The sequence below is a fragment of the Sphingobacterium sp. UBA7625 genome, from assembly GCF_002484085.1.
Taxonomy (GTDB): Bacteria; Bacteroidota; Bacteroidia; order Sphingobacteriales; family Sphingobacteriaceae; genus Sphingobacterium; species Sphingobacterium athyrii.
In genome coordinates, this window is record NZ_DLJD01000025.1 from 114,148 (window position 1) to 171,818 (window position 57,671).

49 protein-coding genes, 4 tRNA genes and 1 other RNA gene (2 of these 54 only partly in view) are annotated in these 57,671 nt (G+C 39.4%); 24 read left to right on the top strand and 30 right to left on the bottom strand.

The genetic code is table 11. The features are described from left to right. Positions 1-181, bottom strand: an RNA gene (rnpB, locus tag B4G94_RS10245) — RNase P RNA component class A; it reaches 156 nt to the left of the window's first position. A 158-nt stretch (positions 182-339) separates the two neighbouring features. Between rnpB and B4G94_RS10250 the strand changes: the two genes are divergently transcribed. Continuing rightward, positions 340-1,389 (top strand): helix-turn-helix transcriptional regulator, encoded by a 1,050-nt coding sequence (locus B4G94_RS10250; RefSeq protein WP_286858708.1) that lies wholly within the window; start codon positions 340-342, stop codon positions 1,387-1,389. 113 nt (positions 1,390-1,502) lie between these two features. On the opposite strand, the gene B4G94_RS10255 is transcribed toward B4G94_RS10250, so the two are convergent. The 3 genes from B4G94_RS10255 to argS are packed head-to-tail and all read right to left on the bottom strand — an operon-like array spanning position 1,503 to position 5,571. After that, entirely contained in the window at positions 1,503-2,696 is a 1,194-nt protein-coding gene (locus tag B4G94_RS10255; protein WP_286858709.1) for an NAD(P)/FAD-dependent oxidoreductase, read from the bottom strand. A gap of 9 nt (positions 2,697-2,705) precedes the next feature. Beyond that, the gene (locus tag B4G94_RS10260; protein ID WP_286858711.1) at positions 2,706-3,782 is read right to left on the bottom strand and encodes an oxidoreductase; all 1,077 of its coding nucleotides are present in this window, start codon (positions 3,780-3,782) and stop codon (positions 2,706-2,708) included. A 4-nt stretch (positions 3,783-3,786) separates the two neighbouring features. Next, positions 3,787-5,571: an arginine--tRNA ligase gene (argS, locus tag B4G94_RS10265; protein WP_286858712.1), complete on the bottom strand. Its 1,785-nt coding sequence runs from the start codon at positions 5,569-5,571 to the stop codon at positions 3,787-3,789. Between the two features lie 108 nt (positions 5,572-5,679). On the opposite strand from argS, the gene B4G94_RS10270 reads away from it, so the two are divergent. Next, positions 5,680-7,071, top strand: a complete 1,392-nt coding sequence (locus tag B4G94_RS10270) for an arginine decarboxylase (protein WP_104380843.1) — start codon at positions 5,680-5,682, stop codon at positions 7,069-7,071. A gap of 45 nt (positions 7,072-7,116) precedes the next feature. Here B4G94_RS10270 and B4G94_RS10275 read toward each other — a convergent pair whose 3' ends face one another. Continuing rightward, complete coding sequence (locus tag B4G94_RS10275; RefSeq protein WP_286858714.1) at positions 7,117-7,623, bottom strand: thioredoxin family protein; 507 nt, start codon at positions 7,621-7,623, stop codon at positions 7,117-7,119. Between the two features lie 368 nt (positions 7,624-7,991). Here B4G94_RS10275 and B4G94_RS10280 point away from each other — a divergent pair, with 368 nt between their 5' ends. Genes B4G94_RS10280 through B4G94_RS10290 form a run of 3 tightly spaced genes read left to right on the top strand, consistent with a single transcriptional unit; the run spans position 7,992 to position 11,839 of the window. Then, complete coding sequence (locus B4G94_RS10280) at positions 7,992-9,569, top strand: glycerol-3-phosphate dehydrogenase/oxidase (RefSeq protein ID WP_165308293.1); 1,578 nt, start codon at positions 7,992-7,994, stop codon at positions 9,567-9,569. Between the two features lie 26 nt (positions 9,570-9,595). Continuing rightward, complete coding sequence (gene glpK / locus B4G94_RS10285) at positions 9,596-11,095, top strand: glycerol kinase GlpK (protein ID WP_108633018.1); 1,500 nt, start codon at positions 9,596-9,598, stop codon at positions 11,093-11,095. Positions 11,096-11,104: 9 nt separating this feature from the next. After that, on the top strand, positions 11,105-11,839 hold the full coding sequence (locus B4G94_RS10290) for an MIP/aquaporin family protein (RefSeq protein ID WP_108633017.1): 735 nt from the start codon (positions 11,105-11,107) through the stop codon (positions 11,837-11,839). 45 nt (positions 11,840-11,884) lie between these two features. On the opposite strand, the gene B4G94_RS10295 is transcribed toward B4G94_RS10290, so the two are convergent. Together B4G94_RS10295 and B4G94_RS10300 are read right to left on the bottom strand one after the other, a co-directional pair. Further along, positions 11,885-12,844 (bottom strand): GNAT family N-acetyltransferase, encoded by a 960-nt coding sequence (locus B4G94_RS10295; RefSeq protein WP_108633016.1) that lies wholly within the window; start codon positions 12,842-12,844, stop codon positions 11,885-11,887. A 5-nt stretch (positions 12,845-12,849) separates the two neighbouring features. After that, complete coding sequence (locus B4G94_RS10300) at positions 12,850-13,683, bottom strand: 1-acyl-sn-glycerol-3-phosphate acyltransferase (RefSeq protein ID WP_286858717.1); 834 nt, start codon at positions 13,681-13,683, stop codon at positions 12,850-12,852. A gap of 245 nt (positions 13,684-13,928) precedes the next feature. Between B4G94_RS10300 and B4G94_RS10305 the strand changes: the two genes are divergently transcribed. The 6 genes from B4G94_RS10305 (at position 13,929) to B4G94_RS10330 (ending at position 20,759) form a co-directional block, all read left to right on the top strand. Continuing rightward, positions 13,929-14,591, top strand: coding sequence for a CBS domain-containing protein (locus B4G94_RS10305; RefSeq protein WP_121123996.1), 663 nt, complete (start codon positions 13,929-13,931; stop codon positions 14,589-14,591). 50 nt (positions 14,592-14,641) lie between these two features. Further along, complete coding sequence (locus B4G94_RS10310) at positions 14,642-15,526, top strand: NAD kinase (RefSeq protein ID WP_108633013.1); 885 nt, start codon at positions 14,642-14,644, stop codon at positions 15,524-15,526. Between the two features lie 235 nt (positions 15,527-15,761). Continuing rightward, positions 15,762-16,499: an isoprenyl transferase gene (locus tag B4G94_RS10315; RefSeq protein WP_286858721.1), complete on the top strand. Its 738-nt coding sequence runs from the start codon at positions 15,762-15,764 to the stop codon at positions 16,497-16,499. Between the two features lie 115 nt (positions 16,500-16,614). Beyond that, the gene (gene bamA / locus B4G94_RS10320) at positions 16,615-19,179 is read left to right on the top strand and encodes an outer membrane protein assembly factor BamA (protein WP_286858722.1); all 2,565 of its coding nucleotides are present in this window, start codon (positions 16,615-16,617) and stop codon (positions 19,177-19,179) included. A gap of 375 nt (positions 19,180-19,554) precedes the next feature. Next, the gene (locus B4G94_RS10325; RefSeq protein WP_108633010.1) at positions 19,555-20,088 is read left to right on the top strand and encodes an OmpH family outer membrane protein; all 534 of its coding nucleotides are present in this window, start codon (positions 19,555-19,557) and stop codon (positions 20,086-20,088) included. 104 nt (positions 20,089-20,192) lie between these two features. After that, a complete protein-coding gene (locus tag B4G94_RS10330; protein ID WP_108633689.1) occupies positions 20,193-20,759 on the top strand; it encodes an OmpH family outer membrane protein in 567 nt (188 codons plus the stop codon). Positions 20,760-20,768: 9 nt separating this feature from the next. Here B4G94_RS10330 and B4G94_RS10335 read toward each other — a convergent pair whose 3' ends face one another. Further along, a complete protein-coding gene (locus B4G94_RS10335; RefSeq protein WP_286858725.1) occupies positions 20,769-20,927 on the bottom strand; it encodes a hypothetical protein in 159 nt (52 codons plus the stop codon). A 271-nt stretch (positions 20,928-21,198) separates the two neighbouring features. Here B4G94_RS10335 and B4G94_RS10340 point away from each other — a divergent pair, with 271 nt between their 5' ends. The 3 genes from B4G94_RS10340 (at position 21,199) to B4G94_RS10350 (ending at position 24,165) form a co-directional block, all read left to right on the top strand. After that, on the top strand, positions 21,199-21,870 hold the full coding sequence (locus B4G94_RS10340; protein ID WP_181390486.1) for a TetR/AcrR family transcriptional regulator: 672 nt from the start codon (positions 21,199-21,201) through the stop codon (positions 21,868-21,870). 194 nt (positions 21,871-22,064) lie between these two features. Continuing rightward, entirely contained in the window at positions 22,065-23,363 is a 1,299-nt protein-coding gene (locus B4G94_RS10345; protein ID WP_286858726.1) for a (Fe-S)-binding protein, read from the top strand. A 7-nt stretch (positions 23,364-23,370) separates the two neighbouring features. Next, complete coding sequence (locus B4G94_RS10350) at positions 23,371-24,165, top strand: (Fe-S)-binding protein (protein WP_108633687.1); 795 nt, start codon at positions 23,371-23,373, stop codon at positions 24,163-24,165. Positions 24,166-24,869: 704 nt separating this feature from the next. Here the strand turns inward: B4G94_RS10350 and B4G94_RS10355 are convergent. The 7 genes from B4G94_RS10355 to B4G94_RS10385 all read right to left on the bottom strand — a co-directional run bounded on the left by B4G94_RS10355 (position 24,870) and on the right by B4G94_RS10385 (position 32,734). Further along, positions 24,870-25,460: a TIGR00730 family Rossman fold protein gene (locus B4G94_RS10355; RefSeq protein ID WP_286858728.1), complete on the bottom strand. Its 591-nt coding sequence runs from the start codon at positions 25,458-25,460 to the stop codon at positions 24,870-24,872. 24 nt (positions 25,461-25,484) lie between these two features. Continuing rightward, positions 25,485-26,876 carry an aldehyde dehydrogenase family protein gene (locus B4G94_RS10360; RefSeq protein WP_286858730.1) on the bottom strand — a complete coding sequence of 464 codons (1,392 nt, stop codon included), beginning with the start codon at positions 26,874-26,876 and terminating at the stop codon, positions 25,485-25,487. Between the two features lie 40 nt (positions 26,877-26,916). After that, entirely contained in the window at positions 26,917-27,876 is a 960-nt protein-coding gene (locus B4G94_RS10365; RefSeq protein WP_286858732.1) for an SO2930 family diheme c-type cytochrome, read from the bottom strand. Between the two features lie 119 nt (positions 27,877-27,995). Then, positions 27,996-29,270, bottom strand: coding sequence for a parallel beta-helix domain-containing protein (locus tag B4G94_RS10370; RefSeq protein WP_286858733.1), 1,275 nt, complete (start codon positions 29,268-29,270; stop codon positions 27,996-27,998). A 27-nt stretch (positions 29,271-29,297) separates the two neighbouring features. Continuing rightward, positions 29,298-29,750: a hypothetical protein gene (locus B4G94_RS10375; RefSeq protein ID WP_286858734.1), complete on the bottom strand. Its 453-nt coding sequence runs from the start codon at positions 29,748-29,750 to the stop codon at positions 29,298-29,300. Beyond that, a complete protein-coding gene (locus B4G94_RS10380; RefSeq protein ID WP_286858736.1) occupies positions 29,723-32,050 on the bottom strand; it encodes a TonB-dependent receptor in 2,328 nt (775 codons plus the stop codon). Before B4G94_RS10380 ends, B4G94_RS10375 begins: the two co-directional genes overlap by 28 nt. Positions 32,051-32,125: 75 nt before the next feature. After that, complete coding sequence (locus tag B4G94_RS10385) at positions 32,126-32,734, bottom strand: TetR/AcrR family transcriptional regulator (RefSeq protein ID WP_108633003.1); 609 nt, start codon at positions 32,732-32,734, stop codon at positions 32,126-32,128. A 304-nt stretch (positions 32,735-33,038) separates the two neighbouring features. Here B4G94_RS10385 and B4G94_RS10390 point away from each other — a divergent pair, with 304 nt between their 5' ends. Next, entirely contained in the window at positions 33,039-33,710 is a 672-nt protein-coding gene (locus tag B4G94_RS10390) for a DinB family protein (RefSeq protein WP_286858738.1), read from the top strand. A 4-nt stretch (positions 33,711-33,714) separates the two neighbouring features. Continuing rightward, positions 33,715-34,164: an SRPBCC family protein gene (locus tag B4G94_RS10395; RefSeq protein WP_165308305.1), complete on the top strand. Its 450-nt coding sequence runs from the start codon at positions 33,715-33,717 to the stop codon at positions 34,162-34,164. 111 nt (positions 34,165-34,275) lie between these two features. Here the strand turns inward: B4G94_RS10395 and B4G94_RS10400 are convergent. From B4G94_RS10400 to B4G94_RS10415, 4 genes are all read right to left on the bottom strand, one after another. Then, positions 34,276-34,359 (bottom strand) — tRNA-Leu (locus B4G94_RS10400). 74 nt (positions 34,360-34,433) lie between these two features. After that, positions 34,434-35,312, bottom strand: a complete 879-nt coding sequence (locus B4G94_RS10405; RefSeq protein WP_108632999.1) for an exopolyphosphatase — start codon at positions 35,310-35,312, stop codon at positions 34,434-34,436. Between the two features lie 391 nt (positions 35,313-35,703). Beyond that, a complete protein-coding gene (locus B4G94_RS10410; RefSeq protein ID WP_108632998.1) occupies positions 35,704-36,249 on the bottom strand; it encodes a hypothetical protein in 546 nt (181 codons plus the stop codon). A gap of 75 nt (positions 36,250-36,324) precedes the next feature. Next, positions 36,325-38,901 (bottom strand): phosphoenolpyruvate carboxylase, encoded by a 2,577-nt coding sequence (locus tag B4G94_RS10415; protein WP_108632997.1) that lies wholly within the window; start codon positions 38,899-38,901, stop codon positions 36,325-36,327. 257 nt (positions 38,902-39,158) lie between these two features. Between B4G94_RS10415 and B4G94_RS10420 the strand changes: the two genes are divergently transcribed. Both B4G94_RS10420 and B4G94_RS10425 read left to right on the top strand, forming a co-directional pair. Further along, on the top strand, positions 39,159-41,351 hold the full coding sequence (locus tag B4G94_RS10420; protein WP_241254789.1) for an FUSC family protein: 2,193 nt from the start codon (positions 39,159-39,161) through the stop codon (positions 41,349-41,351). A 30-nt stretch (positions 41,352-41,381) separates the two neighbouring features. Next, a complete protein-coding gene (locus B4G94_RS10425) occupies positions 41,382-42,368 on the top strand; it encodes a YpdA family putative bacillithiol disulfide reductase (protein WP_286858744.1) in 987 nt (328 codons plus the stop codon). On the opposite strand, the gene B4G94_RS10430 is transcribed toward B4G94_RS10425, so the two are convergent. Beyond that, positions 42,365-42,979, bottom strand: coding sequence for a TetR/AcrR family transcriptional regulator (locus tag B4G94_RS10430; RefSeq protein ID WP_108632995.1), 615 nt, complete (start codon positions 42,977-42,979; stop codon positions 42,365-42,367). The two genes, B4G94_RS10425 and B4G94_RS10430, sit on opposite strands and share 4 nt — an antisense overlap. A 104-nt stretch (positions 42,980-43,083) precedes the next feature. Here B4G94_RS10430 and murB point away from each other — a divergent pair, with 104 nt between their 5' ends. The 3 genes from murB to B4G94_RS10445 all read left to right on the top strand — a co-directional run bounded on the left by murB (position 43,084) and on the right by B4G94_RS10445 (position 45,149). Then, on the top strand, positions 43,084-44,100 hold the full coding sequence (murB, locus tag B4G94_RS10435; RefSeq protein ID WP_165308309.1) for a UDP-N-acetylmuramate dehydrogenase: 1,017 nt from the start codon (positions 43,084-43,086) through the stop codon (positions 44,098-44,100). A gap of 261 nt (positions 44,101-44,361) precedes the next feature. Then, positions 44,362-44,871, top strand: a complete 510-nt coding sequence (locus B4G94_RS10440; protein WP_108632994.1) for an RNA polymerase sigma factor — start codon at positions 44,362-44,364, stop codon at positions 44,869-44,871. Positions 44,872-44,903: 32 nt separating this feature from the next. Further along, complete coding sequence (locus tag B4G94_RS10445; protein ID WP_206531790.1) at positions 44,904-45,149, top strand: cytochrome b5 domain-containing protein; 246 nt, start codon at positions 44,904-44,906, stop codon at positions 45,147-45,149. A gap of 7 nt (positions 45,150-45,156) precedes the next feature. Here B4G94_RS10445 and B4G94_RS10450 read toward each other — a convergent pair whose 3' ends face one another. The 5 genes from B4G94_RS10450 to mgtE all read right to left on the bottom strand — a co-directional run bounded on the left by B4G94_RS10450 (position 45,157) and on the right by mgtE (position 48,039). Beyond that, a complete protein-coding gene (locus B4G94_RS10450; protein WP_108632992.1) occupies positions 45,157-46,071 on the bottom strand; it encodes a PfkB family carbohydrate kinase in 915 nt (304 codons plus the stop codon). Between the two features lie 57 nt (positions 46,072-46,128). Next, a tRNA-Asn gene (locus B4G94_RS10455) sits at positions 46,129-46,202 on the bottom strand. A gap of 9 nt (positions 46,203-46,211) precedes the next feature. After that, positions 46,212-46,285, bottom strand: a tRNA-Asn gene (locus B4G94_RS10460). Positions 46,286-46,334: 49 nt separating this feature from the next. Then, positions 46,335-46,408, bottom strand: a tRNA-Asn gene (locus B4G94_RS10465). 254 nt (positions 46,409-46,662) lie between these two features. Beyond that, positions 46,663-48,039 carry a magnesium transporter gene (gene mgtE, locus B4G94_RS10470; RefSeq protein WP_108632991.1) on the bottom strand — a complete coding sequence of 459 codons (1,377 nt, stop codon included), beginning with the start codon at positions 48,037-48,039 and terminating at the stop codon, positions 46,663-46,665. Positions 48,040-48,683: 644 nt separating this feature from the next. Here mgtE and B4G94_RS10475 point away from each other — a divergent pair. Further along, positions 48,684-51,533 carry a TolB family protein gene (locus B4G94_RS10475; RefSeq protein WP_286858746.1) on the top strand — a complete coding sequence of 950 codons (2,850 nt, stop codon included), beginning with the start codon at positions 48,684-48,686 and terminating at the stop codon, positions 51,531-51,533. On the opposite strand, the gene B4G94_RS10480 is transcribed toward B4G94_RS10475, so the two are convergent. The 3 genes from B4G94_RS10480 to sppA all read right to left on the bottom strand — a co-directional run bounded on the left by B4G94_RS10480 (position 51,530) and on the right by sppA (position 55,721). Continuing rightward, complete coding sequence (locus B4G94_RS10480) at positions 51,530-52,372, bottom strand: endonuclease/exonuclease/phosphatase family protein (RefSeq protein WP_108632988.1); 843 nt, start codon at positions 52,370-52,372, stop codon at positions 51,530-51,532. The two genes, B4G94_RS10475 and B4G94_RS10480, sit on opposite strands and share 4 nt — an antisense overlap. Before the next feature lie 280 nt (positions 52,373-52,652). Further along, positions 52,653-53,843, bottom strand: coding sequence for a phosphoglycerate kinase (locus tag B4G94_RS10485; RefSeq protein ID WP_108633684.1), 1,191 nt, complete (start codon positions 53,841-53,843; stop codon positions 52,653-52,655). 111 nt (positions 53,844-53,954) lie between these two features. Further along, the gene (gene sppA / locus B4G94_RS10490; protein WP_108632987.1) at positions 53,955-55,721 is read right to left on the bottom strand and encodes a signal peptide peptidase SppA; all 1,767 of its coding nucleotides are present in this window, start codon (positions 55,719-55,721) and stop codon (positions 53,955-53,957) included. Between the two features lie 121 nt (positions 55,722-55,842). On the opposite strand from sppA, the gene folK reads away from it, so the two are divergent. Both folK and B4G94_RS10500 read left to right on the top strand, forming a co-directional pair. After that, positions 55,843-56,346: a 2-amino-4-hydroxy-6-hydroxymethyldihydropteridine diphosphokinase gene (folK, locus tag B4G94_RS10495; RefSeq protein WP_286858747.1), complete on the top strand. Its 504-nt coding sequence runs from the start codon at positions 55,843-55,845 to the stop codon at positions 56,344-56,346. Next, positions 56,327-56,671, top strand: a complete 345-nt coding sequence (locus B4G94_RS10500) for an Hpt domain-containing protein (RefSeq protein ID WP_108632985.1) — start codon at positions 56,327-56,329, stop codon at positions 56,669-56,671. Before folK ends, B4G94_RS10500 begins: the two co-directional genes overlap by 20 nt. Here B4G94_RS10500 and pssA read toward each other — a convergent pair. Together pssA and rho are read right to left on the bottom strand one after the other, a co-directional pair. Continuing rightward, positions 56,668-57,354 (bottom strand): CDP-diacylglycerol--serine O-phosphatidyltransferase, encoded by a 687-nt coding sequence (gene pssA, locus B4G94_RS10505; RefSeq protein WP_286858748.1) that lies wholly within the window; start codon positions 57,352-57,354, stop codon positions 56,668-56,670. The two genes, B4G94_RS10500 and pssA, sit on opposite strands and share 4 nt — an antisense overlap. Positions 57,355-57,430: 76 nt before the next feature. Continuing rightward, positions 57,431-57,671, bottom strand: the end of a protein-coding gene (rho, locus tag B4G94_RS10510; RefSeq protein ID WP_108632983.1) for a transcription termination factor Rho. 1,259 nt of this gene lie beyond the right edge of the window; only the last 241 of its 1,500 coding nucleotides appear in the window; the start codon falls outside the window, past its right edge; it ends in the stop codon at positions 57,431-57,433.

The window sequence follows — 57,671 nt, forward strand, 5'->3', positions numbered from 1 at the left end:
ACCATACAAGACCGTAAGCTCTTACCTTACGTTTTCACCCTTACTCCGAAAAGCGGTATATTTTCTGTGGCACTTTCTGTCTGCTATTTTGATAGCATCCTTCCCGTTAGGAAGCGTGTCGCTCTATGTTGCCCGGACTTTCCTCTCCTCCCGAAAGAGCAGCGATAGAACCAGTTTGCTTCTCCGCAAAAGTAGCTATTTTACTTGGATAAACAGCGAATTTCCTTAAAAATTCAATGCTGCTCCTTTAACGCGTTGAAGACGGTTAAAATTTACGCAGTCCCTTTGCGTAGATAATATAAAGTTTGTATTTTCATCTAAACTTCCATCAGTAAACATATGGCATTAAATAAACTCGCACTTATCCGTTACAAAACAATAGACAGCTGTCTGCGTCTAAGACATCGTAAATGGACTTTAGAAGACTTAATGGAAAAGGTTTCCGATGCACTTTATGAATTTGAAGGAATCAAAAACGGTATAAGCAAACGAACTATTCAGGGCGACATACAGTTGATGAGAAGCAATAAATTGGGATATAATGCCCCCATTATTGTCACACATCGCAAATTTTACACCTACGAAGACCCAAAATACAGTATCAGCAACTCACCTATCTCTGTTGGAGATATGCAAAAAATGAAGGAAGCTGTAGAGGTTTTAAAACATGTCAGCGGTTTTTCAAGCTTCGACGAAATGAGTGATATAGTCGCACGCCTTGAGGACAGTATACACACTAAAAAAGACAATCAACCCGCAATTATCCAAATGGAGAGTAACAATCTTTTGAAGGGGCTATCATTTATTAGTCCCCTCCATCAGGCCATTCGTGAAAAAACACCACTTCTCATCAGTTACCAGTCTTTCAAAGCAACGCAACGGCAGGACCTCATTTTCTCACCCTATCTCTTAAAAGAATACCGTAACCGGTGGTTTCTGATTGGCCACCATAAAAAAAGCGAGGGTTTGATGACACTTGCGTTGGACCGAATTAATACAATTGAGGAGATGGGTAAAAATTCATACATCGCCTATACAGGAATAGATTTTGAACGATACTTTTCCGATACCATAGGAGTTACTAAAACACAAAAAGATCGTGGCCAACGTGTGATACTAGAGATCAACGCCAGAAATGCGCCTTATGTAGAAACCAAACCGATACATCCCTCTCAGCAGATTTTAGACAAAAAGGAGGACGGATCAGTCTTAATCCGTATAGATGTTGTCCTGAATTTTGAATTGGAGCGGGAAATTTTAGGATTTGGCGAAGCGATCAAAGTATTGACTCCGCGCAATTTACAAAGCCGGATAAGACAACGTTTAACTGCGGCAGCTCAATTATATCTTGATCGGTCGGAAAAGCCAACTGATACCGCACAGAATTAGCACGCTTTTAATCGTCTTTCCTAAAAATCTGTATGTAACGGTATTGAGCTATGATCGTTCCGCAGTTCACCTTCAGGACATTTCCCCGGTAAGCCGGCTATTTATCTTGGGTGCTAAATAGCTTGCGCAATCACATAACCACTTGCCCAGGCCCATTGGAAATTATAGCCACCAAGCCAACCTGTAACATCGACAGTCTCACCTCCAAAATAAAGACCGGGTATTTTCTTGGATTCTAATGTCTTGCCGCGCAATTCCGCTGTGGAAACACCACCACGCATCACCTCGGCTTTATCATATCCCTTATCACCTGCAGGTTTGACCTTAAAACGATGAACCGTATCAACAATCAACTTAGCGTCAGCTTTGCTCAGGGATGCTATTTTGATATCTAATGCAAGTAATTTGCCCAGCGCATCCACCAACTTTCGACTAAAATAGTCATTCAGCAGTTGTGAAACAAGCCTCTTTCCCCCGACTTGGCGCTCTTGTTTGATAAGATTATCTAAATTAAAATTAGGCAGCAGATCAAGGATAATTTCCTGCCCCGGCCGCCAATAACTTGATATCTGAAGAATTGCCGGGCCACTTAATCCCCAGTGCGTAAACAGAATATTCTCTTCAAAAGACATCCCCGCAACAGATACTTTGGAGAACACGGAGTTCCCGGACAACGAACTATACCAATCTGCATCTTTTCCCGTGATTGTCAAAGGAACCAATGCAGGAGCCGTAGCGACAAGCTCCAAGCCAAACTGTTTTGCAATACGTAATCCAAAATCAGATGCGCCCAGCTTCTGAACCGGGAGCCCCCCCGAAGCAATCACCAGCTTTTTAGCTTTATACAGATGCTCTCCTTTCGGACTTTCTACATGAACCGTAAACCCATCAGCATTCTTTTCCACCGATTTCACGAGCGTGCTGAGCGCTATATCCTGTTCAGTTTCATAAAGAATCTTCGAAAATACCGCAACGATATCTTTCGCTTTATTCGTTGCTGGAAACAATTGCCCTAAAGTCTTTTCTTGCCCTTTAATACCGTATGCTTCAAAAAAATCAATGGTATCTTCGACTGTCCATTGCTTAAATATGCCGTGCAAAAAATCCGGGTTTTCAGAGATAAAATTAGCAATTGTAGTTCCGGTATTTGTGTAATTGCATCTTCCGCCACCTGAAATCAGGATCTTGGCTCCCACTTTATCATTGCGTTCCAACAGCAATGTTTTCTTTCCCAACAGTCCAGCTTGTGCCGCACACATTAAACCACAGGCACCACCGCCAATGATAATCGCATCGTATGTATTCACAGTCTTATATTAATAAGCAATCAATTGATCTTCTGTAGAAATGACCCGTCTTTCCGATTGACTCTGATAACCAAGTTCGATGATACGAATCACATCTCGAGCCTGTTCCGGCGAAGCTATTAAGGTGGCTTGACCTAAAATAGTATCCGCAACATTTTGATAAAAGTCAGGATAAGAACCTTTTTCTGATACAATAATTTCTTCCACATCTTTACCTTCTTCAACAATGTTCAGTTTACCATAGATATTGGGCTCCTCTTCGCCCCAATTGGGGTCCTCATCAGGGAACTTACCGTCCCGCAATAATGCTTCTTGGGGGTCAACCCCATTTTTTACAAAATTTCCGTTCATACCAAAGAGGCGATATCGTGGAGTCGGTTCTTTCGCAAGCATTGATCCTTTGAGTGAAACTCTCAAATTATCGTAGTACAAAATACAGTCAAAATTATCAATGGTCTTTGCGTTATCCCGTTGTATCGCAAGGTCTGCAAATATGGCATTCGGTTTTCCAAACAATTGCAAAGCCTGGTCGATAAGATGCGGACCCAAATCGTAAAATATACCTGATCCGGGCAAATTCTCTTCACGCCATGCATTGGGTCTCAAATAATTCCGAAAACGGTCAAATCTTGATTCCAGATTTACGATCCGTCCCAATCGGCCACCTTTTATAATTTTCTCTACCGTTCGATAATCCGAAGTAAATCTCAGATTATGATAGGGAGCAAGCACCAAATTCTTTTCTCTGGCGAGCGCAATCAACTCATCTGCCTGTTCTACCGTATTTGTAAACGGTTTTTCAACAACGACATGTTTTCCAGCCTCCAACGCACGTTTTGCCATTGGATAATGCATATCGTTAGAGGTAGCAATCACGACCAGTTCGATGGTTTCATCAGCAAAAATTTCATCAGCGGACAGTGCAGTCTCCGCTTGCGGAAAGCGCTCTTTCAATAGCGCCTGTTGCTCAGCCTTGCGCGCGGTAACCTTTACAAGTTCCAGTGCCACGACAGAACGCATTACAGGAGCATGAAAAACCTGTCCTGAAATACCAAAGCCTATAAGGCCAACACGAATCTTCCTCATATCGTTACATTCTCTCCGGCACACATATACCCAACAACCCCATTCCTTTGGCGATAATTTTCGCTGCTGCCGCCGATAGATGTAATCTAAAATTCTTTACATCGTTGGCTTCGGCCTTTAATATACTCTCTTCGTGATAAAATTTATTATATAACTTGGCAACCTCGTAAACGTAATTGGCCAATTGCGCTGGACTAAATTCCTGTGCAGATGCCTCAATAGTTTCCGGAAAGGCACCCAACTGCTGAATCAGATCACGCTCATAAGATGAAATTGAAGGAAGTACCGATACCGGACTATTCGCATCAAATTCAGCCTTACTCAAAACAGATTTGATGCGCGCATGTGTATATTGGATAAAAGGTCCGGTATGACCTTGAAAATCTACCGATTCGTTTGGATCAAACAATAGACGTTTCTTTGGGTCTACTTTTAATAAGAAGTATTTCAACGCCCCCATCCCGATGGTGTTATAAAGTGCAGCCTTGGCATCTTCAGCCAAACCTTCGGTTTTCCCAAGTTCTTCCGTACGTTCCTGTGCTGTTTTAAGCATTTCGGCCATCAAGTCGTCGGCATCCACAACCGTTCCCTCACGTGACTTCATTTTACCGGAAGGTAAATCAACCATGCCATAAGATAAGTGGAACAAACCATCCGCCCATGATTTACCCAGTTTTTTGAGGATCAAAAACAAGACCTTGAAATGGTAATCCTGCTCATTACCGACAACATAAATGGATTCACTCATTTTGAACTCATCATATTTAAGCTGTGCAGTACCCAAATCCTGTGTAATATAGACTGAAGTACCATCCCCACGGAGAACCAATTTTTGGTCTAATCCTTCGTCTGTCAGATCTATCCAGACCGAATTGTCTTCTTTCTTAAAGAAAACGCCTTTGTCCAGTCCCTCCTGAATAATATCTTTACCCAAAAGATAGGTGTCGGATTCGTAATAATATTTATCAAAGTCTACCCCCAACTGTTTATAGGTTTTTTCAAAACCGGCATAGACCCAACTATTCATAGTTTTCCAAAGCCTGATTACCTCTTCGTCTCCTGCCTCCCATTTTTGAAGCATAGACTGAGCCTCTTTCATCAATGGCGCATTCTTTTTCGCCTCATCTTCGGATTGCCCCTCGGCTTTCAGCAACTCTATTTCTTTTTTATACTCCTTGTCAAAAACGACATAATACTTACCGACAAGGTGATCACCCTTCATGCCTGTGGATTCCGGCGTCTCCCCCGCACCAAATTTCTGCCAGGCCAACATGGACTTACAAATATGGATACCACGATCGTTCACCAAATTGGCTTTGATGACTTCATAACCATAGGCTTTGAGAATTTCAGCAACAGAATACCCTAATAGATTATTTCGGATGTGCCCCAGATGTAAAGGCTTATTCGTATTCGGCGAAGAATATTCCACCATCAACTTCTTTCCATTAGCTGGAAAGATGCCAAAATCTCTGGCAACAATCGTATTGTTCAATAAGGAAACCCAGTAGTCATCAGAAAGCACGATATTCAAAAAGCCTTTTATTACGTTGAAGTCTGAGATTTCAGTAATATGCTGCTGTAAATAGGTACCGATTGCTGCTCCGGTCTGCTCCGGAGACAATTTTGAGAAGCGCGTTACTGGAAAAGTTACGATCGTAATCTGCCCTTCAAACTCCTTTCGGGTCGCTTGTAAAGCTATCTGATGTTCTAAAATATCTGCATTGTAAAGCGCTTTAACAGCCTGTACTGTGACTTCAACAAGTCGCCTTTGAATAGAATTTGCCATTTAATGATTTTGTAAATTTTACAACTTCCTGATAGTGAACTGGAAATAAATAACATTCCTTATTTAGGTATTCACCATTAAAGTATATCTTTGCAAAAATAATAAAAAATGCAGAGCTATCAGGAATTTCTTGACTTAAGTGTTGGTTTTCCCCAGGACGGATTCGAAATCATCGACGACGAATTGTATTTCCACGATTTGAATTTAATGGAAATGATAGAAACGTACGGTACGCCGTTACGTTTTACCTATTTGCCTATCGTCAGCAAAAAAATTCAACAAGCGAAAATCCTTTTTCAGACCGCAATTCTGAAACACAACTATCGCGGATCTTACAAATACTGTTATTGTACTAAATCTTCCCATTTCAAGCACATTGTAGAAGAAGCCTTGAAAAATGATATCCACCTTGAAACTTCATCTGCGTTTGACATGCCGATGATCGATTCATTGGAAAGACAAGGTACCGTAACAAAAGACATTACAGTCATCTGTAATGGATTCAAAACCTATCAGTACAAACAGTATATTGTTGATATGATCCATGATGGTTATACAAACATTATTCCTGTCTTGGACAATAAGGAGGAATTCAATCTCTATGATGATGAGATTGAATTAGACGAACCATGTGCTTTGGGGATCCGGGTCGCTTCAGAGGAGCAGCCAGATTCTCAATTTTACACCTCCAGATTGGGCATTCGCCAAGAAGATGTCATCGACTTTTACAATAATAAGATTGTTGACAATCCAAATTTTAAGGTGAAGCTACTTCATTTTTTTATTAATTCGGGTATATCAGACACACCGTATTACTGGAATGAGTTGGAGAAATACGTCACGCTCTATTGTAAATTCAAAAAAATAAATCCTGATTTAGACACTTTGGATATTGGTGGTGGCATGCCTTTTAAGGATTCATTGGTACATGATTTCGATTATGAATATATGGTCAATGAAATTGTCAACAGGATCAAACAGATTTGCGCGCACCATGAAGTCATGGAGCCGGATATCATTACTGAATTTGGCAAATATACAGTAGCTGAAGCGTCAGGAATTCTTTATAAAGTTCTGGGACGTAAGCAACAAAATGATCGCGAACGTTGGTTTATGATTGACGGGTCTTTCATCACCAACTTACCGGACGTTTGGGCTTTAAACCAAAAATACATTTTATTACCAATCAACAATTGGGATTCGGAATATGAACGTGTGAACTTAGGTGGGATCACCTGTGATGGCCAGGATTATTACAATCAGGAAGCACACATGAACTCTGTATTTATGCCTAAAACACGTAAAGTACAATACCTAGGATTCTTCCACACCGGAGCTTATCAAGATGTATTGAGTGGATACGGTGGAATTCATCATTGTCTGCTTCCTTCGCCTAAACATGTATTGGTACGAAGAAATAGAGATGAAACTTTCAATTATGAAGTCTTTGGGGAGGAACAAAATTCCAAACAGGTCATGAAATTATTGGGCTACCAATAAAAATAAAAAATTATAAAAAAATCCTGTCAGTTGACAGGATTTTTTTTATTTAGCCACCCAGGCATTGAAAAATTTCAATACTTTTTCTTCGTCATAGCTTTTATCCTTTTCCAGACTGCCACTTTCCTGTACATGAAGTGTCTTTCCGTTTATATCCAATACAATAAAAAATGGATATCCTAACTTTCCACCCTCAGGTGCATACTTCTGAAAAACCATCTCATTCTTGTTTTCTTTCGAATAATTTAGGTGATAATAGAGAAAACGACTTTTTAACAATTTGTCTATGCTTGCCGTTTTATGGATATAATCATTAAATCGCAGACACCATACACACCAATTCCCACCGGCCTGAATAATGACATTCTTCTTTTCCTTCTTGGCCAATTTCAATAAGCTATCAATGTCTTTCTGTGCATCAGCCTCGTGATGATATGGCTTGGAAAGTTCCGATTGAATCTTCGGGGCTTCCTGCGCAAAGGCAATTGAATGCGGCAATTGGACACCCATTAATACCCCCATTCCTAAAAACAACAATTTAATCCTTCTCATTATTCAACAAATTATTAATGATTTAAAATTACAAAATCATTTTCCCAAACCAAAACATAAGCCTATTATAATGGTTAAACATTATATCGTTCTTTTCGAAAAAAGGCAAGCGACATATATAGGGCCATAGTAACAATGTTACCTTAATTATTTTTAAAATTTTCACAAAAAACACCGGTGGTAACGAACTATTTAAAACACTAAAAATATAGATATCAAAACAAAACAAAAGAAAATAAAACACAAAATGTTTTTAAATAATTTCAACAAATTCCTTTAAAATCTCATAAATATACTATAACTTAGTACTAATCGGCTAAAACGATTCATACTAAGGGATATAACCTCAGGACCAAAAACGAAACAAAATGAAACAAAAAGAATTCAAAAGGTCAAGATTAATAGAAAGAATAAAAGACACAAGTGAGTGGGATGTTATTGTGATAGGAGGTGGAGCTAGTGGCTTAGGTGTGGCACTGGATGCACTTAGTAGAGGATTCAAAACGATATTATTGGAACAAGTCGATTTTGCAAAAGGTACATCCAGCAAAGCAACAAAGCTTGTCCATGGCGGTGTACGTTACCTCGCCCAAGGAGACATCTCCTTAGTCAGAGAAGCACTTCATGAAAGGGGGCTTTTACAGCAAAACGCACCTCATCTAGTTAAAAATCAATCTTTTATAATTCCTAATTACAGTTGGTTTGACGGTCCTTTCTACACTATCGGCATGAAAATATACGATTTCCTAGCGGGCAAACTAAGTCTAGGAAAATCCATACATATCAATAAGGAGGAAACACAACGAAGAATCAGTACAGTTAGGACAAAGGGGCTCTATGGCGGCGTTGTTTACCAGGATGGTCAATTTGACGACTCAAGACTCGCGGTCAATGTGGCACAGACCTGTATTCAAATGGGTGGTGTAGCATTGAACTATATACGCGTAACCAACCTTACCAAAAATAACGCAGGCCAAGTAAATGGTGTTATTGCACAAGATACTGACACTGGAGAAGTTTTCACAATCCAAGGCAAAGCTATCATCAATGCTACGGGAATTTTTGTCGATGATATTCTAAAAATGGATAAACCCGAAGCCAAACAGATGGTAAGGCCAAGTCAAGGTGTCCATCTTGTTTTTGACAAATCCTTCCTCCCCGGTGACGATGCGATCATGATCCCTAAAACGGACGATGGCCGGGTGCTCTTTCTTGTTCCATGGCACAATCGGGTTATTGCAGGAACCACAGATACACCTATTGACGAACATAGTCTTGAACCTGTAGCGCTCGAACAAGAAATCGACTTCATCTTAAAAACTGCTGGACGCTATCTCACCAAGCAGCCCACCCGTCAAGATGCACTTGCTGTATTTGCCGGTCTTCGACCCCTCGCGGCTCCAACCGGGAATTCCAACAAAACCAAAGAAATTTCCCGAAGCCACAAAGTTATTGTCAGCGATTCAAAATTACTGACGCTAACTGGAGGAAAATGGACTACCTTTCGCAGAATGGGACAAGATACAGTCGATAAAGCAATTAAAATTGGCTGTTTACCCAAAAAGGAAAGCAACTCAGCGACACAAAAGATTTATAGCGCCATCCCTACAACCGACAGAAGCAACCACATGTATATTTATGGCGCTGACCAGGAAGCGATACATGCGCTCGCGCAAGAAAATCCTGTCTGGAATGAAAAAATAGTGGATCATCTAGAATTTAAAAAAGCAGAAGTGGTGTGGGCTGTTCGCAATGAATTGGCACAAACGGTAGAAGACGTACTTTCACGTCGTGTACGTATTCTATTTCTCGATGCCAGAGCAGCCATTGCCGCAGCTCCTGAAGTCGCTAAAATAATCGCTCAAGAATTAGGCAAAGACGAGAACTGGCAAAAAAATCAGATCGAAAACTTCGAGAAAGTTGCAAAAAATTATATCTTAAACTAATATAAAATAACCAGCAGTAATCAATTATGGAACAACAATACATCTTGGCCATGGATCAGGGTACAACGAGCTCCAGAGCCATCATTTTTGATAAAGAAAGAAATATCGTTTCAATTGCACAAAAAGAATTCACACAAATCTTCCCAAAACCGGGATGGGTGGAACATGACCCACATGAAATCTGGTCCACGCAAGCCGGTGTCACCGCCGAAGCAACAACAAAGGCCGGACTGAATGGCAAAAACATCGCCGCCATCGGAATAACCAATCAACGGGAAACTATTGTTGTATGGGAAAAGGAAAGCGGCAAACCGATCTACAATGCCATTGTATGGCAAGATAAACGTACTGCGGATTATTGTGATGAACTCCGTCAATCGGGCAAACATGAAATGATCCAGAAAAAAACGGGGCTTATCCTGGATCCTTATTTTTCGGCAACGAAAATAAAATGGATTCTTGACCATGTCGATGGCGCAAGAGAAAAAGCCCAAAATGGTGAGCTGATCTGCGGCACTATTGACACCTGGCTGGTATGGAATCTTACACGCGGAGATGTTCACATTACCGATGTGACCAATGCTTCACGTACACTTCTGTTCAATATCCATACCATGGACTGGGATGCCGAGCTTCTTGAATTATTTGATATCCCCGCCTCCATGCTACCTCAGGTGAAGGAAAGTAGTGAAATATATGGTGAGTCCAGAACAACAATCTTCGCACATAAAGTCAAAATTGCCGGAATTGCCGGGGATCAACAAGCAGCACTTTTTGGTCAACAATGCATTGAAAAAGGCATGGTAAAAAACACCTATGGCACAGGATGTTTCATGTTAATGAATATTGGCAATAAGCCAATTATGTCAAAAAACAACCTACTGACAACCGTAGCCTGGAAGATTAACGGAAAAACTGAATATGCCTTAGAAGGAAGTATATTTATAGGCGGCGCGCTGGTTCAATGGCTACGGGATAATCTTAATATTATTTACAAATCCGCGGATATTGAACAGTTGGCACTCTCCGAAAAAGATAACGGTGGAGTAACCTTTATTCCCACTTTCGCGGGGCTGGGCGCGCCCTACTGGAACGCTAGGGCACAAGGCACGATATTCGGACTAACACGAGCAACGACAAACGGGCATATTGCCAGAGCTTCACTGGAAGCTATTTCACTCCAAACCAGTGATGTTTTAAAGGCCATGGAAGCTGACAGCGGAATACCGATCAAGGAACTTCGTGTGGATGGCGGAGCAACGGCAAATAATCTTCTGATGCAGATTCAGGCCAACGTACTGAACAGCAATGTCATTAGACCTAAAATCACTGAAACAACAGCTCTGGGAGCAGCTTACCTGGCAGGATTGGCAGTTGGCTTTTGGAAGGACGAACAAGAACTTTCAAAATTCTGGGCGCAAGACCGTCTTTTTGAACCCGAAAAAGAACAAGAAGAACAAACCCAGCAAATTATTAAGCAATGGACCAAAGGTGTTAAAGCATTACAATTCTGGACAGAAAACTAACCAATACTTATGAACCATTATTTAGCAGAATTTATCGGCACCACACTCCTTCTACTTCTTGGTAACGGTGTTGTTGCGAATGTGATCTTAAAAGGAACAAAAGGAGAAAACAGCGGCTGGATCGTTATCACTACCGGATGGGCTTTAGCCGTATACATCGGAGTCGTATTCGCAGGCCCTTACACAGGCGCTCACTTAAACCCGGCAGTGACAATCGCCATGGCACTTCATAAAGCGCTACCCTGGACAGAAGTACCGGGCTATATTCTTGCCCAAATTGCGGGCGGTTTTTGTGGAGCATTGCTAACTTACATTATACACAAAGATCATTTTGATGCCACAGCCGACCCTACCACAAAACTAGGTGTTTTCGCTACGATCCCAAACATCCGAAATACCGCGACGAATCTAGCGAGTGAAATCATCGGGACTTTCGTCTTAATTTTTGTCATCTTTTTTATCACCGGACAAGATGTGACCATCAATGGAAAGACTGAACCTATTGGAATGGGCTCATTAGGTGCCATACCTGTTGCTTTTTTGGTTTGGGCTATTGGATTATCATTAGGCGGAACAACAGGTTACGCAATTAACCCTGCAAGGGATTTGGGTCCCCGTCTATTCCACGCAATCTGGCCAATTAAAGGAAAAGGAGATTCGGATTGGTCGTATGCATGGATTCCCATTATAGGACCTATCACCGGAGCGGTGCTAGCGTTTGTTGTCTATATTTTAATAAAATAAATAAAGTATAAAATAACAAAGGGATTCNNGAATCCCTTTGTTATTTTATACCCGTTTGGGTTTTCGGCAACCATATTCACGGTCCCGCTCAAAAGTATTCATGTGTCGTTCCTTTTTTACTGGATAAACATCTTCAATAACAATCAATATCCCTTTCTCTTCTACTGTACCGAACTCATCATTTCGGGCAGTGCCAAAAGACTTCATCGTTGGAGATAAGTTCATGTAAGTATTGATTAAGGGTGGAATGTTTTCACCTAATGCCCTGACATGACTATTTAATATTTTATACCCTTCCTTATAATCCAATCCGTCAAAAACACCCACAAAACGATCATAGTCATTTTTAATTTCAAGGTCAGGAAGTGGAACAACCAATTTATCATGATCTGGAAAATAGTAATCCATAAAGTAAAGCAGCATATCTCTAGCATCCTTATTATAATGCGGATACATCGTTACTTTTCCAAAAAGGTACTTAATTTCAGGGTTCAGCATAACCAAAGCGCCCAAACCATCCCATAAATTGTCTAGCGAAAAAATCCCCTTTCTATTATCAATTGCCGGCTGGTACCTAGGCTGCACGAACGATCGGCCCAGTTCAATTGTATACGGTAAATAATCTTTTGTAAACTGGTCAGAAAACTGAAAATAATGAGCTGTAGATAAATTGGGAATACCGTTTGACTCTCCTGCTTCGGCACATTTAATCACGCGATATCCCGCAACAACTTCTTCATCTTCAGGATTCCAAGCGATCAATTGATCATAGCAGTCTTCGCATGTATCGTTTTCATCAATATCGATGGAAAGCCCTGTACCTCCTCCTGCGCCACGGAACGTCAACTCTCGTAACCGACCGATCTCACGCATCACATTTGGTGAGTTATGATAGTTGATTAAGTATATCTCGTTATTTCCATTGTTGGTATAGCGTAAAAAAACCTCCTTATTCAATTCGGCTTTCAATAATTCTCTATCAACTGGAGGTATAATTTCTTGCATAAATTCTATTTTTCTTGAGCTAATCCATAAACCCTTCTTTTCACTTCTTCAGCCCAAGTCTTTTCGTTTTTTGATTGATCAAACGCTGTATAAGGGATTCTCTTTCCTACTATAATGTTAACGGTATGCCCGCGCTGGGCAAACATTTCATCGGGTAAATATAACATTTCAATGTTTACCTTAAGACCTATTTTTTGTCTAAGCCTTGCAAAATTATAAAAAAACTTAGAGTTTTTGCCGTCAATCAGTACCGGAATGATATCTTTTTTATATTTTTTCGCTTTACTAATAAAACTTTTTTTCCATTCCAGGTCTTCAATACGCCCATCTTTCTGCTTTCTAGAAACTAGCCCCGCGGGAAATACAAGCAAGGCATCATCCGCACCGTAAGCTTCCTCAATTGCCGAAATGGCTTGTTTACCCTGACTCCCTAATTTATTCACCCCCACAAATAAAGGCCTCAGATTACCTATATTCAACAAGATATCATTGACCAAAAATTTCACGTCCCGGCGATGCTTTCCGATCGCATGCATAAATGCAATACCATCCAATCCACCCAGAGGATGGTTAGATGCAAAAATTACCGAATCAGACACCGGAATATTTTCTGCGCCGTATAAGTTCACTTTTACCCCCAGATCATTGATTAACGCGTCGACAAAGTCCAGCCCTTGCAAATCGGCAAAGCGTGTCATGATATCATTGATTTCATCCTCATGGATCGTTTTCTTCAGATAGTTCAGCAGGAAAGATGGAATCCATTTTGCTAGTCCAGCATTTTTTTTGTGAATAACTTCGCGTATATCAATAAATTTTTTATTCTCACTCGTAATCATCAATCTTATTTTTCTGACTAAAAATACCTACTTACCCTATTTAAGCATATATCAAATTGCTGACAAAAATACTAACAGAATGCTAATAAAAGTACAATTTTAAACATTAAAATTGTACTTATTTGCAATAATGTGATTACTTACTTTTATTTTATCCATTAAACTCAAAAAAGCCACTGTTTCTTGAAGGAATCTGATCTGTAAAAATTTCCCTTTCACATCATTTTTTTTTATTAAGTTTGGGTATGTTAATAGGACAATTTCTTTCAAACGCAGATTTCAGCATTCAAAAGGCTGATTCAATACAGCAGGCATTAGAAAAACTACAGGACATGCTTTGTAAAGAATTGGTTGTTTTAAATGGAGATGAATATATTGGATTCGTCAACGAGTCAATTTTATTGGATGCCGACAATGAAGAAGCTCCTATTTCCGCCATTAAAATTAATACGGCGCCAATACAGCTTAAATTTAACCAACATCCCTATGATGGCCTGGTCATGATGACTGTATATAATAGTTCATTGGTGCCTATTTTGGACCAGGATAACAAATATGTCGGTGTTTCTACACAATTAGATATTTTAAAAGCAATTTCATTGATCCAATCTCAAAATGAATCCGGAGCTATTATTGTCCTATCAATTGGATTACATGACTTTTCATTATCTCAAATTGCGCACCTGGTAGAAAGTGACAACTGTAGAATCCTCAATTGCGCTACAAAAATAAATCTCGAAAGCGACTCGATTGAAGTTACGTTAAAAGTAGATAAATCCAATATCAATGCATTGCTTAATTCATTCTTAAGACATAATTATATAATTATGGAGACACACAATACTGTTGCCGCATTTGATGACACAGCCGAACGGTATCAGCAGCTTATGAATTACATCAACATTTAATTAGTTAAGATTAGTTTTTTTCTCATCTTTGCCCCATAAATTCAAAAAATATGAGAATTGCGATATATGGACGAGAGTTTCAACCCTCCGTTATAGCACATGTGAAGCACTTATTTAAATACCTCGTTAGTAAAAACGTTGATATTTGGGTTTACGCCCCCTTTTATAAGTTCTTGACAACGCAGTTTGAATGTGATTTTAATTTCCCTACTTACCATACATACGAGGAAATTAAAAACAGTGCAGATCTTATGCTCAGTTTAGGTGGCGATGGAACGATGTTGTCCGCCGTATCACTCATTAGAGACTCTGGGATTCCCATTGCAGGAATTAATTTTGGACGTTTGGGCTTTTTGGCCTCCATTAATAAAAATGATTTCGAACATGCAATAGATGATATATTAAACAATCGTTACGATATCCAAAAACGCGTTCTTCTTTCCGTAGAGTCTGAACAGATCAATTTGTTCCAGGGCAATCATTATGCGCTCAATGATATTACGGTATTTCGTTATGACAGCTCTGCCATGATCACAGTCAATGCACGAATTAACGGTGAACTGCTCAATTCCTATTGGGCGGATGGCCTGATTATCGCCACCCCTACTGGTTCTACAGCCTATTCACTGAGCTGTGGAGGCCCGATCATTATGCCCGAAAGTGGAAATTTTGTCATTACACCGATTTCACCACATAACCTTAATGTCAGACCAATCGTTATTTCAAATCAATTCACGCTTGAACTTGAAATTGAGAGCCGAAGCAATCAATACATACTCAGCTGCGACTCAAAAAACGAGTCTATTGACACCTCTGTCAAACTGACAATCAAACAAGCCCCATTTACGATTAATCTGATTCGTCTTCCGCACGAAAGCTTTTTTAGCACATTAAGAGAAAAGCTGCTCTGGGGTATCGATGTCAGAAACTATTAATCTTTATTATATTGTACTTCTGAATTTCCAATTAAAAATCGATATTTGGAACAAATAAGCATAGATAAGGTACATAAGGTATCTATAATGAGGATTCAACACTAGTGATCAAACGAATTCATTCTGCGAGGTCAAAATTCGTTTAAAGATAATACACAGACAACCAGTATCTGGTTTTTAACACGCAAATAAGCTGTGACTAAGCTAAAGTGTTAATTTATTGAAAATAGCAACAATGAGCTTTTTAGATCAAATTGATAAAATTAAATTACCCCAGCACATTGCCATTATCATGGATGGTAATGGCCGTTGGGCAAAACAAAAAGGCAAACTCCGTGTATTCGGACACCAAAATGGCGTGAAAGCAGTAAGAGAGGCCTTAGAAGGATGTGTTCAGGCCAACATCAAATTTTTAACGCTCTACGCATTTTCGGCGGAAAACTGGAATCGGCCAAAATTAGAAGTGATCGCACTGATGGAACTTTTGGTCTCCTCTTTAAAAAAAGAAATCAAGACATTTCAGGAAAATGGTGTCAGATTAAATGCCATCGGAGATATCAGCAAGCTTCCATCGAACGCACAAAAAAAGCTTCAGGAAACAATTGACGCTACCAAAGACAATACACACTGTACCCTAACCCTAGCCCTTAGCTATAGTTCTCGCCAAGAAATTGTGGAAGCCACTCGAAATTTGGTTAAAAAAGTAAATGCAGGTGAAATAGCCATTGAAGATATCAATGACGATATCTTTTCCGCTAATCTCTATACCCGAGACTTGCCAGATCCAGATTTATTGATCCGAACCAGCGGAGAACTTCGGATTAGTAATTTCCTTCTGTGGCAAATTGCTTATTCTGAACTATGCTTCCTAGACAAGATGTGGCCAGAGTTTACAAAAGAAGATTTATATAAATCAATTGTAGAATATCAGCAACGAGAAAGAAGGTTTGGAAAAACAAGTGAACAGTTATAAATGATTTTATTAAATTTGTCAACTGATTTGAATAAAAAACAAGCTGGTTAAATTTTCTTAATTAACAAAAATTAACAACTGATTGGTGTACTTTAGCGCCAATAATTCAAGATAAATGAAGCGTATACTACCCGTAATACTATTTTTTGGTCTCTCATCAATGCAACTTGTCTACGGACAGGAAAAAGGTGCGTTCAACTTAAATGACCCCGAAAAAATCAGTTATCTCAACCCTAAAAACTATGTAATTAGTGCTGTTGATGTAACCGGAACACAATTTTTGGATAAAAACGTATTAATTACCATATCTAAATTGTCGGTAGGTCAATATTTGGAAGTGCCAAGTGAAGCGACTGCAAAAGTAGTAAAAGATATGATGGCTCAAGGCCTCTTCGATGATGTCGAATTATGGGCAGACAAAATTGAAGGCGAAAACATCTTTTTGACCATCCGCGTAGTAGAACGCCCTCGTTTGACCCGTATTGACATTAATGGACTGAGCAAAAGCCAAACGGAAGAAGTCCGTAAACGTTTAAATAGCAATACGGGTAAAATCGTCAATGAAAATTTGATGAACACCACACGGGCAACAATCCAACGCTTTTTAAAGGAAAAAGCATACTTATATCCGGAGATTAAACTAAGAACAGTTAAGGATTCGGCACAGGCCAACAATGAAATCCTGATTGCGGATGTGGATAAAAAACACAAGGTAAGGGTTAAAAAAATGACCTTTACGGGCAACGAGCATTTTTCACAGAAAGAACTGCGGAAAATGGCCAAACCAATCAAACAGAAAATGTGGTACCGCATTTTTGGCCCGGGTAAATTCAAAGAAGAGAAGTATAAGGAAGGTAAAGAGAACCTGATCAAAAAACTGGCGGCCAAAGGCTATCGTGATGCCGAAATCTTAAAGGATACAATCATTCGGGATGGAGAAAAAAATGTATTGGTAAATTTTGATGTTTACGAAGGACCTAAATATTACGTTGGTAATATTGTATGGACAGGAAATGCAAAATATTCCGATACCTTATTGAATAAGATTTTAGGGATTAAACGCGGAGATGTATTCTCCGAAGAAAAACTGAATACCAAATTGTTGGGCGGTGGTCGAAATTCCGATGATATTTCATCGATCTATATGAACGATGGATATTTGACTTTCTCCGTAGATCCTGAACAGACACGTGTTTATAATGACACCATTGATTTGAATTTACGCGTCTATGAAGGTGCTCAATATACCATTAACAACGTTATTGTAAAAGGTAACGATGTCACGAATGACCGTGTGGTTTTACGTTCTATCTATACGAAACCGGGGCAAAAATTCTCAAAAGAGCAAATTATGCGAAGTGTGCGTGAAATTGCCCAATTAGGAAATTTTGATGAGCAAAAAACAAATCCGGTTCCGACCAATTTGAACTATGCAGAAGGAACGGTAGATATTGTTTACAATGTGACAGAGAAACCCTCTGATCAAGTAGAGCTTTCGGGAGGTTATGGAGCTGGACAGATCATCGGTACACTGGGATTAACCTTTAATAACTTCTCTACAAGTAATTTCTTTGATAAAAGTTCATGGAAACCCCTTCCTCGTGGTGACGGTCAAAAATTAAGTGTACGTGGTCAGACTTCTGGTAAACGTTACCAATCATACAGCTTCTCTTTCTCAGAACCTTGGTTAGGTGGAAAAAAACCTATCTATTTTGGTTTAAGTGCTTATACCTCTAGTTCATCCTATGGTGGATTCAATTATTATACTGGTGAGCAAATTGTCAAAGATTCGGAGTTGAACCGGATTTGGATGACAGGTATTACGGCAACCTTAGGTAAGCGTTTACAATGGCCAGATAACTGGTTCCAAGCCAATACTTCATTGTCGTTCCAACGTTACAAACTTCAAAATTATGGTAATTATTTCTTGTTTGACAATGGTACGGCATACAATATTAACTTGACACAAGAATTTAGCCGGAACTCGATAGATGCACCGATCTACCCTACTTCGGGTTCGAACATCAAATTCTCAGTGCAATTAACGCCTCCTTATTCATTGTTCAATAATATTGACTATAAAAACGGTACTCCTCAAGATCGTTACCGCTGGACTGAATACCACAAATGGAAATTCGATTCACAATGGTATGCAAAAATTGTAGGAAAGTTAGTATTCAAAGCTCAGGCACAGTTTGGTTTCTTAGGTAAGTATTCCAACAAAACAGAAATTTCCACTTTCGAACGATTCAAGCTTGGTGGTGATGGTATGCAGGGATTTGATTACCTTCAGGGTTCAGAAATTATCGCTATGCGTGGTTATGCAAATGGTGTGATTATTCCAGAAGGTACTCAAAATGTAAATGTAGCAAGAAACTCAGGTAGCCCGATCTATACGAAATATCAAATGGAATTGCGTCATCCTGTGATGTTAAATGATCAGGCGACAGTATACGTACTGGCATTTGCCGAAGCGGGTAACACCTGGAACAAATTCACTGAATACAATCCATTTAAAGTACGTCGTTCAGCGGGTGTAGGTGCCCGTATCTTCCTACCTATCTTTGGTATGCTGGGAATTGACTACGGTCACGCATTCGATCCTATCCCAGGATTACCGAGCAGTACCTGGAAACAAAACTTTACATTTAGTATTATGCAAAATATGGGTGGATTCTAATCGGGGATAATTAAACCCTTTAGATCAATCTTAATAAAGAAGCTATCGTACAAACTACGATAGCTTTTTTTTGTATCAAATTAATTTTCAAATTTGATGCGAGATATATTTAAATCTTCCTATATTGAAGCAAGCTTATTTTCAGCAACAAAGGTTAGACATACCGCCCTTTCTAGAAAGGCATCGTGAGAATCGGCCAACAAGTTAAATAGTGTTAAACCCGAGAAATATCTGTTAGATTGCATCTTTTTTGTTATTTTTGAGCCGTAAATTTATTTAAGGCAATTTGTCAGATTAAACTTTTGAGCTTGTACATTGTCATAAAGTAAATTAATGTTAAATAATAAATTATAGTCTATAAAACTTACAGGAAATATGAAAAAAATATTGTTAGTTATAGCTTTTGTAGTCGTGAGTGCTACAGCGACATTTGCTCAACAGCTTGCGTATGTAGATTCAGAATATATCCTAAAACATGTCCCCGAATATACCGCCGCACAAAAACAATTGGATGATCTTTCTAAGCAATGGCAGGAAGAGGTGGACCAAAAATATGCTGAAATAGAAAAATTATATCAGGCTTATCAAAAAGATCAAGTTTTATTAAACGAAGATATGCGTCGCCGTCGTGAGGACGAAATCGTTACCAGAGAAAAAGAAGTAAAAGATTATCAAAAACAAAAATTCGGATTCGAGGGTGAACTTTTTAAAAGACGTATACAACTGGTAAAGCCTATTCAGGACCGTGTTGCAAAAGCAATACAAGAAGTGGCTTCGGCACAGAATATTGATTTCATTATGGATAAAGGAAAAGAGTCCACATTCCTATATGCGAACCAAAAATTGAACAAAAGTAATGAAGTCATTACAAAATTAGGTTATAAACCTAATCCTAGTCTTGCAAACTAAGCTGGAGTTTATTATCATTGTGGACACAAGTAATACAAATAGTAATTAATTAGAAAACTAAAAAGATTGCCATAGAGATGGCTTATTAGATTAAAATGAAAAGCATGAAAAATTTATTAAAAGGTGCGGTTGCTATAGTGGCAGTATTTTTCTCAACTCAATTCGCAAATGCTCAGCAAAAACTTGGTCATATCAATTTCGCTGAAATCATTCAATCCACTTCAGATTATAAAACAGCTGAAGGCCAATTGAAAACATTGAGCGATGGTAAAACAAAAGAAATTCAAGATATGGTTACCATTTATCAAACCAAACAAAAAGAGGCCAATGATAAATTACGTAACAGAAGTGAAGCGAATAAAGAGACCGTTGATCCTGAAATCAATAAATTAGGACAAGAGTTACAAGATATTCAATCGCGTATTCAAACAGCACAACAAGCTGCGCAAGAGGAGTTGGGTAAAAAAGAAGATGAGTTAATTACTCCTATTCAAAGAAAAGTGGCTGAGGCGGTAAGCGCAGTATCCAAAGAAAAAGGTATGGCGTATGTCTTTGATATCTCAAGCACCAATATTCCTTATTTCCAAGGTGGCGAAGATTTGACTGCTGCCGTTAAAACAAAATTAGGTATTTCTGCTACAGCAGCACCTGCAGCACCAGCGAAAAAATAATAACATATTTTACAGCATAAAAAAGGGATTATTCAGATGAATAATCCCTTTTTTATTGCCTCTTTTCATTACCCACTCCCTGAAATCAGCAGCTAATAATGTTACAGAAATAGCTACTAAAGTCGACTCATCAATAGGAAAAAAATCTGTCATACGATTTTCTTGCATTTACCAGCTAAAATTTAGATATTGTAAAAAAATACATATCTACCCTAATGAAAACATCATGAGCTCAAATTTGTTTATTAACGAACAAAGAGGACAGCTTATGAAAGCTTCATTGCTAAAAATGGTTTTAATCGCATGAAATTATCATGGGCTTAAATCAGCTCAAAGGCTTATATAACTCAGTCTATGATAGCTTCAGTGCTATTAAACCGACGAAGGCAGCATGAATGCCTTTGAAAACAAATTGGTAATGAATAAACAAATTATTCTAATGAAAAAGAAAGTAACTGAGGATCATCCAAAGAAAGAAAGAAAAGTAACATCTGGTCCCATCCGGGACAAAGAACGGACCAAAGCACGGATGATTGCTGCGGTAGGAAAAGTCATCCAAAAGAAAGGTTATCATGCCTTGAACGGTCCGAATATCGCACTTGAATGTGGTTTAAATAAAGCGCTTATTTGGAACTATTTTGGCGGTCTTGACCAATTGGTTGAAGCTTATCTGACACAAAAGGACTTTTGGCAAATCGGAGATAAAGGAATTTTGGAACAGATGATATCAAATCCAGAGGATATTGATGTTGACCTGGTAAATGAATTACTTAAATCCCAGTTGAATACATTTTTAAAAGATAAAACCAAACAAAAAATCATCCATTGGGGGCTGGGTGAAAAAACAAAAGCACTAAAAAATATAGCTGATCGCCGTGAAGCTCTTGGCGAAGAATTATTTAAATACTTTGATCCAAAATTTGAAAATTCTGAAAACGATATAAGAGCGACATTAGCTTTATTGGTTAGTGGAATTTACTACCTCAGCTTACAGGCCAAATCGACGGGCAGCACGTTCTGTGGCATAGATATCAATACAGAAGAAGGAAAAACACGTATCGAAAAAACGATTGGAAGAATTCTTAAGCAGACATTTTCCGACGTAGAATAACTTGATAAATAAAATAACCTCAGCTTCCAAGAAATGCCGATAATTTCTTGGAAGTCTCTTTTCCCATTCCCGCTATCTCTTCCTTAAATATTTTCAGAAAATGATATGAACAATCTAATTTTTTGATTTATTTTTACTATGTTAGCATAACAAAATAATATGGTATATTTGTTATGTAACCAATATTCGAGCATATGATAGGTCAACTAATATTTGCAGTTTGTTTTCTGGGCGCGTTATTTTTTTTTAGTAAAAATGCACGGCGGATCTATAGTAATATCAAATTAGGTCGGGAGTTAGATCGTTCTGATAGGCCTTCGGAGCGTTGGAAAACAATGCTTTTGGTTGCCTTTGGGCAAAAGAAGATGTTTAAGCGCATTATTCCTGCCATTCTGCACTTATTTGTCTATTTAGGCTTTGTTATCATCAATATTGAAATGCTAGAGATCATTATTGATGGTTTATTCGGAACCCATCGGGTATTTTCGTTTATGGGAAGCTTTTATAATTTCTTGATCGGTTCATTTGAATGGCTGGCACTTGGGGTACTGGTGTCCTGCTTAGTCTTCCTGATTCGAAGAAATGTCATTCGGGTAAATCGCCTGAGCAGTAAAGAGCTTAATAATTGGCCCAAAACCGACGCTAATATCATCTTGGTCACAGAAATTCTGCTGATGTCGGCTTTTCTGCTGATGAATGCGACCGATCTCAAATTACAGCTTTATGGATTCGAGCATTTTAAGTCTGTTGGTTCGTTTCCGGTGAGTCACTATCTCTTGCCCTATTTGCCTACCTCAACTGCGACTTTATATATCATCGAAAGATCTTGTTGGTGGTTTCATATATTAGGTGTATTGGCTTTTTTAAACTACCTCCCCTATTCAAAACACTTGCATATCATACTCGCTTTTCCGAACACCTATTTTTCAAATTTGGATGCCAAAGGGAAATTATCCAATATGGCTGCTGTGACAAATGAAGTAAAAGCAATGCTTGATCCAAGCTTTACGCCACCATCCTCGGATGGGATAGCTCGTTTTGGAGCCAAAGATGTCCAGGATTTAACCTGGAAAAGCCTTTTGGATGCCTATACTTGCACCGAATGTGGCCGTTGCACATCCTCCTGTCCTGCCAATATCACAGGAAAACTTCTGTCACCACGAAAAATAATGATGGACACAAGGGATAGGCTAACCGAAGTAGGTGATAACATTAAGGTAAACGGCAGCTTCGTGGAGGATGGCAAGTCTCTTATCGATACCTATATCAGTCGGGAAGAATTATGGGCTTGTACGAGCTGCAATGCCTGTGTAGAGCAATGTCCTGTCAATATTAACCCATTGGACATTATCATAGAACTTCGTCGGTTTGCGATTATGGAGGAATCTCAGGCGCCCGCAAGTATTAATAATATGTTTGGAAACATTGAGAATAATGGTGCTCCATGGAAGTATGCACAAATGGACCGCGCAAATTGGACTCAACAACAATAGTTTAATGATGGAAAATGAATTGAAAGTTCCAACAGTCGCTGAACTGTTAGCTAAGGGAGAAACTCCCGATATATTATTTTGGGTGGGTTGTGCCGGTAGCTTTGATGAACGCGCGCAAAAAATAACACGTGATATCTGTCGAATTCTCCAACACGTTGGTATTAACTATGCTATTCTTGGAACAGAGGAAAGCTGTACCGGTGATCCTGCTAAGAGAAGTGGAAATGAGTTTTTATTTCAGATGCAAGCCATGATGAATATAGAGGTTTTGAATGGCTACGAGATCAAAAAAATCGTAACCGCCTGTCCTCACTGTTTTAACACGCTTAAAAATGAATATCCTGCTTTGGGTGGTCATTATGAAGTCATTCATCATACGCAATTGATCCAGAGTCTCATCGACGAGGGCAAGTTGAAACCGGCTGACAATAATATCTTTAAGGGGAAAAAAATAACCTATCATGATCCTTGCTACCTAGGCCGCGCAAATGAAGTCTATGAAGCACCTCGAAAAGTTCTTGAAAGTCTAGATGCACAACTTGTTGAATTAAAACGCTGCAAGAGCAACGGTCTATGCTGCGGCGCCGGCGGGGGCCAAATGTTTAAAGAACCCGAACCAGGCAAGAAAGATATCAACATTGAACGCATTGAAGAGGTAATAGGAATACAGCCACAGGTTGTTGCTGCGGCATGCCCTTTCTGTATGACGATGTTAAAAGACGGTGTAAAAATAAAAGAGAAAGAGTCCGAAATAGAGGTACTCGATATTGCAGAAATAACAGCCCGGGCAAATAAACTTTAACTATTTCAGTTTAGAAATCACGATATAAAATAAGAAAGGCTCGATCCGAAGATCAAGCCTTTTTTGTTAAAAGGACACTGCCCTTTAACGTTTGCTAAAAGTTAGCTGTCATAGGCACCCCGCCGGTTAAAATATGGGTACCTATGATCGAGCTAACGATGGGTAAATTTCTCTTATTCCCCATCAATCAAACCAAGTTGATAGCCATTTCAAAGATAGAGCGCATTGCCCAATTATCTATTGACCATTTTCTAGAAAAAATTGATCAAATTGTAAATTTCAAAAAAAACAATAGTTCCCCAGAGGAGGTAGCGAAATATTTCAGCATAACGTTTAAGGGAACGTCCGGGCTATCAGACCTGTAAAAACAAAATCAAATTTGTCTGTTTCAAATGTAAATCCCAGGAAACAATAACATGATAATCTATAGACAAATTGAATGCATTGGAAACTTGTTTTACTTCATGGATCATATTGGGAGAGAGCAATAACTGTCACATGAAATCCTCCGTGCATCAAGATAGAAAGGAGCAGTAATTAATAAAGGTATAGCAAGGCTTTTGAATTATAAAATAATTAGATAAAGAATTTTTGTTACAAACTCCGAAACAATATCAAAATGCAATAAGAATGGTCTCCACAAAGAATAAGAGCCATATGAAGACCATATTAGAAAGCACCCCCGTTAAAACAACAACGTTTTTTTAAATCTCATTTTTTTCGATCCATTTTGTTACTGCCGGCGGGGCATAGTTTTCCATCTTATCTAAAAGTTCTTCAATTGTCTGGCCGACCAACAGCATCTCGCGGTTCTCCGGCCTTAAAAGACCTTCATGAACCATGTGATCCATAAACTTGATTAGGTAGTCATAAAACCCGTTAATATTCAATAATCCCACAGGTTTTCTATGTAACCCCAGTTGCGCCCAGGTCGTCATTTCAAAAAGCTCCTCCAGTGTTCCAAATCCACCGGGCAGTGCAATTACTCCTTCAGCATATTCATTCATGATTCTTTTACGATCATGCATACTGTCTACTATGATTAACTTCGATACGCCTCGATGTTCTCGCTCTTTTGAGTTTAAAAAATGGGGAATAACGCCAATGACCGAGCCACCTTTTTCCAAAGCGGCGTTTGCAACCACGCCCATTAATCCAGCGCGTCCACCGCCATATACCAATTGAACATTCCGTTGCGCAAAAGTATGACCTACGTATTTCGCCTGATCTTCATATATGGTGGAATTGCCCAAGCTGGAAGCGCAAAATACAACAATGCTTTTGATTTTATTCATATACAAGTATAAAAAATAAGCAGCCTAAATCCATTTTTTTAGCAATTTAAATATTCCATTTTTATAAGGCGGATAAATCCATTTCGAAAGATCATATTTAGATTGACGCATTACAGCACGCTCATGTGAAAATGCCTTGAAGCCAAAAAAACCATGGCAGCTTCCTTGGCCACTACCGTTGACTCCTCCGAATGGTAAATGGGGATTAGAGACATGGATCAGCACATCATTGACACAGACACCTCCGGACGCTATCTGTTGGATGATAAGCTGGGTATGATGCCTACTTTCGCTAAAAATATACAATGCCAATGGTTTTTCGCCTTGATTTACGATAGAAATTGCATCTTCCAAGTTGTCATAAGTTATAATCGGAAGGATGGGACCAAATATTTCTTCGCTCATGATCGCATTATCCAAAGAAACACCTGTCAACAAGGTCGGATTTAAAGTTAAATCCTCCGACAGCAGGCCTCCTTCAACCAACGTTGCCCCATCTTCAACCGATCTGGCGATCAAAGTACTGAGGCGATCAGCATGTTTCTGATTGATAATCTTCGCGTAACGCGTCGGGTCTATTTCATCACTCCCTGTAAAAAACATTTTTTTTACAGCATTTAAATAATGTTTTACAAATTCATCACGCAATCCTTTCGGGAGAAGAACATAGTCCGGAGCAATACAAGTCTGCCCAGCATTGATCAATTTCCCCCAGGCGACTTTATTTGCCGCCTTTTCGAGATGAGCTGTTTCATCCAGTATAACCGGTGATTTCCCGCCGAGTTCCAAGGTTACGGAACTTAAATGGTCAGAAGCAGCTCTCATAATCTGTTTGCCCACCATTGAACTACCAGTAAAGAAAATATGATCAAAAGGAAGTTTCAGAAGTGTCTCCGCTATAGATTTTTCACCTTCGATACAAACGATTTCTTTGACATCAAATGCTTCGGAAATCATCGTCCGAATTAGGGATGCAGTATATGGACTGTGTTCAGACGGCTTCAAAACAATACAGTTACCTGCAGCAATGGCTGATACCAAAGGGCTCATGGTAAGCTGAAAGGGATAATTCCAGGGAGATATAATCAGAACAGCCCCTTTGGGCTGATATACAATCGAACTTTTTGCCAGTAGGTTCGTCATTGACCTCCCCACGCGTTTTGGCCGCATCCATGTTCGCAAATGACGAATAGCAAACTCGATTTCACCATAAATAAATAATACCTCGCTTATTGCAGCTTCATTTCTTGATTTGCGTAAATCTTTTGCCAGCGCTTCATAAATTAAATCTTCGTTGCTTTCAATTACGCGGCGTAATCTGCGTAACTTTTCTATCCGTTCATGGACATCGCTATGTCGCAATTCAATTTTAAAGAGTTGCTGTTGCTGAAATATGGAATCTATTTGATCGATCATGCTATTCGAATTAATATAAAATCGGAAGGTGAAAATAATGTTACTTTTTCTTTGGCATATTATCTATCCATTGCCGAATCAAATCCACACCTTCCTTATGGATTATACTTCGGGCCAATTCAGGCATTGCTGTCCCGGGTTCTATACTATTCATTCGATACAACAAGATAGAATGCTCCGAATCCCCAGGTATAATATCATAGTTTAATCCACCTGCTCCTCCTCCTGCTGATACAGGAGCCTTATCCACACCCAGATGTGCCGGTGTATCCTCTTCGTAGTTGAGGAATAATCCTGTATTAAACGCGTCCCCGCCCTTTGTATGACAATGGGCGCAATTGACATCTAAATAAGCCCGGGAACGATCTTCGAGACTAAATTTGGTCTTATCCGTCCATATCGGCAATTGCGCGACATGTTTTAAGTCGGGCATATTTTTCAACAATCCCCTGGTACTCCAGTGAGCCAATTGATTGACAGAATCGCCTGAACGGACAAAATTCAGATTACGGGCTTTAGGACCTATTGGCATTAATTTCGATGCATTATTATGACAACGCTTACAGTCATTGGTATTTGGCACCATGTAATTTGTCTTATGCCTATTCCCATTGTTATCGAGCAAAGTGATCGCCAATTTTGCCCCCCGAATATGCTTAATCGCATCTGATTGCTCCACATTCCAAAGGTAGTTCATGACTTTCCAGTTATGATCTGCGGGGTCTTTGACCAATAAACGTGTTTCAATAATAATCTTCTGCCCCTGAACATTGATATAGGAGAAATTTTTAACGATTATTGTTGAATCCGGAAAATCTAAAGGTCCTTGTGACGTGTACGCAATTGATTTTCCAGTAGGAAGAACAATAAAACGATCTTTAACAGTATAATCTGAAAACAAAGGTGTACTTAATTCATAAGGGAGAATACCTTCTTTCGGCAATAGATCACTCAACCTTCCCTTGAAAAATCCATAATCAGAAAGCTTTTCTTTAAACACGAATGAACTACTGACCTGTTCCGATTTATTTTTCCCTTGCCGGCAGCTTTGTTGCAAAATCAAAAGGCACACACACAAAATAACAATCCCAACTAGGGTTAGTTTTATATTTTTCACGGCTATTTACATTGAAATGGTTTCACATTGCTTGATGGTTTCCATTTGTCTCCCTGGCCCGCATGTTTAAAATCTGCGGACACAAACATATTTTCGCCGGGCTGATCAATGCAAATAGCATCCGGATTTGGGGCAGTACCATTTGTCATAATATTACTGGAAATACCATCGTATAGAATAGCAGGAATTCTTTTCACTGAACGATCGGGTTCCACGACATTGAGCTGCGCCTCAGTAGCAATAATTAATTGGCCAATGCGGTGTTCATAAGCAGGCTGAGGAAACTTGTCTCCCATGCTTATTTTATTTCCATGGATTTTAATCTGCGAGGGGATTGGCGAGTAGTTGTTATTGATGCGCTCAGCGGCCTTCTCATCCACAGCAAAACCAGAAGCTATGGTAATAGCCGAAGTATTATTGTGTTCAATCGTATTGTTATACAATTCGATATTTGATGTGGAAAGGATAATAATTCCACTTCCGGGAGAGGCATTTCCGACACCCCAAAATGTCCCAAAACTACCTCCTTTTGCAAAATTTCTAAAATTATTATCATAAATCTTATTACGATAAGCCTTCACTCGTCCGCCCCGTTGGGACAGGTCGGGCAAATCAAAAATTAAAAAACCGGCGGTATTTCCATAAAACTCATTGTCATACACCTCCGCATCAGTCGTATTTTCAATTTCACAGCCAGCTACATTTTTGGATGCCTTACATTTTCTTACCACGACTCCTTTGGTTTGCCCAACATAAATACCTGCATCAGAAGCTCCTTCGGCATAGCAATTCTCGATAAGAACATTCTTACAGAGCACCGGATAAATTCCATATCCGCCACTGGTAGAGTCAGCGGAACTCCATATACTATGCAGATCTGCAATGATAATGTCCTGGCTGTTGTTTATCTTCAATAGATCACCTTTTGAATCCCGGATCGTCATCTTTCCGATTGTCAACCCCTTGACATCAGTAATACGGATGCCCTCTCCCCCCTGTGTCTGGCCCGAAAAGTCGATGATGGTTTTTTCGTGCCCCTCGCCTTCAATTTTAATATGGTTGACCTGGGCTATACTCAGGTTATCAAAACGATATTTACCTGATTTCAAATGTATATTTGTACTATCTTTAATCGACAGAAAAGCCTCTTCAATTGCTTCCTCCTGCCCGGGACCAAAAGTCAGCACATGATAATCTTTACTTTGTTGATTCTTGCAGCTCCAAAAGGCGAAACTTATGAACACCATTATGAGCCCGTTTTTTACATATCCTTTCATGATTTATTTTTTTATGATTTATTTTGGTTAAAAAATATTATAAGCATAGGTGACATAATACACCGCACCAATGCGAGGGTTTGCGATACCTGTAGAATAGTATTTGTTCGTAATATTTGTTCCACCGACGCGAATACCAGAACGGGCTTTAATAAACTTATAGCTCACTTGTGCATCAATTACTGTCGAACTAGGCACCTGTCCCGCAGCAAGACCGCCGGAAACAACATAATAATATCCGGGCTTATAACGAAGGGATGTGCTAAAAGACCAGACCTGCTTTTTACCGAATCCACTATTTGCAAATTCAAAATTGACGTGATAATTCGGTGTATTAAAGTTGTTGATCTGGCTATTATTTTTGTTCTTAAGATAGTCCGAATAATAGTTTGCCTTTGTCATAAAATTCCGACCTAGATCTATACTCACACTTGCGGCATAGCCGTATGTATTTACGGTTTCTCCACCATTAAAGGCCACATTATATTGGACATAGGTTGCATGATCCTTAAAAGCATTGATATCGTCAGTCCCGGTGTATTTGCGACATTGGCATAACCGATAAAATTCTTCCATGTTGAAAAATAACCGAGTACATCAACCATGACACGCTTACCAAACACGGCTGCATATCCCAGTTCAAAAGCATTTACGGACTGTGGTTTTATATTGTCAAACTTAAATTGCTGAAGTACCTTCGGATCATTTGTCGCCTGAAATTTTTGCACACTTTCCAATGTGTAAGGAGGATAACGGTCAAATTGATAATTATCGATCAATAATAGTGAGGATCCACCGGATGAAAAACTATTATAGCCGTTCAATGTATTTTGGAGCGCCTGAATATTTGAAGGAAAGCTATACGCATTTTGATAAGAAAAACGTAAATAATTCTGTCTTAGCACTTCGTATACCATTGATGCACGCGATGTAAGTTTCGGTTGAGCAAACAAGGTATTCTTATCATACCGAAAAGAAGTAGCGATATGCAACCGTTCCTCCATAATCTTTTTCGCGAGTTGGAGGTAGGCACTATATTCATTGACGTGAATCGGTTTATCCTTATCCGGAAATAAAGTATTTTTAGAATTCAGGCTATATAAACGCCAATTTACGCCTGCTATGACCTGCATAAATTTGATATGTTCCGAGAAATTATACTGTGCTTCGGTATTATATAGCTTACTTCGGTCCAGAAATAACGTTCCCCCTTCAGAAATTGGCGTATTACTAATGCTGTCTTTGAGTCTATTAAATAGCGCAGTACCTAGTTCCGCCCGTCCTTGATCCGCCAAACTACGTCCTTGCAGATGGGCATCTGTAAGTGCTGTTCCCGAGGCCAGTGCCTGAAGGAGACCGGCAGTATATTCAGGGTACCAGCCCCCTACATTGCCATCGTAACTGGTCTTCCATGACTCATTGATATATTGCGCAGTCGGTCCGGCCACGAGTGTTTTGCCTGAATTTTCCTGAGTCGTATACGCCCGGACAAACCACTTGTCACTCCGTACCTCCAAACGGTATTGGCCTACTTTAAATCCTTTCAACTGATAGCGGGTATCATTGGTATACACAATATTTCCGGTACCGAAAGTCGCTGAGGCAATCGCTTCGATATCAGGTGAAATTTTGTAACGAAATTCGCCGTTCACCTTAAAAAGTTTTGCCCGATTATCGAGATATCCATACTCAGGATAGCCTGTCCGCGAGACATAATTTGGATGGGCAAGTAAAGGTTCAACAATAGGCCTCAAATCCGGATTTCCTGCAAGAGCAGCTTCCAGGAAAGGATTGATATCTACCGAAGTTGCCCCACCATACCTATTCACACCATTATAATTGGGATCTGTGAGCGCTGTACCCAAACCGTTTTTGTTTGTCTCATCATTGGCGACCCAGTCCTTTGCTTGTGTATATTGACCGTTGATCTTAAAAGCAATCCGATTACTGAGCTGCTTGGCATAGCGAACGGACCAGTCATAGTAGGGTGAAGCGGGAACTGGATCATTGTTCTTTTTAGGATTTATATGATTGACCCCCTGAGTTACCAATACACTTAATCCCTGATATTTGAATGGATTCTTTCCTGTAGCGATCATGGTTCCATTGAGTCCTCGTGAGCCATATAAAGCGGAAGATGCACCAGACAATAACTCAATATTGTCGACATCAAGTTGGGTCAGGCCAATCACGGAACCCAACGGAAAGTTTAAGCCCGGAGCTTGGTTGTCCATCCCATCAACAATCTGTGTAAAATTTGTATTTCCACTCGTATTGAACCCACGTGTAGTGACACTCGTAAAACCAATACTCGATACGGTAACATCGACTCCCCGCAGCCCCTGCAGCATATCCATGTAATTTATCTGCGCTGCGTTATGAATATCTTTATTACTGATTTGCTCAATAGTTACCGGAGAAGAAAGTTTGGTCTGCACCGTTCGGCTTGCAGAAACCACCACCTCCTGTCCTAAGATCGGCGAAACATTCAGCGGAATCTCCAACGTGGAAGCCAAGCTTTCAACAACAACCTCTTTGGGTTCAAAACCGATTGCAGAAATAGATAGGATGAGTGGTAAAGCTTTGGTCGTTTTCAATTGAAAACGACCTCGATCGTCCGAAAAGGTGCCTTCTTTACCGTCTTTTATACGTATGGAGACTGCATAAGCTGCTTCTCCGGTCAGGCTGTTACGCACGCGACCGTTGATCGTCTGTTGCGCAACCAACGACAGTGGAGCGCAGAAACAGAGAATCTGGATGAATAAGGTAATTTTTTTCATGTTTATATTGGTTAGCGTATAATACTCGCTTCAATGCTTCACTTTACCCCATCCATGATTCCCTAAAACAGGTCATCATCCCCGCTTTCTGATTCCCTTAAAAATCAAGGAAACCAAAAATTTAGTATCCCGAAGACTTTGCGTATAGTCGATTTCGACTTGCTTCTTTAGGATTGCTTGTTGCTCGGTACTATGCTTTAACGCATTCGCAAAATTGATCAATACCGAAGCCGTATTATCCGGATCTTCCATATCTAGCTGTTCTTGAACGGTGGCTTGCACTAAAAGCTTTGTCAGAAAGTCTTTCTCTTGCACCATCATCGCATCATACAGTTCAAAAAAACGAGGTAAAATCTTATCCAGTGACTCTACCGATACCCGATTCATATTCAGTACATTCGTATAATAGTTCAATCTTGATTCCAGATAAAAGGCAATCTGATGCTCTACTCCTTTTTTCTTTAATGTACTCTGCTGCAACGCACCTATAAAGGATTCCCCTTCACGGATAGCAACCTCTATAAAAATATCTTCCTTGTTCTTGTAATAATAGTAAAGAGAGGTTTTGTTCAATCCAACCGCTTTTGCGATATCGTCCAATGTTGTCTTTTCCAAGCCATATCGCTCAAAACACTCCATTGCGGCCTGACCAATCCGCACCTTAACCTGTTCCTTTTTGTTCATCTGAATTAAAGTTAGTTATATATTTTCAATTTTCAAANNTTTGAAAATTGAAAATATATAAAATAAATCTTACCTATAGTCCTTTTAAATAAGCCATTAAGTCCTCCTATTGATTCCGGCCTATTCTTATTATAAATTAAATTTAACATTTCATAAGCATTTTTAGATTTACTATCGTAAAAAAGGCAGTCTTTAAAGGCATACATCCTATCCTATTTCTTGCCTTATGAAAAGAATAAAAAAACAAAAATGAATTATAATTGTAAAAAGAAAGTGACGTTTAACAATTAAAAAAATTATAAACATGTACAAGATTATGAATATGATAGCGATTGCCGGCTTTAGCGCAGTACTCCTTTCATCAACCCCAGTTCCAAGGCAAGCAGCAAGTCAGCACGATGCTATTGAAGCAATTGAGCAAACTACACGCACAAAAGAGCAAGAGGGCACAGATTCCCTATTGCAGTACTTCAATGAGACGACGAACGAACTCGAAAAACAAGTTTCAGGACTCAGTGAAGCTCAGTTACAATTTAAATCTGCTCCGGACAAATGGTCAATCAGCCAATGCCTGGAACATATTGTACTATCTGAACGAATGATATTTGACATGGCAAAGGCCGCATTGACCAAGGCGCCACAGCCCGAAAGAAAGAGCGAGGTGCAAATGACCGACGACAATCTAAAAACGACAATTACAGATCGAAGCCATAAATTTCAGGCTCCAAAAGAACTTCAACCAACCGGTATATACAAAGATTCAAAAACGGCATTGGCTGATTTTCGTGCTGCGCGACAACCAGTGATCGATTACATTACGAAAGCGGATGCAAAAGACCTGCGCAGTCATATCAACGATTACCCGACAGGCGTCGTCGACGGTTACCAAGGTTTAATGTTTATTGCCGCACATTGTGCTCGACATACCAAACAGATTGCAGAGGTAAAAGCAGATCCTAACTTTCCTAAACAATAAGAATATGAAGAAAATGAATTATCAGATCACCATCGACGCGCCGGTCGATCATGTATTTAAAACCATGCTCGATAAAGAAACCTATAAAAAGTGGACGGCTGCTTTCAATCCAACTTCTGACTTTGAAGGTAGCTGGGAAAAGGGTGCCAAGATTTATTTTATAGGCATTAATAAAGATGGTGAAAAAGAAGGTATGGTTGCAGAGATAGCCGATCATATTCCAAATAAATACATATCCATTCGTCATTACGGTATATTAGACAAAGGCAAAGAGATTACCGAAGGACCCGCAGTCGAAGACTGGGCCGGTTCGTTTGAAAATTACACCTTTGAGGATCTTGGCAGTAAAACCCTATTAAAGATCGATGTGGACACCAATGAAGAGTATTTGGATTACTTTGACGAAACATGGCCAAAAGCATTACAAATACTGAAAGAAATCAGTGAGAAATAGCAATTCATAAGTTCAATCTTATGCTTGATCCAATCTCTTCTTTTAAAAAAGATGGGATCGTTGAAATAGAAAAAAGGCCAAATCTTTAATTAAGATTTGGCCTTTTTTAAGTGCCCAGGAGCAGATTCGAACTGCCACGCCCATACGAGCGCCACCCCCTCAAGATGGTGCGTCTACCAATTTCGCCACCTGGGCTCATATTCGCCTTTGGTATCACAAAAATAAATATTTTTCCTTCTTTTGCAAGGCGAAAAATGCTTTTTAATGCTTTATTTCACTAAATTCCTATTGATCAAGGTTCTAATTACTCCGTCAACCAATCCAACACGGGGTACAATGATCTGTTTTAGCCTGCCATGCTTCATAATCGTCAGAAAAATCTCACTTGCAGGTATGATGACGTCAGCTCTATCTTCGTTGAGTCCCAATAAAATAATACGTTCTTTTAAAGAAAATGAAGCCAAATGCTCATAAACAGCTTTTAATTTGGCGTATGATAATGGCTTATCAACTTTTTCATCAGACAACCGGGCCAATTTATTGATGTTGCCTCCTGTTCCGATCCCAATGACCTGTTTATACATATGCGTATTGCTCCGGACCCACTCTTTGAGCTCGTCCCAGGTCTCTGTTTTATCCTGATTATCCAAAATACGTATCGTACCTAGATTAAAGGACCTGGAATTTACCAGAACACCATTCGCAAATAAAGACAATTCAGTGCTACCACCACCTACATCAATATAAAGATATACTTTATCTTTTTCCATCTTATTATCCCAATGGCTATTGTAGATAATCTCAGCTTCCTTAGCCCCCTCGATAATATCTATATTGATCCCATTTTTCTTAATTTCCGCAACAATATCCGGACCATTTTTGGCATCACGCATCGCAGACGTTGCACAAGCCATATAGTCTTCCACTTGATAAACATCCATCAATTCACGAAATGCTTTCATTGTTTTTATCAAGCTCTCCGCCTTTCGGGGAGAAATTTCCTGTTGAATAAATGCATCATCGCCCAGACGTAAAGGAACACGTAAAAGCGTATTTTTTTTAAAATTGTATTGATCCTTTTGGCCAATGATATCAGCGATCAAAAGACGGACCGCATTGGAGCCTATATCTATAGCAGCGTATCTCACGTTATGTTGTTTCTTATATATTATTTGATTAAATCATGCTAAAATAAACACAGTTATTAACAACTGCATTATAGTAATGTTAAGTTATTATTAATTTAACAACTCAACAAATTATTTCTTTTTTGATTCTCCTGCATGAATGGAAAACCGGATCTATTCCCACCTCGAAAAATAAACTCCATATTGAATTACAGCGTTTAAAATGAGACTCAGAAATCTTTTGAAAATCCCAGTAAAGATCTCCGTGCAGTTCTATCGTTTTCAGAGCGGTCTTATTTGCAATTGGTATAGACCAATCATTTATCTACAGGGAATGACAAGGAAACAATCGCATAAAAAAAGGAATATTCACCGGAGTAAATATTCCTTTTTCTTCTTATATAGTCGCTACTTAGTGATGACCGTGCCCTTCAACTTTACCACCAGCCAATTTATAGATTTCTTCAACTTTCTTCAAAGATTCTTCCGAAATATGAATAACCTCTTTGTTGGTGTTATGTTCTTCGTGAGACAATCTGCTATTGATCTCACCTTGTTTTTCCAATACCAATGCTAAAAACGCTTTATCATTGAATGCCGCAGTGCTATCTGATCCGATTGACGCCGGAGTTTGAAAAGCAGGCACACCACGTTGTGCATCACCTACATGCAGTTCTTTTGCCAAACCATCCAACTCGGGCAATACAGTCGCGTAAGCTTCTTTAATTTTAGCTGCTACATTCTTCACCTCTGTTGATGCGGATTGCTTTGCAGCCACATCAGCAAGATTTACTAAATAGTTTCCTTCCTCACCAACGAATTTAATCATGGCAAAGGCATCGCCATCTGCTAAAGATGCATTGGCATATTGACGCTGTCTATTTGCAGCTGTTTCACCACAAGACGCAAATAAAGTACTCGCACAAGCAGCTACAATAAATAACTTATTAATCTTCATATCAATTTTGTTAATTATACAAAAGTAGATAAAATATACATTCTTCGAAACCTAATCAGCGAAAAGAAGCAAAAATTAAGCAACATTTCTTCCCGCATTAATCACACCGAATATTGTGCGTGCGATCAGTTTTGAATAATCCTCACGCTGTGCCTCATCTAATTTATCCGAATTGAGTGCACGAATCGCATAATGTTGGATCACCAACAAAGGCAATACGATGCTTTCTCGCGCCAAAATTGACTCACGATCGACGGGGTAGTTCTCCATCAATTTAGATGTTCCGCTGAGTTTTAACAAATACTCTTTGGTAATCTGGTATTCCGCGTGAAGATTTTTCCAAAATTCACCATACACCTTATCGTCCTTCATATAAGCTGTGATATCAAAATTAGATTTGGTCATGGACATCATACAATTGTCAATCAAAGTCTGGAAGAAGCCCGAAGAAACATACAGCTGCTGCACGTCTTTCCATAGATTATTTTTCTCGGCCCATTGCAAAGCAGTCCCTACCCCATAAAATCCAGGGATATTTTGCTTCAGCTGGCTCCACGAAGTCACAAAACTGATCGCCCGTAAATCCTCAAGACGCAACTCACGTCCCGAATTCCTTTTCACGGGACGACTTGAAATATTGATGGATGAAAGTGCTTTCAACGGAGACATCGTTTCCAGATAAGGCAAGAACAACTTATTGGTACGAAGATCCATAAATTTATGATGGCTCAATTCGGCCAATTTATCAATAATTTCTTGCTGATGTTTGGTCAGCGTATCCCCTACCCGTTGTTTTAAATCAGAGATAATACCGGCATGTAGGAGCTGCTCGATATTAAATCGAGCCGTATCCAACGAGCCATATTGGCTACTGATCGTCTGTCCCTGTATCGTTAATTGAATATGATCATTAGCAATTTCCTTACCCATGGAAGCATAAAAACGTTGTGTTTTACCTCCTCCACGTGCCGGAGGTCCACCACGGCCGTCAAAAAAGACAAGATCAATATCATATTCACGCGAGATGGCCGTCAACTCTATTTTCGCTCTATAGATTGACCAGTTTGCCATCAGATATCCTCCGTCTTTTGTGCTATCCGAATAGCCCAGCATAATGGTCTGCTTGTTTCCTCTGCGTTTCAGATGCGCCTTATATTCTTTATTACTATATAGCGTTTTCATGACATCAGCAGCTCTGGTCAGATCATCCACTGTTTCGAATAGTGGTACAAAGTCAATTGTTAATGCATCTTTCTTCCAGCCAGACCACAAAAACAACTGACGCAATCCAAGGATATCACTTGCTTGCTGGCAATTACTAATAATAAAACGCTGTGCAGCGCGCTCAGACCCCGAACGTTGGATCTCCTTAAGCAATTTGATTACGCCAGAGGTGTCTTTTGTCAATGGATCGGCATCATCACCTACACTTAGATCCAATTCCTTAAACTTCAACGCCTTTTGTTTATCCGCTTCATTCAGTTCCAAATAATTCAATGGAACGCCGGTGGCCTCCTGATTTTGTTGAATCAAATAATTTGTTGCTTCACGTAGGATACGGCTATCCTGTCTAATATCTAAAGTCGTGAAAAAACAACCGAATGTCATTACCTTACGAAGCAAGTCATCGACAATCTCAACAAAAAGACCATTGTGATATTCTTCCAGAACATTTTTAATAGCTTTTAAGTTCGTAATAATGTTATCCGTTTCATCTGCGGGGTTTTCAACAGGATTAAAGCTATTGTCGTAAAACAAGGTCTGCAAGTTCTCCATATACTCTTCGACCCCTCTGAATGTAATGCGGCGTCGTACAATACGGAAATCGCGGTAATAACATCTAAACAAAATAGTACGCAATAAAGCCGCCACCTTCTTGGTGCTTTCAACGCTGACATTTGGATTTCCGTCACGGTCTCCTCCTGGCCAAAAGCCCAATTCGATCAGTTGTTTTACTTCCTCCGTATCGACATCCAATTCATCGTCAATAAAAGACTGGATCTCTGAAGCGACTTTATAAAATACATTTTCCAGAAACCAGGCTAAACTGGCAGCTTCATCTACCGGTGTTGGCTTATTTTTATTGATGAATGGCGTCTTGCCAAGCTGTTGCAGTAATAAATGTATGCTATGAAGATCATTAGTCTTTATCGCATCAATCAAATCATTGATAATCCCCAGTACTGGCCCTGGATAAAATTGAGTAGGGTGTGCTGTCAGTACCAGACGAACGGAGAAATCCTTTAATTTGGAAACGATTTTGCGTCGCATGTCACCATTGCCTTCGGCATTTTTGATCAATGCACCCAATACATTTTCATCGTCGCCGCGGCCCACCATTTGAAATGATGAATCCTCTATCGCATCAAACAATACCACCTGGCGTTCTATATACTGCACAAAACGAAACAATAAATCAATACGCTGTTCTTCCGAAGAAAACTCTTCATGCTGATCAAAAAAACTCTTTATAATCTCATCTGGAGTTAAATGTTGGTCAACCCCCTTCTCACATTGCTTTGCAAAAAATGGCAATAAAGTACCTGTATCCTTAACACGTTGGAATGGCAATGTTAAAAACAAACTTTTAAAAAGCTCAAAGCGTGTCAATACCTCGTCCTGAAAGACGGCTTCATTTTTACTTTGCTTCATATTTAAATCTTTGAAAAATGGTCAAGAGAGTTTAGGCGACTCTTGATTTTCTGTATTATCTGAAATTACCCTACGCACCAAATATAGCAATATTATATTTAAACAAATAAAAAAATATAAATTAATCAAAAAAAACATCAAAATATTATAAAGATATTAATGAAAATTCGTAATTTTTCGTTTTTGGTATATTATCGCAACAAGCAGGGAAACCTCAGGCTAATATAGCCTTATCTCGTATATTTGTGCTATACATTATGAAACAGACACAAGAAATAAAAAGTTTTTTCTATAGTCAATATTTTGCGGATGGACTGCGAATTACCATCGGATGCATTGTACCTGTCCTCATTTTTGCCACCATAGGCCAGTTTACCAATGGAACCATTGTATCCCTGGGCGCCCTTTTGGTCGGGCTATCCGATACGCCCGGAGCACCAAGCCATAGACGAAAAGGTATGTTTGCCGGGGCCATACTGACCACCCTGACATTTATCCTGACTAATATTGTCAATCAAAATGTATATCTCCTTGCCATTTTCATCGGAATCGCCTGCTTTATCTTTGCCATGTTTGCCGTATTCAATAGCCGGGCAGCCAATGTTGGCCTAATGTGCATATTGATGATGCTAATCCACGTGCAGACGCACTATCCCTTGGATCAAGCCATCAGTTATCTGGGTTTTTACACCCTTGGTGGACTCTGGTATATTGCGATCAGTCTTTCTATTACACAGGTACGCCCCTATCGTTTAGCCGAACAGGAACTTGCAGAAACCATCCGTTATGTTGCCGATTATATTCGATTGAAAGCTAATTTTTACGATGCGAAAATTGATAATGACAAAAATTACCTGAAATTGATTGACAAACAGGTTGAAGTGAACCAACATCAGGAAAACGTCAGAGACCTGCTGTTTCAGAGCAAAAGATCAATTAAAGACACCACAAAAGTAGGGCGGTATCTCACCTTGATCTTTAACGATATCGTCGATCTATTTGAGCAAAGTATGGCTGCGCACTATGATTACAATACGATTAGCGAACGTTTCGGCCCAACGGGTATCCTAGAGGACTTCAAGAACGTTATTTTAAAATACACGAACGAACTCGACAATTTGGCCTACCAGCTCAACACGAATATTCAGCCCAAACCCCTCTATGATTTCGATGCAGACCTCACACGTCTCCATGCTAAAATCGACCAGCTTGACAAAGAAAATCAATACAGCACCTTTGCCCTGCGTAAAGTACTGATCAATTTACGTGACCTGGTCCGTCGTATAAAAAATATCTACGGCTATTCTCACCTGCAACCTGACGACGTCAAAAAGAAAGAAATTGATGACGCCAAACGTTTCGTACAAAGTTCAGCCATCGACCTGAAGAAATTCCGTGAAAACCTGACCTTAAAATCGACAATTTTTAGACATGCCTGCCGCATGGCAATCGTGATGTCGGTCACCTACTACGTTTTTGAGACAACCAATATCACCAACAATGTCTACTGGATACTGCTGACGATCATGGTTATACTAAAACCCGGTTTTGGCCTTACGAAAGAACGTAATATACAACGCCTTATCGGAACGACCATCGGTGGATTGATCGGAGCCGGCATCCTATTGACGATACATGATCCAACCATACTATTTGTACTGCTGGTGTTTTTCTTCCTGACAGCATACAGCTTATTTAGAGTCAATTATGTCGTTGCTGTACTTTTCATGACGCCTTATGTATTGATCATGTTCAGTTTTATCAGTTCCAATACGCTAGAAGTAACCAAAGAAAGGATCTTGGACACATTTATTGGGGGAATGATCGCCTTCCTCTCCAGCTATATTATTTTCCCGAATTGGGAAAGCATGCAAGTGAAGGAATCCATGCGCAAGCTTTTGATCGCCAATTATAATTATATCTTTCAGGCATTAAAGGAAATTGCAGGCCAGGCGCCATCGATTACAGATTACAAGTTAGCAAGAAAAGCCGTTTATGTCGAAACCGCAAATATGGGTTCCACTTTTCAACGTATGCTGACTGAACCAAAAAAAAGGCAAAAATACAGCAAAGAGGTCAATAAGTTTGTCATATTCAACCATATTCTGGCCTCCTTTTCTGTTACACTGATGAACCATCTGGATGAAATGGACAATAACTACCTCAACAAAGACCATGTTCGGACCATACGGAAAATATTAAATAGCCTGGACCAATCTATTCAATTGCTTTATTCATCAGATTCCAGTAGCGTATTTTCGCCCATGGAAATCGAAATATCGAATCATCGCTTCGACAATAGCGACATCAATTCTGCTGACGGAAAACTATTGGAAGAGCAATTGGAATTCCTATACAAGATTGCCCAGGACTTAAATAAGATTGTTCGGGATCTCCATGATAAAAGTGCCGCCGAACAAGCAACGGAATTATCTAAACTGGCAAGCTAATTTATCTCAAAAATTCACGAAATTTACATTATGAGTGAACATATAACAGCCTCCTATGACATCATTATTGTTGGCGGAGGCCCCATCGGTCTCGCCTGTGCCCTGGAAGCAAAACAGGCCAATCTCAACTATCTTATTCTGGAAAAAGGATGTTTAGTCAATTCGCTCTATAACTATCCGCAAAATATGACCTTTTTTTCTTCTTCTGAGCGACTGGAGATTGGGGACATTCCCTTTGTGACCACCAATCCAAAACCCCGAAGAATCGAAGCGCTGGAATATTACAGACGTATCCAGCAAAAATTTGAACTAGATACCCACCTGTTTGAAGAAGTATTGGATATTACAAAAAAAGATCCTGCTTATTTTAACGTCAAAACCAATAAACGCAATTACACGACAAAAAAAGTCATTATTGCTACGGGTTTCTATGACATCCCTATGCTACTCAATATCCCCGGAGAAGAACTTGGTAAAGTACGACACTATTACAATGATCCGCATTACTACAGCGGACAGAAAGTAATTGTTGTTGGAGCAAGCAATTCATCCATAGACGCTGCCCTGGAAACATTTCGAAAAGGTGCTCAGGTAACATTGGTCATTCGGAGCAATGAAATCAGCCCAAGAGTCAAGTATTGGGTAAAGCCGGATATCGAAAATAGAATTGCTGCGGGAGAAATTGATGTACTTTACAACAGTGAATTAACAGCGGTTACCGAAACAAGCGCCATCATTCAAACACCGACAGGCATCCTGGAGATCGAAAATGATTTTGTACTTGCGCTGACCGGATATCGGCCAAATTTTGACTTTCTACGCAAAATAGGAGTTGACATCCCAGAACAAGCTCCTTGCATCCCTTGCCACAATGAGCAGACAATGGAAACAAACATAAAAGGCCTATACTTAGCAGGGGTTGTCTGTGGTGGATTAAATACCCACCTTTGGTTTATTGAAAATTCACGTATCCACGCCAGGCAGATCATCGAACATATACAAACAATGCCGATTTAACGCTGTTGATACCGCAAACCATTTAAGAAGATTTTCATCATTTTCTTCTGTAAACTGAGGATATGATCAAATTCTTCTTTCGTGGGGAAGAGCATATTTTTCATATCTTTCAAGATCCCCATTCGCATACCAAATAACGAATACAATAAAATACGGGCAGTCTCGTTGAGATCATCTACCTGGATCTCCTGGGCGTCTATTCCAATCTTCAGAATTTTTTCAATGATTTCAACCTCCCGCAGATAAGATTCTTTGAATACTTGTTCCAATTCATCCGGAAGTTCTTTGACCATCTTCATGGTGTATTCAAACAAATTGTAATATTGATTGATTGCCTTGACACGCATATCAATGGAGTACATCATGATTTCTTCAAAATTTCCACCTTTGTCGATAACTGTTTCGATCTCCTCAATCATCTTATCGATAACATACTCAAAAACAGCAGAATACAGGCTGTTCTTGTCGGGAAAATAATAATAAAGCAGTGCCTTTGAAAAATTAAGATCCTTAGCAATCTCCGACATTGTCGTTTTAGCCATTCCAAAGTGTGCAAAGCGCCTTGTTGCAGCTTCTAGAATTTTGATCCTTTTTACATCTGCGTTACCCATTAAACTTATATTTTTTATCGTTAAATAAACGGTTTATACTATCTTTACCGATTATCATGCTAAAGATAGCGGATTTTTTTGAATTTTTGAAAACTAAAGTCAATATGGAATTAAACATTCAATCGAATATCTCTTTGAAACCTTTCAATACATTTGGAATAGAAGAAAAGACAAATTTCTTGATCGAAGTGAATGATAACGAGACATTGACCGAAATTTTTAAACAAGGGCTTTTCAACAAAAACTTTTTTGTTCTTGGCGCGGGAAGCAATGTTTTATTCACCAAACCGTTTGATGGGTATATTATCCGAATGGCCAGCAAAGGTATACAGGCCAAAATTGAATCGGATCATGTATATGTCACCGCAAAAGCCGGGGAGATTTGGAATGACTTTGTTTGGCATTGCATCAGGCAAAATTATGCAGGAATAGAGAACATGGCTCTTATTCCCGGAACTGTAGGTGCATCGCCCGTACAAAATATCGGTGCTTATGGGGCCGAATTAATGTATGTTTTTCATACCTGCGAAGCTTTTGACACCAAACTGGGCACATTTAAAACATTCAAAAAGGAAGACTGCAATTTTTCCTACCGCGACAGTATTTTTAAAACGGAGTACAAGGGCCGCTTTATTATTACGGAGGTAACCTATAAACTAAGTCTTACACCTAAAATAAATACAAGCTACGGTGCCATTGAAGCTGAACTCGTAAAAGAAAATATAACTCAACCATCCATCGCTGATATCGCAACCATAGTATCAAAAATTCGTGTGGAAAAACTACCGGACCCAAGCACAGTTGGCAACGCTGGAAGCTTTTTTAAAAACCCTGTAATCGCTGCGGATAATTTTGAAAGGTTATTGGCACTTTATCCAGCGATCCCACATTATCCGATGCCCGACCAACAAACAAAACTGGCCGCCGGATGGTTAATAGAACAATGCGGCTGGAAAGGAAAAGATTATGGTCAAGCTGGTGTCTGGAAAAATCAGGCGCTTGTACTAATAAATAGACAACATGCTAGCGGTCAGGAAATTTACAACCTTTCTGTCCAGATTATTAAAGATGTACAAGACAAATTTGGCATTACGCTCGAGCGCGAAGTTAATTTATTGTAAAGAATCAAAAAAAATATTTGTATCGCTTAGAAACTTAAAAGAACAATAATATAGCCTCTATTTCATCTCAACATCAACTAAAGCCCGTCTTATTTACTTAGGGTTAATACACGCACACGATTGCATGCCTTAAAATAATCTTAAAATTACATTAAGAAATCCATTTTTTAAGGATTTTGGCGCATTATTTGCCTCATACTTAACGAACCGCATTTATAAACTTACTGTTTTCTAAAAAGAACAGTTATAATTCATTAAGCTATGACAAAGAATGAATTTGACAGCATGGTTATTGAGCAATCGGACTCACTAAAACTCTACGCCAGAAATTTTACCAGCGACTATGAAGATGCAAATGATCTTGTACAGGACACCATCCTCAAAGCTGTAACCTATTTCAAAAATTTTAAAGAGGGCACTAACCTAAAAGGATGGCTCTATACCATCATGAAAAATACGTTTATAAATAACTATAGACGGATTGTAAAAACGAACTCCTTTATTACAAAGGATGAGGATATCTCCAATTCAAATCTATTAATATCCGCTTCAAGCAACCAAGGAGAAAGTAAGTTTGTCATGGAGGATATTCACGAAGCCCTGTCTAATCTTTCAGAAGAATACTACGTCCCCTTTTCCCTCTATTTCGAAGGATTTAAATACCATGAGATATCAGAACATTTAAACATCCCTATCGGAACTGTAAAGACAAGAATACATGTGGCACGGAAATTAATGAAACGGTCACTATCAGCTTATAAAGTCGCCTAGTTTTTTCTATCTTCGCCTTCTTACAGATTGTGATGGAAAAAGAAGGATTACCCGAATATAGTAAGAGCCAGCTCGCATTGCGAAATGGACAAGATAAGCCGCAAATTTGGGTGGCTTATAATAGTTATATCTATGATGTGAGTGATAGTAGGCTTTGGAAAAATGGCTTGCACTATGAACATTGGGCAGGCCAAGATCTAACTGAGGAGCTCATAGATGCTCCTCATTCAGATACTGTATTTTCTAAATTCGAGGTTATTGGAATCTTGAAAGGCTAATTAGAACTTATAGACTAAACTGTGACAGCGCAACAAAGGCATTCAGACGCTTCTGTATGTCTCCATCGGTGAGCTCTACGAGACGATCTGTCCCAAACTTCTCTACACAAAAGGAAGCCAATACAGACCCAAAAATCAACGCGTTTTTCATGTTGTTAAAGTTGATGCTTTTCACTTTGGCAAGATAGCCGATAAAACCACCTGCAAAAGAATCTCCTGCTCCTGTAGGGTCAAATACATCGGCTAGAGGTAGTGCTGGCGCAGAAAAAATCTGATTTTCACCAAAAAGCAATGCACCATGTTCGCCTTTTTTGATGATTAAATATTTTGGCCCCATTGCCAAAATAACTTCTGCGGCTTTGACCAGAGAATATTCACCTGATAGTTGTCTAGCCTCAGCGTCATTGATCGTCAAGACATCAACCTTTTGGAGAACTTTCTTTAAATCGTCCAAGGCAACATTCATCCAATAATTCATCGTATCCAGCACCACTAGTTTTGGTTTCCTGTTTAGACGGGCCAACGTCGTTAACTGCACCTGAGGTGTTAGATTCCCGAGCAGAAGATACTCACAGTCCTGATAACTATCAGGAATAATCGGGTCGAAATCTGCCAGTACATTTAAGTCAGTCGCCAACGTGTCGCGGCTATTCATGTCATTGTGATATCTTCCGGACCAAGAAAATGTTTGTCCCCCCGGAACTATCTGAACACCTGAAACATCGATACCATGATCTTTTATAAGTGCAAGATTGGAGCTTCCAAAGTCTTCTCCAACAACACTGACCAATTTGATCTGATCACATAAATAGGATGCCGCTATACCCGCGAAGGTACCGGCACCACCTAGAATTTTGTCAGTTTTACCGAACGGTGTTTCAATTGTATCAAAAGCCACCGTACCAATAATTACTAAACTCATAGTTTTTTAATAAGCATGGTAAACAAAAAAACCGGCATAAAGCCGGTTTCAATATTGCTCCTGAAGCTGGGCTCGAACCAGCGACCCTCTGATTAACAGTCAGATGCTCTAACCTGCTGAGCTATTCAGGAATTTNNTTGCTCCTGAAGCTGGGCTCGAACCAGCGACCCTCTGATTAACAGTCAGATGCTCTAACCGGCTGAGCTATTCAGGAATGAAAAACTAAATACTTTAAAAACTCCGGTTATGTAAGTTTCTAATTGCTCCTGAAGCTGGGCTCGAACCAGCGACCCTCTGATTAACAGTCAGATGCTCTAACCTGCTGAGCTATTCAGGAGTATTTTTTCAATTTTTCGGGAGACTCTATCGCGTTTCCGTGATGCAAGTATCGGAAGATTATTAGAATACTACAAATTTTTTGAACACATTTTTTACAACTTCCTAAAATCCAACAAGAATAATTTATTTTTCTTTTATGGAATCATGGGCAAAAACCTCCTTCAAGCAATTCAAACAGCATAATCCAGGTTTTACTGCCACATAAAAAGACACCTTTAGCGATTGCTCCCAACGAATCAAATCAAACGGACCTTAGAGCAACACCCCTTTCAGGATGAGTGTCGCCACCGTGAAATAAATGAGAAGACCTGTAACATCAACTAACGTGGATACAAATGGTGCCGATGAGCTCGCCGGATCCGCTCCCAATCTTTTCATCACAAAGGGTAACATCGAACCCATAAGCGACCCCCACAGAACAACACCGATCAAGGATAATGAAATCACTAAAGCGACCAATACCCAATATTCACCATAGGTATGCGCAAATGACTGCCAGGCCATAATCCTCAAAAAGCCTAATGCACCCAAAATAAGCCCAAGCAGCAGACCGGACAATATCTCCCTGCGCATAACACGCCACCAATCCGAAAGAGTCACCTCACCCAATGCCATCGCCTGGATGATCAATGTCGAAGCCTGTGAGCCACTATTGCCACCACTGGAAATAATGACCGGCATCAAAGCGAATAACATGATGGCACTTGCCATCTGCTCTTCGAAATGCTCAATGACCGTCGCAGTCAACAACTGTCCCAGAAATAAAACAATCAACCAGCCAGCCCGCTTTTTCACGAGGTTTTTAATAGAAACATCCAAATAGGGTTCATCCAACGCCTCAGTCCCTCCAATACGCTGCATATCCTCCGTATACTCTTCATTGGCCAACCATAAGATATCATCCACGGTAACGATCCCAAGCATCACCCCCTGCCCGTCCACAACCGGAAGCGCAACCCTATTGTTCATCCGGAAAATATTAATGGCTTCCTCCTGCGGATCATAAGCATTCAGGGAAATCAAGCGGTAATCAATAAGGTCCCCTACAATTGTTTCGGGCTCCGCCATCAAAACATCTTTAATACGAATATCATCGATCAGTTTACCATTTGAATCTATGACATAAAGCACGTCTATGGTCTCAGAATCTTTCCCATATCGACGGATATGCCCTAATATTCTTTCGATACTCCAGTGTGCTTTTACCGTAATATAATCTGGCGTCATTAACCGTCCAACACTATCTTCAGGATATCCCAATAATGCGAGCGCCTCAACCCGATCTTTAGGCGGTAATAGTAATATTAAATGCTTAATATCATCCTTCATTTCGGAGAAAAAAGAGGTCCGATCATCAGGAGGTAATTCATTAATTAATGCACTTATTTTAGCCTTAGAAAGTCTTTTAAAAATTCGATTTTGAGTAGGAAAATCCAGGATACGAAAAACGTTTACCGCACGATTTAAATTTAAGGATTCGATAAAGAGTGGACCATGTTCAGGCAGTTCATCAATCAGCTCCTCTACTTCAGAAATATTCAATTCATTTAGGAATTCCTCCAGCCCAACAAAGTCTTCATTTGCTATCAATTGTTCTATTTGACTTACCTGCATTTCCAGTTCTTCCATATCTTCCTTTCGATTTTAAAATCCTACATCGGTAAAAAATTATATGTTACAAAAATCGCTTTTTTAAAGTAAATTCTGAATAAAAAAATAAATAATAAAAAGATATCGAAACTGTGGTAAAATCCCTCTTTCAATCATGCACCGAGCAAATGCAGTTCTTTTAAAGAAAGACATTTTGTCATTATCAAATGTATCACAAAAACAACCCAGGATTCGATCAAGAAAAATGGAAGGGCCACTTCTCAATAAAATCTTCCCCCGGGCTTTTTCCTTTATAAAACCCATCACAAAATTTGAAGGATCCACAAGTACAACACTACAAGAACTGCAGCTTCGTCAGACCTCATCTGTAAATTCTTAGCTGCAAAAAATATCCAAATATTTTTTGACACGCGCTATCTTATGGATGAATATTTAAGTATATTCGTCACATACTTCTTTCCAGTTGAAAAACAAATTTCCACGACGAAAGCAGCTCACTAAAATCAATAAAAAACAACAAATAGACAGCAAAAAACATAAACACAATAAAACCATAACTATATACAAATCAATATATTTATAACATCAATAAAAACATAAGATTTATATAAAATCAAAAAATTTAGCTAAAAAAAATAGCAAATCGAAAAATAGCCATATAAATGAAGTATAAAAATATAATTACCAGCACTTTAACACTATTAACATTAACAATATCTTCAAAAAGTGCTTTTGCACAGTTTTTTGAGGATAGCCAAGCCCCCTTAAGTCAGAAATGGTTCAAAATTGAGACACCTAATTTTAAACTCATTTTCCCTGAAGAGATGAAAGACAAAGCCCCTACCCTAGCAAATCAGGTCCACAACTCCTTGCGCACAACGAGTAGAAATTACAGAATAACACCTCGAAAAATTCCTTTCATTATACACAACACGAACCTAGAGACAAATGGTTTTGTGCAATTATCTCCTCGCAAATCCGAACTCTATAGCACCGCCGGAGCTGAACCCGACAACCAAACTTGGCTACCTAATCTGATCCTCCACGAGTCTAGACACGTTAGTCAATTTGACAAATTGACAGGAAAATTGAAAGCTCCTTTTTTTGAACAATTAGCCTTAGCTTATTATGGACTTACAGTTCCCTCCTGGTTTTTTGAGGGTGACGCCACACTAACTGAAACCATTTATTCTCATGGCGGAAGGGGGCGATTGCCTTCTTTTGAAATGCCGATCAAAGCCAACTTCCAATCGAAACACAACTACAGTTTCAACAAATACTTACTCGGATCCTTTAAGGATATTGTCCCCAGTTACTACACCATTGGCTACCTGATGACATCAACGCTGAAGTCTGAACTGCCATCAAATTACGAAGCAGATTTATTTTCAGAGCTCAACAAACGGCCGCTCTACCCCTATAATATCAATCGTGTATTGAAGAAAAAAATAGGTGGAAATAGCAGTTATTTATTTAACAAAACGATCGCAAAATTGGACACGATATGGAAGGCAAAAACAGCAAATTATTCCGCCCAAAATTACGTTGAAATTTCTGGTCAAAATAACCGCTATTACAACAACAATCTATTACCAAAATCAAGTGGAAATTTGATTTACTTCATCAAGCAAAATCCAGAAAAAACAAATGCGATATATACTTATGACAACGATAAGAAATCGGAAGCACAACTTGTAAAAACAGGCATCCAGCTGACACCGCATTTCGACATTAACAGCACATACATCGTATGGGATGAACTCCGGAAAGATCTACGTTATAATAAGAGAACATACAGTGTCATCAACTTAATGAACCGGAAAACTGGAGAAATTAAAACACTTACCAAGCAATCCAGGTATTACTCACCCGTATTTAGCCCCATAGAAGAGTCTATCGCCTGCATCGAAGTAGATTTATCCAACACAAGCTATCTTACGCTCATAAGCCTTAAAAACGGCTCTGTAATCAAGCGTATAAAAACCCCGGGGTCCGAGCAGCTTCAGCATCCTGCATTTAATGCCACAGGCGATAAAATCATCGCGATCCGCCTTTCAGAAATTGGAACGGCACTCTGTGAGATTGATCTAAAAAATGATAAAATAACAAACCTGACCCCTTGGGGCAACCAACAATACGAACGACCTCAATACCTTCCGGGTATGAATATCCTTGTCAAAGCAAACTTTAATGGTATTGACAACATTTACAAGATAGATCGTCAGTCGGGCGCCAAACAGCTCTTGACGAAAGCGCCATTTGGTGCTTTTAATCCCTTTTATGATAAGGACACCAAGCGATTACTTTTTAACAACTATCAATATAATGGCTATAAAATCAGTCAGACAAACATAGACACCGTCTTTGATATCAAACCGGAAACTGATTATTTTTCCCATTACTATTCCGCAGCTGTACAAAAGGACAGTATATTCAATATTGCCGCCACTGCACCGGATTCCAGCCAAAAATACATCATCACACCCTACAAAGGACCCGGCCGAACATTCAACTTCCATAGTCTCTCACTAAGCAGCAGCAATTTTGAAAGTTTCGACAATTTCAAACCGGGTATTTTTTGGCTTTCAAATAACATTTTAAACACCACCCAAATTGCACTTGGTTACGAATACGACACGGACATCCGAAAAGGTATTTATTCTGCCGAGCTAACGTATAATAAATATTTTCCAAAATTCTCCCTCCGTTATGAAAACAGAGGTCAGATCGCAGCTGCGACGATTCCCAACAAACCGGACAGCAGCATTAGATTCGACTGGAGAGAACATTACGTTTCGTCACAGATTTCCATCCCGTTGTCCTTTTATAGACTTGATTACAATTATTCAATGGGATTCAATTTTGCAACGGCTTATTTGAAACGCTACAATTTAAGTCGCAATGACCTTAAAAACTTTAATTACGAGACTGCATTTCCATTGACTTACCAACTTTATTTCAATCGAAATGCCCGCATGGCAACGATGGACCAATATCCGAGATGGGGACAGAATTTTAGTGTAACCTACAGACACACTCCTTTTGAAAACAAGGCCAAAGGTGAAATTCTATCCGCACGAACGGTATTCTATCTCCCCGGATTCATGAATAACCATGGATTTCAGGTCCGCTTAAGCGCACAGGCGGGAACAGGTATCTATGAATACATCAACGACATTCCCTTGGTCAGCGGGTTTAGTTATTATAAATATGAGAAAGTGAAAAACACGTTACTGATCAACTATAGATTCCCTATTGCCTATCCTGATTTTGGGGTAGGATCACTAGCCTATATAAAACGTATAAAAGGTGGTTTATTTGCGGACTATCAGAATATCCATAAACATAAGGAAGCGGCACCGAAGAGCTTTGGAGCATACCTTTCCTTTGATTTCAATGCTTTTAGATATCCGCTGCCCGACTTTGAGTTTGTCGTGAAAGGCACTTACATCAATGATAATACGACAACACAGCGCATCGTACCAACCGTAAGTTTAAATTACACCTATTAAGGATGAACGGCCCAATTAAAATTAGCCGCTAAAGCATAGTGATCTGACAAAGGCAAGCCCCTGACATTCGTAAATAGGTTGTGTTCTATATTATAATCACGGGCGGCCAAACTCAGATGGCTATTGCTACGATAGAGAATCTTGTCTATTGATTCGCTCTGATTACCGATTGACAGCATATGAGGCGGTTTAAACGCATGCTTCGCTTCCGGAACAAGTCCTCCGTTCTGGAGTTCAACCCAACTGTCTACTAATGTGGTTGACTCCATAAAATCGTGCAGGTTATCATCACCGAAACTATAATGTGCATTAAAGTCCCCCATGACAATCAGCGCGTTTTCACTAGAATTCTCGCCGATATAATCACGCAACTGATTAAGATTATCCCTTCTCGCACTGGAAGCCCGTCTATTATTCTGGGCATTCGCATGTACATTATAGACATCTAGCCATATCCCAGCAACGATCTCCACCTTGACCAGGGTAAAACCTTTGGGTGTCAGAAAATCAGCTCCGGTACGCTTTTTCCAAGGAACTCGCACAACATCCGACATGGGGAAATGGGACAAGGTATTGAGACCGTCTCCAAAGGGTACGCGTCCCTTAGGTTTGGTACGATAAGGGTGTTGATTGCCGCCCAAATAGAGACTATTGTTATAATTGAAATCCTCTTGCACGTTCACAATATCAAAAGGATTAATCTTTTTGCCTATTTCAGCAATACTTCTGCTTCTACCCGTAATCGCAGAAGAAATAAACCCCGGCAATCCCGCTACATTATAAGTCAACACCGAAAAAAAACCCGAACTATCTTTATCTTTTTTGTGATTAGCATCCATCAATAAAACCTATATAATCATGTCATCATAAATTTAAGAAATACAATAAATACTCGCCACTGCCATACAGATATTTAACAGATAATTGATTTAAATCTGACATTAGCGAGAAAATATGGCTCATTCTAAACCAAAGCTGTCTTTTTCAAAACCATTGGCGCCTAATACTAAAGCATGCTCCTCAACCGAAACAAGTTTCAATGCATGGATAAGAAACATTTTGCAATAAAAAAGGGATAACACAATATTATCCCTTTTCCATACTATTTTTTAAAAGCTATTACTCTTCCAGTGCTTTTACACCGGGAAGAACTTTTCCTTCCATATATTCCAGCAATGCGCCACCACCCGTACTCACGTAACTGACATCTTCAGTCATACCAAATTTACTTACAGCAGCAGCCGAATCTCCACCTCCTATTAAAGAAAATGCACCATTTTTCGTCGCCTCGACAACCGCATCGGCCACAGCTTTCGTACCTTTTGCAAAAGTATCAAACTCAAAAACTCCCATCGGACCATTCCAAAGGACTGTTTTTGAATCTTTGATAATAGACGCAAAATTCGCTGCCGAATCCTGACCGATATCTAAGCCCTGAAGGTCTGCAGGAATCTGATCATTTGGACCATCATATACATTTGCATCATTAGAAAATGCATCAGCGATTTGCGCATCTGTAGGAATAACCAAATTTACTCCTTTTTCTTTCGCTTTCTTTACCAATTCATTGGCTAGGTCAAGCTTGTCCATCTCCACCAATGACTTACCGATTTCGCCACCTCTTGCTTTGATAAACGTATACGCCATACCTCCACCAATCAGTAAGTTATCCACTTTATCCAATAATGCCTCAATGAGCTGGATTTTATCAGAAACTTTCGCACCACCCATAATCGCTGTAAACGGTCTAACCGGATTATTTAACACCTTCTCCGCATTACCTACTTCAGCAGCCATCAAATAACCGCTATATTTAGCTGAAGGGAAAAACTGTGCGATAATCGCCGTTGAAGCATGTGCTCTATGCGCAGTTCCAAAAGCATCATTCACATATACATCACCTAACTTTGAAAGCTTTTCAGCAAATCCTACATCACCTTTTTCTTCTTCTTTATAAAAACGTAGGTTTTCAAGTAATAAAACTTGACCAGCTTGCAATGCCGCAGCTTTTTCTACAGCTTCATTTCCAATACAATCATTGGCAAATTGAACCTCTGTACCTAACACCTTAGAGAGGTGAGCAACAATATGTTTTAATGAATACTTATCAGTAGGACCATCTTTTGGTCTTCCTAAGTGGGACATCAATATCACACTTCCGCCATCATTCAAAATTTTCTTTATTGTCGGAGCAGCTCCCTGAATACGATTATCATCCGTAATATTGAAATTCTCATCCAAAGGAACGTTGAAATCTACGCGAACCAAGGCTTTTTTACCTGCAAAATTTAAATCGTCTACTGTTTTCATCATATAACTTTAATGTTTTAGGATCTGTCGTTTGCCAAACGAACAGCTAAATATAGAAAAAAGGCATTTATTTTCATCAAATAAATGCCTTTTTATCGGATTAAATTATCATTAATGAATTTCTACGGTGTAAGGTAACCTTGCCTGAATACCGCTTTGTGTAGTTGCCTGCCGCATCACATCGAAATAACGATAGTATTCGCCCATTTGTTCTTTCGCTACCCAAGCCTGAACTTTTTCCTTTGAATTGTTCAATATCGAAGTGAACGGATCTTCCTTTTCAGGATATTGCGTTACTTTATACTTGTTTAGATTAGCCTTTTTAGCTGCTGCCTGAATAGCAACATCAAGATTGCCCAAACGATCAACCAATTTATTACTTAAGCCCTGAGCACCTGTCCAAACCCGGCCTTGACCAATGCTATCAACATTTGGCAAGGGGATCTTTCTCCCTTCCGCTACAACTTTTGTAAAGGTAGCATATACCTTATCAACCTCACGCTGGATGATATCCCTTTCTTCAGCTGTCAAAGGACGATCAAAAGTCGTATTCAAATCCGCAAATTTTCCGGTTTTCACACCGTCGTAGTGCACGCCAATTTTATTGTTCATTAAATTCTGGAAATTCGGTATTACACCAAATACGCCGATTGATCCTGTGATGGTCGTTGGCTCGGCAAATATTGAATCGGCAGCAGCCGATATATAATATCCTCCTGAAGCGGCAACATCACCCATTGAAACAATGACAGGTTTAACCTTTTTAGTCAAAATGACCTCACGCCAGATGATGTCCGAGGCAAGGGCTGAGCCTCCGGGAGAATTCACACGCAACACAACAGCCTTGACAGCGTCATCCTCTCTCAACTTACGTAATTCCCTTGAAAATTTATCGCCACCAATTTCACCCGGGCGCGTCCCTTCGCCATCCACAATCTCTCCAACCGCATAAAGAACAGCCACCTCAGATCCACTACCATCATCCTTCAGCTTCCTATTATAATCTAATAACGAAACAAATGATATTTCTTCCTTCTCCCCTATCTTCAGTCGTTTTCTTAAATCAGCCAACAATTCATCTTTATAAATCTTAGCGTCCGCGAGCTTATAGCGCACCGCATCATCTGCACTTCTAACCAGGTAATTGTTCGCTATACCGCGTAACGTGTCCGCAGGAATATTCCGGCTTGTCGAAATCTCATTAATAAAAGTTTCGTATATACTTCCCAGATATGATGTCACCTGTAGACGGTTTGGATCACTCATTTTATTTAAGAAAAAGGGCTCCACCGCACTCTTAAATGTACCTACTTTCACAATCTGCATCTCTACCCCCACTTTATCCAATAGATCTTTGTAAAACATGGTCGAACTCGCAAGCCCCCTAAAATCAATGGTTCCTTGTGGATTGACATACACTTTATCCGCAATACTCGCCACATAATATGCTTTTTGATTGTAGCCGGCATTGTAAGCAACGATAAACTTCCCTGTTTTCTTAAAAGCCAACAGTTCATCCCGCACCTCTTTCAAACTCGCAAAACCAGTCCCGATACTTCCCGCATCGATATAAATTCCCTTAATACTCCCGTCCGTTGCTGCATATCTGATTCTACCCAGGATATCATCCAAACCAATACTCTTTGTGGAATATCCCGGAAGATTTAAGCTTCCAAAAGGATTATTATCGTTCCGTTCATTGATATCATAGTCAAAGGATAAAAATAACACCGAATTGCTTTTGACAACAACCTCCGGCTCCGAAGACGCCGAACTGATAAGCGCCCCGATGATACCCATAACAACAATAAACAAAATCACAAAAGATATCACAATCCCTGTAATCGTAGCCAATACATACTTAAAAAATGATCTCATATTTTATAATTAATCCCAATTTTTACAATCTTGCAAATGAAAAGATTTATTTTACACTAAAGGTAGTGCAATATTTTTTATTCCCCCAGTATTTTATTCTATAAAGCCTTAATTTAGTAGGATGAATAAGATTTTTATATTATTAGGGACCAACTTGGGAGATCGTCTGCGACAACTTTTACGGGCAAAGCAAGCGCTTGAAAAACAGGTTGGAGAAATTTTGATGGCATCTTCCATTTATGAAACCGCCGCCTGGGGTGTTGAAGACCAACCCGCATTCCTAAATCAGGTCATCTTAATAAAATCCGGTTTATCCCCAATGGATTGTTTGAATCGCACACAGCAGATTGAATTGGATCTGGGAAGAGTACGTCTGAAGAAATGGGGCCAAAGAGCGATTGACATTGATTTACTTTATTTCAACGACGAAATTGTCAACTACCCAAATCTAATTATACCACATCCGTTTATTTCAGAACGACGGTTCACCTTAGCGCCCTTAGCAGAAATAGCGCCGGACTACATTCACCCCGTTTACAAAAAAAATAACGTATATTTATTGCATAACTGCAAGGACGAATTACCCGTAAAGAAAATTAGCAACGATGAACCATATCGACATTGACCTGATCAAGCAAAACATGTTTGACAATTCAGATTTGATCAAACAATTTGTATCAATGTATCTTATTCAAACCCCCGTAGATTTGGACAACTTACGAAATGCACTAGCTGAAGGTGACCATCAAAAAATTGCTGATGCCGCTCACCACATCAAACCGACGATGGACTATATCGGGGCATTCCATTTAAAAGCCAAATTTGAAGAATTGGAAATGAATGCCAAAAATCAGGAATCCTTAGAGGGACTCCGAGCGACTTTTCACGTCTTGGATATCGAAATGAAAGAACTGTTATTCGAACTTGAACAATACGAAAAAACGATCTAAGCCAGATCGTTTTTTTTATTGAAGTGCAAGGCCGACAGTATAAAATACAAAAGTAGAATAATTGGCAAAGCCATAAACTGCCCGATTGCAAATAAAACCAAAGTTAAGAATAGAAAAATAAAGCGATATTTATTCGTCGCCCAGTCCATTGAACTGAATTTCATCGAAAACAGTCGAATCTCGCTAATCAACAAGTAACTGGTCAAGAGTGCACTGCAAATCAAAAATATTGGATTTATAATGAGTTCGGGATACTTAACGGCAATATAGGGTAATGAAAGCACATAAAAAGTGTTCATTGGGGTATTGAGTCCAATAAAATCGGAAGTTTGTCGTTCGTCCAAATTAAACTTGGCCAAACGCAAAGCCGAAAATACGGTTATAATAAACCCTAGATACGGCAGTAAGGAAGCATCAGGAAGCGCTTTCTGCAACAATGTAAACATGATCGTACCCGGTAAAAATCCAAAACTGACCATATCAGCCAACGAATCCAATTCTTTGCCAATAGGTGATTTTACATGGAGTAGTCTGGCAACCATGCCATCGAAAAAATCAAATATTCCAGAGGCAAGAACACAGATGGTCACTGCTTTAAGATTCCCCTCCAAGGCCATCAGCACAGCAATACAACCACTAAAAAGATTCAGACAGGTCAGCAAATTTGGAATATGTTTTTTCATCTAAGTGATTTATTTTTTATAAAAAAAGCCATCATTCGGTTAGAAATGATGGCTAAAATATCAAAATTTGATGGGATTACCCATTCATACTGATCAAAAATTCTTCATTTGATTTAGTACCACGCATTTGTCCCTGTAAGAATTCCATTGCTTCTGTAGAATTCATATCCGACAAGTGATTACGAAGCACCCAAATGCGTTGCAATGATTCTTTGTCTGTCAATAGATCATCACGACGCGTACTAGATGCTGTAATGTCAATTGCAGGGAAGATACGTTTGTTTGCCAATTTACGATCCAATTGCAGCTCCATATTA

Bases quoted from the DNA above. Each gene is read 5' to 3' on its own strand.
- B4G94_RS10250 (WP_286858708.1), top strand. From the start codon at position 340: ATGGCATTAAATAAACTCGCACTTATCCGTTACAAAACAATAGACAGC.
- B4G94_RS10260 (WP_286858711.1), bottom strand. From the start codon at position 3,782: ATGAGGAAGATTCGTGTTGGCCTTATAGGCTTTGGTATTTCAGGACAG.
- argS (WP_286858712.1), bottom strand. From the start codon at position 5,571: ATGGCAAATTCTATTCAAAGGCGACTTGTTGAAGTCACAGTACAGGCT.
- B4G94_RS10270 (WP_104380843.1), top strand. From the start codon at position 5,680: ATGCAGAGCTATCAGGAATTTCTTGACTTAAGTGTTGGTTTTCCCCAG.
- B4G94_RS10275 (WP_286858714.1), bottom strand. From the start codon at position 7,623: ATGAGAAGGATTAAATTGTTGTTTTTAGGAATGGGGGTATTAATGGGT.
- B4G94_RS10280 (WP_165308293.1), top strand. From the start codon at position 7,992: ATGAAACAAAAAGAATTCAAAAGGTCAAGATTAATAGAAAGAATAAAA.
- glpK (WP_108633018.1), top strand. From the start codon at position 9,596: ATGGAACAACAATACATCTTGGCCATGGATCAGGGTACAACGAGCTCC.
- B4G94_RS10290 (WP_108633017.1), top strand. From the start codon at position 11,105: ATGAACCATTATTTAGCAGAATTTATCGGCACCACACTCCTTCTACTT.
- B4G94_RS10295 (WP_108633016.1), bottom strand. From the start codon at position 12,844: ATGCAAGAAATTATACCTCCAGTTGATAGAGAATTATTGAAAGCCGAA.
- B4G94_RS10300 (WP_286858717.1), bottom strand. From the start codon at position 13,683: ATGATTACGAGTGAGAATAAAAAATTTATTGATATACGCGAAGTTATT.
- B4G94_RS10305 (WP_121123996.1), top strand. From the start codon at position 13,929: ATGTTAATAGGACAATTTCTTTCAAACGCAGATTTCAGCATTCAAAAG.
- B4G94_RS10310 (WP_108633013.1), top strand. From the start codon at position 14,642: ATGAGAATTGCGATATATGGACGAGAGTTTCAACCCTCCGTTATAGCA.
- B4G94_RS10315 (WP_286858721.1), top strand. From the start codon at position 15,762: ATGAGCTTTTTAGATCAAATTGATAAAATTAAATTACCCCAGCACATT.
- bamA (WP_286858722.1), top strand. From the start codon at position 16,615: ATGAAGCGTATACTACCCGTAATACTATTTTTTGGTCTCTCATCAATG.
- B4G94_RS10325 (WP_108633010.1), top strand. From the start codon at position 19,555: ATGAAAAAAATATTGTTAGTTATAGCTTTTGTAGTCGTGAGTGCTACA.
- B4G94_RS10330 (WP_108633689.1), top strand. From the start codon at position 20,193: ATGAAAAATTTATTAAAAGGTGCGGTTGCTATAGTGGCAGTATTTTTC.
- B4G94_RS10335 (WP_286858725.1), bottom strand. From the start codon at position 20,927: ATGCAAGAAAATCGTATGACAGATTTTTTTCCTATTGATGAGTCGACT.
- B4G94_RS10340 (WP_181390486.1), top strand. From the start codon at position 21,199: ATGAAAAAGAAAGTAACTGAGGATCATCCAAAGAAAGAAAGAAAAGTA.
- B4G94_RS10345 (WP_286858726.1), top strand. From the start codon at position 22,065: ATGATAGGTCAACTAATATTTGCAGTTTGTTTTCTGGGCGCGTTATTT.
- B4G94_RS10350 (WP_108633687.1), top strand. From the start codon at position 23,371: ATGGAAAATGAATTGAAAGTTCCAACAGTCGCTGAACTGTTAGCTAAG.
- B4G94_RS10355 (WP_286858728.1), bottom strand. From the start codon at position 25,460: ATGAATAAAATCAAAAGCATTGTTGTATTTTGCGCTTCCAGCTTGGGC.
- B4G94_RS10360 (WP_286858730.1), bottom strand. From the start codon at position 26,876: ATGATCGATCAAATAGATTCCATATTTCAGCAACAGCAACTCTTTAAA.
- B4G94_RS10370 (WP_286858733.1), bottom strand. From the start codon at position 29,270: ATGAAAGGATATGTAAAAAACGGGCTCATAATGGTGTTCATAAGTTTC.
- B4G94_RS10380 (WP_286858736.1), bottom strand. From the start codon at position 32,050: ATGAAAAAAATTACCTTATTCATCCAGATTCTCTGTTTCTGCGCTCCA.
- B4G94_RS10385 (WP_108633003.1), bottom strand. From the start codon at position 32,734: ATGAACAAAAAGGAACAGGTTAAGGTGCGGATTGGTCAGGCCGCAATG.
- B4G94_RS10390 (WP_286858738.1), top strand. From the start codon at position 33,039: ATGTACAAGATTATGAATATGATAGCGATTGCCGGCTTTAGCGCAGTA.
- B4G94_RS10395 (WP_165308305.1), top strand. From the start codon at position 33,715: ATGAAGAAAATGAATTATCAGATCACCATCGACGCGCCGGTCGATCAT.
- B4G94_RS10410 (WP_108632998.1), bottom strand. From the start codon at position 36,249: ATGAAGATTAATAAGTTATTTATTGTAGCTGCTTGTGCGAGTACTTTA.
- B4G94_RS10415 (WP_108632997.1), bottom strand. From the start codon at position 38,901: ATGAAGCAAAGTAAAAATGAAGCCGTCTTTCAGGACGAGGTATTGACA.
- B4G94_RS10420 (WP_241254789.1), top strand. From the start codon at position 39,159: ATGAAACAGACACAAGAAATAAAAAGTTTTTTCTATAGTCAATATTTT.
- B4G94_RS10425 (WP_286858744.1), top strand. From the start codon at position 41,382: ATGAGTGAACATATAACAGCCTCCTATGACATCATTATTGTTGGCGGA.
- B4G94_RS10430 (WP_108632995.1), bottom strand. From the start codon at position 42,979: ATGGGTAACGCAGATGTAAAAAGGATCAAAATTCTAGAAGCTGCAACA.
- murB (WP_165308309.1), top strand. From the start codon at position 43,084: ATGGAATTAAACATTCAATCGAATATCTCTTTGAAACCTTTCAATACA.
- B4G94_RS10440 (WP_108632994.1), top strand. From the start codon at position 44,362: ATGACAAAGAATGAATTTGACAGCATGGTTATTGAGCAATCGGACTCA.
- B4G94_RS10445 (WP_206531790.1), top strand. From the start codon at position 44,904: ATGGAAAAAGAAGGATTACCCGAATATAGTAAGAGCCAGCTCGCATTG.
- B4G94_RS10450 (WP_108632992.1), bottom strand. From the start codon at position 46,071: ATGAGTTTAGTAATTATTGGTACGGTGGCTTTTGATACAATTGAAACA.
- mgtE (WP_108632991.1), bottom strand. From the start codon at position 48,039: ATGGAAGAACTGGAAATGCAGGTAAGTCAAATAGAACAATTGATAGCA.
- B4G94_RS10475 (WP_286858746.1), top strand. From the start codon at position 48,684: ATGAAGTATAAAAATATAATTACCAGCACTTTAACACTATTAACATTA.
- B4G94_RS10480 (WP_108632988.1), bottom strand. From the start codon at position 52,372: ATGGATGCTAATCACAAAAAAGATAAAGATAGTTCGGGTTTTTTTTCG.
- B4G94_RS10485 (WP_108633684.1), bottom strand. From the start codon at position 53,843: ATGAAAACAGTAGACGATTTAAATTTTGCAGGTAAAAAAGCCTTGGTT.
- sppA (WP_108632987.1), bottom strand. From the start codon at position 55,721: ATGAGATCATTTTTTAAGTATGTATTGGCTACGATTACAGGGATTGTG.
- folK (WP_286858747.1), top strand. From the start codon at position 55,843: ATGAATAAGATTTTTATATTATTAGGGACCAACTTGGGAGATCGTCTG.
- B4G94_RS10500 (WP_108632985.1), top strand. From the start codon at position 56,327: ATGAACCATATCGACATTGACCTGATCAAGCAAAACATGTTTGACAAT.
- pssA (WP_286858748.1), bottom strand. From the start codon at position 57,354: ATGAAAAAACATATTCCAAATTTGCTGACCTGTCTGAATCTTTTTAGT.